The sequence below is a fragment of the Paenarthrobacter sp. NPDC089714 genome, from assembly GCF_044748905.1.
GTDB lineage: Bacteria > Actinomycetota > Actinomycetes > Actinomycetales > Micrococcaceae > Arthrobacter.
The window spans coordinates 54,908-105,144 of the sequence record NZ_JBIVGX010000014.1 but is presented as its reverse complement, the minus strand read 5'-3'; the positions used below and the strand labels follow the sequence as shown (position 1 = coordinate 105,144).

Sequence of the window (50,237 nt, the reverse complement as noted above, 5' to 3'; positions counted from 1 at the left end):
AAATCAACAAACTCCCGCCGGGCGTCCAACGAAAAATTCCTGACCACAACACGCTCCATCAATCAGAGCGTTGCAACGACCCTATGACTCCGCCCCCTCAAAACGCGCACAAATGCGACCTACTTGGGTGTCCAGCCGTGTTCTTCAAGCGCGCGCCGCACTTTTCGCACAGCGGTTGTTGCGTCGGTGGACATATGGCGCTTGGAAATCCTCACCAGGGTCCATCCAGCACGGCTGAAGTCCTCCTCCTTCGCGATGTCCCGGGCGATCTGTTCGCGGTCCGAGTGCCCCTCACCCTCGTAGTCGACTGCAACGCGCCACTCGCGGTAACTCAGGTCTGGTTGACGTACGACGCCGGGACCCAGTTCCGTGCGCACGTTGACTTCCGCTGTGGGCAGCCCACCCCGACCCAGTGCCAGCCTCAGTCGCGTTTCCGGCGCGGAGTCGGCGCCGACGCGGGCCTGCTCCAAAGCAAGGCGGGCTTTGCGGATTCCCGGTGTCCCCCAGTGGCGGTCCAGCATGTCCTCAAGATCGGCGAGAGTGCAGTACGGTTCTGTGCGCCCCTCGAACTCCGGCCGCGGAATGCGGATCAGATGATCCGCCACGACGGTGATCTCGTCGATATCCATCTTCCGGGCGCAGTCGAGCCACGTACGGGCACGCGTAGTGATGTACAAGCCATTCAGAGTGGTGATCTCGTCCTCGAAAAACTGGCCCCGGTGGCCCACCACGCCTCGTCGGCGCGGAATGGCAAACCCCTCTGGACGGGAAATGTGAATCCCAGACTTGTTGCTTCCCGGCAGGAACCCTGGAAACTCCCACAGCAGGAACGCCGTGGCGTGCGATGCCGCCGAGAATGGCGTTACCAGGGTGACCGGACGAACCTTGTCGGACAGGGTGTGCTCGTTCCCGTAGCCGGGCACTCGAATCGCCCTGCTGGGTGAGTCCAAACTGTGGTGACTGAGCCGCCGTCGTGATACCCCCGCCTCAGCGGCTTCCTGCCACGTAAAGGGCAGTGAGGAAAGTGGCTCGGGCAAGGGACGTGGCGTCTTCATGCCCCATGCTGACAAAAATCAGGGTGCGTGTGCCTCGTTATCCACAGGCACAAGCTGCGACACCGAATGTAGGTCGCAGCAGTGCGCGTTTTGAGGGCTCAAAACGCGCACAAATGCGACTCAGTTGGGTGAGGGGGAAGCGGCGGCGAGGTTGGCCAGGGTCTGGACCAGGAGCCGGCGCTCAACTACCTTGATGCGCTCGTGCAGGGTTTCCTCGGTGTCAGCCGGCTCAATGACCACGGCTTCCTGGGCGATGATCGGCCCCGTGTCCACTCCGGCGTCGGCCCAGTGGACCGTGCAGCCGGTGACCTTCACGCCGTACGCCATGGCGTCGCGGACACCATGGGCACCGGGGAAGGAAGGCAACAGCGCGGGGTGGGTGTTGACGTACTTGCCGCCAAAAGCATCGATGAAGTCCGCGCTGACAATGCGCATGAACCCCGAGGAAACCACCACGTCCGGGCTGTAGGAGAGCACTTTGTCCCGCAACGCCGCATCCCATTCGGCACGGGTTTCGAACGAATTGAAGTTGACCACGAAGGTCTCGATGCCGACCTCGTCCGAGCGCTCCACACCATAGGTATCCGGGCGGTCGGCGCCCACGGCGGCGATCTCCACATCCAGTTCACCCGACTTCACGGCGTCAATGACAGCCTGCAGATTTGAACCAGTACCGGACACGAGGACAACAATGCGCATTGCACTAGCTTATGGGCGGCTCGCGTAGGCTGGAAAACATGAATCCCGACGTCGATCCCCGGCAGAGTCCCAAGTCCCGCGCCGAGGCGGAAAAGTCCGCATTTGGGGGGACGCAGGTGCTGTTCCGAGCGTTCCTCTTGTCGGCCTTGGGATCGTTCTTCGTCTTCTCCCTGAATGTGAACTACGTGTGGCTCAGCGCCATCCTCACCGTCGCCAGCGTTGCCTTGGGGATCGTGGTCCTGGTGCGGGCCGTGAAGTACAAGCACTCCAAGATCGTGCTCTTCGGAACCATCTCCGGCTTGGTGGTCTCGGCGATCATGTGCCTGCTGATCCTCACCACCTCGCTCTTCTTCAAGCAGGTCAGCACGTACCAGGATTGTGCGCGGTCGGCGCTGACCGAGACGGCAAAGTCGCAGTGCCTCGCGGACCTGGAGAACTCGATGCCCGGGCCGTTGCGCTAGGCACCCCCACCCAAGCGGCCGCCTCCAGGCTTAGGCGTGTTCGTCGTCGTACGCTTTTTCGTCCAGGTTCGCCTCGCGGAGCTTCTGGCTGCGTTCCAGCCACGGCCCCACTGCGTAACCGATAACGACGCCGATACCCACCTCGGCGGCCACCCACACTGCCGTCCACAGCGGGTGGGGGCCAATGTCCGTCAGGCGGCCGATACCGGCGGAACCGCGGGCGATCCACGCAAGACCCGCGCTCAGCAGGCCCGCGACGGCGCCGATGAAGGCTCCGAGGAACAGCGTGGACACCGCCGCCGTGAACCAGCGCGCCTTGATCTTGATGGAGAGCCACTCGTCAAAATGGTTCTCGCCTTCCCGCAGGAACCACCAACCGGCCACGATCCCCGCCACGACCGGCAGCGCGAGGGCCATGCCGCCGAGGTCGAGCTGTCCGGCGGGCAGCCCACCGAAGATGGGGACGGCAGGCAAAGGCCCGACGGCGGTTCCCAGCGGTCCCGCGGTGGAGCCGACGCCGAGTGAGAAGCCCGCGCCGGAGGACCACGCGAGTGTGAAAATGACCAGGTTCGGCAGGAAACCGAGCTGCGCGATCGTCAGGACTGCGCCGCCCAAGGCACCCGCCTTCAGGCCTTCATAGACGGCGATGATGTCCGTCCAATGCCACACGATATCCACGGCCAGGAGCACAGCGGCGAGCGCGACTGCGGCCATGGTGGCCACGAAGCCTGCCTTCAACGCGGAGCCCACGTAGGAGCCTGCCCAGCGCGAATGTTGGCTGGTCTTGGCAAGCCATTTGACGGCGTCCACGCCGATCAGGCGGCTCCAGGAACCGGCCTCGCGTCGCGCGCCCACCACGAGGCCCAGGCCGAAGGAGATGAGCGGGATGGACATGGCGAGCCACAGGTTGATGACCACGTCCGAGGTCCGGCACACGAACCCGGTTGCAGCACCGAAGGCTGCATAAACGAGCCATGCGCCGAGGAATGCCTGCCACAACTGGTCCGTATAAGAGGCCCGGGCCAGGCGACGTCCGGCACGCCACGCCAGCAGGAACGGAATGAGGGTCAGGCCGAGGGGAATCAGGGACAAGGACCCCGAACCCGGCTGGCCCGCGGTGCCCAGATTGACCTGCGCAAGGTGCAGCGGAACCCCGTGGATCAGCAGCCATGCCTGGCCGGCCAAACGGGCCAGCGCATCCACGTTGCGGTTCTGGAATCCGTCCGTGGCCCAGACCCCCACCAGGGGCAACACCACAACGATGGCTGAAATGAACGCCGCCTGAGCCGCTTCCAGACCACCCTGCAGCCAAAGGGGCATGGGGAGGCCACGGTTTCCGGTCTGATCAGCGCGCAGTTTCATCGTGATCTATCGTGCCACGGTGGGCTCCAGTCCCCCGGCAGACTCCCGGTAATGCCGCCAACTCCGGAGCTTTTTCCGTGGTCCGGCCGTAAAATTGGAGGTGTTTTCACAGACTTCGCAAGCCCGGAAAATCATCGAAGCCGGGAACTAGGAGCGGCCAATGGATAGGTGTCACAACTAACTACTGAAAGTCGTACTAGCAGCTGGTGCAACCACCTACGGATACTCTCCAGGTTGCACCAGCCTTCTTATGCCCTCTCGGCTGTTCCGAGCGCTACAACCGATGCACAAAATTGCTGGACTACCTGTTCCCCCGGAACCAGACTGTGTACACGAGCAACCACTTGTGGCTTCCGGCTAAGTGTTTCTTTGGAAAGGGACAGGGTCCATGAACGACCTCTCAGCATTCTTCCCGCTCATTGCCTTGATCGTTGGCGTGGTTGTAGCCATCGGATTCGTGTGGCTCGCCACGAAGGCCATGTGGAAAGTGGCGGAACCGAACGAGGCACTCATCATCTCCGGCCTCACGCGAGGAACACTGGAGAACACTGACGGGATGGACTTCAAGATCGTCACCGGCAAGGGAGCGCTGGTGATTCCTGGACTCCAGACCGTGCGTCCCTTGGCCCTGACGCTCAACGAAACCGAACTCAAGGTCTCCTGTGTCACGTCGCAAGGCATCCAGGTGATCGTGGACGGAGTGGTGATCTACAAGATCGGCGACGCTCCCCCGTTCATCGCCAACGCTGCGCGCCGGTTCCTGGGGCAGCAACCCAAGATGGAGAGCCAGGTGTACAACGTGTTTGAAGGACACCTGCGCTCGATCATTGGCAGCATGACCGTGGAGGAGATCATCCGGGAACGCGACAAGCTCGCCTCACAGGTCCGCAGTGCCAGCGGCGTGGAGATGGAGAAGCTCGGCCTTGTGGTTGATTCGTTGCAGATCAAGGACCTGCAGGACCCCACCGGCTACATCCAGAACCTGGCCAAGCCGCACATTGCGCAGGTGAAGATGGAAGCCCGGATCGCCGAAGCCACAAGGAACCGGGAGGCCGCGGAAAAGGAAGCGGAAGCAGCCGCACTCATCGCCGATGCGCAGAGCCGCTCCTCCATCCAGCAGTCTGCGGCCCAGGCCAACGCAGAGCAGGCCCGTGCAAATGCAGCGCAGGCAGGGCCGCTGGCTGACGCGACAGCCCGCCAGGAGGTGGTGGTGCAGGAAACCCAGGTTGCCAAGCTTGAGGCCGACCGTGAGGAACAGAAACTCCAAACAACCGTCCGAAAGCCCGCCGATGCCAAGGCCTACGCCCAGCGGACGGAGGCCGAAGCCAAGAAGGCCGCGGACATCAGCGCCGCAGAAGCCTTGGCCAAGCGGACCGAACTGGAAGCACAGGCCAACGCCCGGCGCGTGGAACTCGAAGCCCAAGCCAACGCCGGTGCCGCCGCCGCCATGGCCGGTGCCACACGCGTGACCGGTGAAGCTGAAGCCGCCGCGACGACGGCACGCGGCAACGCTGCGGCCTCGGCTGTGAAGGCCAAGGCTTTGGCGGAAGCCGAGGGTATCAAGGCCCGTGGCGAGGCCTTGGAATCGAACCAGGATGCGGTCATTTCGCAGCAGATCGCCGAAAACATGCCAGCCATTGTGTCCGCGGCGGCCGAGCCCTTCTCACGCATTGGGCAGCTCACGGTGCTCAACGGCGGCGACGGCCTGAACAGCATGGTGGGCGGGATCTTGTCCCAGGTGGGCAGCTTCCTGCCGTCGTTGGCTGCGGCGTTGCGCGGCAAGGAAGCACCCACGCGGCCAGCGCCTGGGAAGTCCCCTGCCCGCCCGGCCGCGGCTCCCGCCAAGGAGCCCGGTGCATAAAGAGGTCAACCGCAGCCTCACAGGCAAGATCGGCCGGGTCACGGGAGCCATCGGGCCGGACGCCCTGGGCGAGGTCATGCTTCCCTATTTGGGAGGTACCTCCGCCTTCTTTGCCCGCCCCTTCGACAAGACCAGCGTGTACCCCGTGGGTGAGAAGGTGCTGGTGATCTACTTCGAGCCACCGCAGACGGTGTATGTGGAGGAACTGCCGGAGGAGTTGCGGGACGCGTGGCCGGGTGCAGACTGATGCCCAGCCCGAAACGTTCGATTCGCACCCATTCTGCTTTCGCCGGCATCCGGCAGCAGCGACGGATTAGCCTCGACTTGGCTCCGACTTAGTTCCGACGTCACGATATGGCTGTTTGACCACTTGTATGGAGGTGGGCGCAGGCGTTCGCCATCCGCAGGCGAACCGAAAGCTCCCCACATGCTCGACTCGAACCACTCCTTCAACACCCGTGTGGTGGAAGCAGCCAACACCATCCAGCGTGCCGATTTCACTGACTTTCCATGAGACGAAGGCTGTTGACTACGGCAAGCGGCCGGCACGCCTTGCCGCGGACACGCAGGCTGCCGCTGGGGTTGATCTGCTTTGGAGCGTGGTCGGCTTCGGTACCCGACCTTGGCAATCCGGCGACGTGCGTCAAACTTGTGAGCGTTCTGGTGCTCATGCTGAACGGCCTGGGCGTCAGTCCGGCCATGCAAAGGTTGCTGTCCCTTCCTGCCCAGACACGATTTGGAGGACTGGGCCGGCGGCTGCGGGTGCGGATCATGATTGCTGCAGCTGTGTCCCAAAGCTGCTGGTGGACTGCCGTCCTGGTTGGCCTCGGCAATAGCACGGTGCGTCGTTGGGCAGGACAGTAAGCAATGGTCTGCGCCTCTTGAGGCATCTCCGGAAGAACCAAAGCTTCGTCCCTAGACGATCCGTCTACCGTCAGGGGCGAGCCTCTTGCCCACATGCTTGGGAGTGCGAAGAACAATGGATCGGTCGACAATCTCGACGTCGGGAAACCGTTGACCCAGCTGCTTTTCCAACCGTGTCATGTCTTCCACCTTCCTCAACCACACCGACATCACCAACGAGTAGAGGCCACCGGTCGTAACAACCAAGCGGACTTCGTCCAGGCCAGCAAGGCTGACCGCGACAGACTCAACCTTGGTGGTTGGGACTCGCATGAAATACCAAACGCTAATGGGCCAAGGTGTGAAGGTCCTTGCAACCTCCAGCCGTACAACAACCCTCTGGTTGCCCAACACGTTCGACAAGGCATTCTTTGCCCGGGCAGGCGAAATGTTCAACCACTGAGCGATGTCTGCAACCGAAGCCCGGCCATCGACCAAGAGCATGCGGATCAGTTTTTCTTCCACATCTGTGGGTAAGGCAGACGGCGCAGGACTCAACAGTGGAGCGGCCCGTTCCAAGGTTTTCACCTCCTCCTCACCCAACGCACGCAGTCGCCAGCGTTGCGCGTCTGCAACCAACGTAATGACTCGATGCGTGCGCGTGCCCCGGATGCCCGGCACCCCAGGGATCCGGTCCACAAGGAACGCTGAAAGTTCTGGATCACTGCGGCAGAGCACGGTGATAACAAGGTCGCGTCCACCGGCTGTCTGGTCGATGCTGATCACTTCATGGATCCTGGCAAGGTCCTCGACGATGGCTGGGAGAGCAGCAGGTTTGCAGTCCACTTCGACGATGGCGCCAACGAACCTCGTGCCGGCCCCAATATAGGAAGTCATCCACGCCAGGCCGTCCTGCTGCAAAGCAGTCCACCGCCGAGCCAGGGTCACCGCGTCCGCACCCACGATGGGCGCCAGCGACGTCCACGAAGCCCTTGGTCTCACTTGGAGGGCATGCAACAAGCGCAGATCGCGCTCGTCCAGATCGAAATCCTGCATCACTGGTGCACTTTCCGGTTTTTCCTGCGTTTGCCGTGCATTCAATCACGCGAGCCCTAGTTTTGGGGCCACTGCCTTCCCCGTCCTGAAAGAAATGCCATGCTCGCACAGGTCCTGCCTGCACTCTCCCGCTACGCGGCGCTCGATGACAAGGAACTCATGGAGCTTGTTCGTAACGGAGACCCAGCGGCTTTCGATGAACTGTACGGTCGACATCGAAAAGCGGTCGCATTCGTGGCCCTCAAGGAAACCGACAATAGAAGTGATGCCGAAGACGTCGTCGCCGAGGCTTTCCTGGAGGTCTTCCGGGCCCTCGCGGCCGGGACGGGACCACGGGAGCATTTCAAGTCCTACGTCCTCACTATTACCCGGCGCATGGCCCATCGCCGAAACCAACTGGCCCGTCGCGCCAAGGCTCTGGAGCACGACCGGGCGCTGGAACCCATTCATCCGCATGCGGAACAATCCACGCTGAAAGAAGACTCCACCATGCTGATGCAAGCGCTGCGGTCTCTTCCGGCACGTTGGCAAACAGTCCTGAAATGCATCGATCTGCAGGACATGCGTCACGCTGAGGTTGCTGTAAGGCTAGGAGTGAGTCCAAATGCCGTTGCCTCGTTGCTCATCCGGGCACGGGAGGGACTACGGGTCGCCTATCTGCAGCAGCATGTGCGGGCTGCCGGGTCAGACAAATGTGCCAAGGCCCGCCGGCTACTCGCAAGGCTCGCCAGGGAGACCATCGGGTCCGCCGAACGGAACCGTGCTGAGAGCCATCTGGCTGTGTGCCCGAGTTGCAGGACAGTGCTCTCCGAGCTGCGGGACATTCACAGCTTGATGAAAGCCCGAAATCCTTGTCGGAGCGCGTCACGAATCTCGTCCCCACCGGACTTATCTGCTGGGGCAACTCCGCCCCTTTACGAGCAATGGCAGAGAAAAGAGACACCCCATGGGACTTTTTGAAGATTTGCAGGGCAAGGCCCAGGACCTTATCGCGGGCAACGAAGAAGCCATCCAGGACGGCATCGAAAAAGTCGGCGATTTCGTGGACGAAAAGACAGACGGCAAGTTCGCCAGCCAGGTTGACCTCGTTCAGGGTGCGGCCTCGGACTTCGTGTCACGTATCGACGACGAAGAGGAAGAAGCTGGTCCTGCGGAAGACACCCCCCAGCAGTAGCGCAGCCACTACCTCCGGCAACTCCGCCACCACCTTCGTGGTTGCCCTCGAAGCGATACATAGCCCTTCAGTTTGAAAGGACCAATATGGTCAGCCAAAAAACCACAACACTTCCACATCGGCACGACCTGGAACCCGCGCCAACCTTGGCTGCCAAACTGGGCGCCGAGGCCATCGGAACATTCATCCTGGTGTTTGGTGGCGTGGGCACGGCTTTGTTCGCGGCAAATTTCCCGGACAAGTCAAACACCCTGGGCGTTGGATTCCTCGGAGTATCGCTGGCCTTCGGACTTACCGTCGTGGCGGGGGCGTACGCCTTCGGACATATTTCAGGTGGGCACTTCAATCCGGCAGTTACCATCGGCATGGCTGTTGCAGGGCGTTTCCCCGCAAAGAACATCCCGGCCTATGTGGTTGCCCAGATAGCCGGCGCCGCTGCCGCATCAAGCGTGCTGGCCGCGATTGCAACCGGTGGCCCCGAGGGCTTCTTTGCGGCCGCACGTGCCAGCGGATTCGCATCGAACGGTTTCGGTGATCACTCCCCTGGTGGATTTGGGGTTGGTTCGGCACTGGTCATCGAATTCGTTTTGACCGCGGTTTTCGTTCTGATCATTCTTGGTGTCACGGAGAAGCGGGCAACGCCAGGGTTCGCAGCCCTGGCCATCGGCTTCAGCCTGACTCTTATTCACCTCATCAGCATCCCTGTAACGAATACGTCGGTGAACCCGGCACGTTCCATTGCAACGGCTCTCTGGGCGGACGGCTGGGCAGTCAGTCAGCTTTGGGTTTTCGTCGTTGCGCCAATTGCCGGCGGCATTGCCGCAGCATCCCTCTATCGCCTGGTGCGCCGGTCATAGCGCACTTCGCCTTAATGGCCTTCGATCCGCCAAGACGGGCTTCGTCCTACGGCCTAGGGTCAGCTCAGCGCTCGACGGCGGCGCCCCTCACGGCTGCGGCCCGTAGATGAAATCCTTGGCATGATTGACGGCCTTCTTGAAGGCATCGTTGCGCAAGGAGACCTGGTCGCGCGATGAACCGCTGCCGGGCTCCATGAACGTGGTTGGCCCCGGCCGGAGGATCCAGATGTCCCCCGCTGGCGGGAGGTAGAACACCCCGAAAGAACGATGTTCCGGATCGTCCGTCCAGATGGGAACAACCGCAACCGCGGCACCCGTATCCACGTTGATCCACTGGGCGCGGGGCATGGGTTGTTCGTGCACTTCGGGGTCCAGGAACGGCGCGGTCCCCTTGCCCCAGCGTTCCTCGAAGCGCTCGTAGAACGCAGGCATCAGGTGGCTGTCGTACGAACGCCAGGCGCTCATGTGGGTCTCCTTGGATGTGTACGGCGAAGTGGTGTCCAGCGGGTCGGTCCGAAGCTGAGCGGTTGCTGCTGCCGCCCAGGTGCGGGCACCGCCGTCGTTCGATGGATTCGAACGCTGACGGGCGTGCCGGAACCGCGCGTGCGACCCCTGTCGTAAGCCGCCCGCTTTCCTGGGTCCGACAAAACGACGTACGCCTGCATGACGGCGTGCAACTGCTGGAGGTCGAGCGCCTCGGAGGCACCGCCGTCGTGCGTCTTTTTGCGCGTGTCCGGGTGGTGCTGCCGTATCAAGGCGCGATGGGCGCGGGCGATTTCGCGCGCCGACGCAGTTGGCGGCACGCCCAAGATCGCGTAGTGGTCAGGTTGAGTTCCCAAGGCTGGTTCCCGGCGGAGGTGCGATTGGCTGGAAGATGGCCCCCGGCGTGAACCCGGGGGCCATCCGTTCGGGAGGCAACGTCGGGGGCCGCGCTTCCTCTGCGCAACAAGCGCGATGGCGTAGCGCGAAGCCTGCGCCCATTTCTCCGATGCGGCCGGTCGGATGCTCTCCCGCTTGCACGCTTCGCGTTGGCTGCGTGGCCTCCGCGAAGCGAACTATCAGGCGTTGATCTCCTGTCGTTGTCCGGTGGAGTTGATCTCGATGCGTCGCGGCTTGGCCTTCTCGGCGACGGGGATGCGGAGGGTCAGGACGCCTGCGTCATAGCTGGCGTTGACGCCGTCCGTGTCCAAGGTGTCGCCGAGGATGAGCTGCCTGCTGAAGACACCTTGGGGCCGTTCTGCGGCGATCATTTCCGTGTTTTCTCCGGCGGGCGACTTCCGCTCCGCCTTGACCGTGAGGACGTTGCGTTCCACGTCCAGCTCAATCGACTCGGGGCTTACTCCGGGCAGGTCGAGAGCAACAATGAATTCCTCGCCGTCCTGCCAGGCATCCATCGGCATGCCGGCAGGCCGTGCTGTTGTGCCAAAAACCTGTTGGGCGAGCCGGTCGAATTCGCGGAACGGGTCAGTGCGCATCAGCATGTGGTTCTCACTCCTTTGGATCTTGATGCTGATTCTTTTGTGATTCCAGCCTTCCTGATCTGTAGTGGCTGGTATAGATTTTTTATAGCACTCGTTTGAGAGTGTCGCAAGAGGGATTATTGGAGATTTTTGGGAGTGGTTTCGTGGCAGGTTTCTCGGCAGAAGCGCACGACGGCGGCTTGGCTGGTCCGGCGCCGGGCGGCGGCTCCGGCGCGGCTGCTTTGAGGGACGACCTGGGGGTCTACGCCATCTCCGTCGCGGCCGAACTCGTGGGCATGGGTCAGCAGAACATCCGCCTCTATGAGCGCAAAGGGCTGCTCACCCCCGAAAGGACCGACGGCGGCACGCGGCGCTACAGCGAACGGAACCTGGTGACACTGCGACGGATCGGGGTGCTCCTGGACGAAGGCCTCAACCTGGCCGGAGTGAAGCTGGTGCTGGAGTTGGAAGCTACGAATCGCGGGCTGCTGGAGGACAACCGTGGACTCACCGAGGACAACCTCGAGTTGCGCGCGGACAACCGCGGGCTAAGGAAGGATTTGAAGCGGGCGCGGGGTGGGGAATGAGTTACCCGCAGGGCGTGGTTTTTCGATTCCGTCGGGAGTAATCTCTGTCCCGACGCCGCATTCCGGCGTCCGTTACGGAGCGGCTTCCCCTGTTAATGGCCGCCGTCAGGGACTCGTCCCGTGAGCACCGGCACTTGGTCTCCTTCCCTGCATCAGGGATGGTGCCGACATTCATCACCGCATCGCTCAAAAATCGAGAACATCATGAAAAACAGGATCATCCTCAGGCTTGCGCCTGTGGCTATATTGCTCGCTGCTTTGCTCGCGCCGGCTGCGCCCGCGGCAGCGGACGAACCACTCATCCTTGGCAAAGGCATCGGCTGCCCTGACTTCAACCTTGGTTTGGAGTCCAAGGGAGGAATCCTCCACACCAAGGAATTTGTGGACAAGAATGGCGATATTGTTCGCATTCTCACGGCCGGCAAAGGCGTAGTGCTTACGTACACGAATTACGGAACGGACCCAGCGGCGCCGGTCGCAGGAAAGTCGGTAACAATCCGCACGGACGGATCCGTGTCCAACGCAACACTCAATCCCGATGGAACCTATACAGTCAGGACGAGCGGCCACTACGGAATAATCTGGTTCCCCAGCGACGTACCTCCCACACCTCCTGGACCCGCGACGATTCAGTTCATAGGCACAGTTGTTTTTAACGTGGACCCAACAACGGGCGTCTTCACGTTTGTGAGCAGCTCAGGCAAGCAAAGGGATATCTGCGCTGAACTGTCCTGATACAGCAGTGGCCGCCCATTTACTGGGCGGCCACGTTCCTGACGTTCGTCCAGGCTACTTATCGCAGCCCCAGCCGTCGCCGTCTTTATCCAGGTGTCTTCCATAGCCTGGTTGGCTGCTGTGAATGGGTGCTGCACCTGCCGCCCTTACGGCATCGCAGTTCTTGTAGTACGGGGCCGCCGGAGCAGGAGCCGGTTTAACAGGCGCCGGTTGAACTTGCGCAGGTGCTGGCTCGGCGGCCGGCGGGGCAGGGGCTGCGGGTGCAACCGCTGCGGGAGTCTCCACGGCGGGCGGCGCCACAAGCGGTGCCGGAGCCGTCGTCGCCGTGGGTGAAGGCGACGCCGTTGCGTCTGTCAGGTGCCGCACGCCAAGCTGCACCGTTGAGCCCTTCGCTACTGAAGTCGCCTTTCCGGGATCCTGACTGACTACTTCCCAGTTCTTCTTGGCGATGATCGCTTTGTCGTCGTTGACGTCCTTGGCCTTGACTTTCAGCCCAAGGTCTTCCAGTTGGTCGTTTGCTTTATCCAACGTCAGTCCCACAACGTCCGGAAACAGGATGGTTTGCTCTGCCGCTGCCGAAGCTGAGGCAACTGGTTCAGAATTTGAAGCGCTTTTACTACAGCCCGTCAACGCCAATCCAGCCAACACCGCTATTGCAAATAGTTTTTTCAATGCTTATTGCCCCCTTTTGTTGCGAACCGGTGGTTCGGAAGGGCCTAGGTTGCTTCACTCCCGAATTGCTCGCAGATCAAAAGTTATCAGCAGCCCCATGAAAAGCAACGTAGCTATCGAAGTGCATGTAACAAAAGAGAATAACTGATGGACTCCGACTAGAAGACTGCTGTTATGCCTTCAAGACGTAGCCACCCTGATCGGGTGCTGGGTGGGGAATGAGGGGGCCGAGGCTGTCACGTCTGAAGCCCGCGAGGGGTGAGATCTCGGCCCTCAGTCGCTTCGTTAGGGCTGGGATCTCGCCCCTCGCGAAGGGACTCTAAAGAATCGCCGTCATCCCCTGCCAGCCCGTGCCCACGCGCGAGGCGGACGGCCACACGGAGCCCCCGGCTCCGGAGTACAGCCACAACTCTCCCGCCGCATTCCGCGCCAGGATGTCCGCGCGGCCGTCGCCGTCGAAATCGCCGGGTCCAACAAGCGAGTTCATGCTGTTCCAGCCCTGCCCGATGCTCTGACGGGACAGCCATCCGCCAATGCCGTTCGGCGGGTAGAGCCAGAGGGCGCCCGAGGAATCGCGGGCCGCTATGTCGGAGACGCCGTCGCCGTTGAAGTCTGCCACTCCGGTGATTTCGGACATCCCGTTCCAGCCCGAGCCAACCCACTGCCGCGGCAACCAACCGAACTGGCCGTTCCCGCGGTACCGCCACAGAGTGCCGCTGGAGTCCCGGGCCATGACGTCCACATGGCCGTCAGCGAAGAACGGTCCGCTTCCCACGATCGCGGTCATGGAATTCCATCCCTGGCCAACCGCCACCCGCGGCCACCATCCACCAGAACCATTACCGGGGTACAACCACAGAACACCGAAGGTGTCACGAGCCAGGACATCGGGAAAGGAGTCGCTGTTGAAGTCACCGGGCGAGACCAGCGCAGTCATCACATTCCAACCGACCCCCACCTGGACCCTCGGCAGCCAGCCACCCGAGCCGTTGCCCGGGTATAGCCAAAGAACACCGGACGTATCGCGTGCCAGGACATCTGAGAAGGAGTCGCCATTGAAGTCGTTCTTGAGGGGAGCGGCGGCAGAGCCAGCGATAACGGACACCGAAGCACTCCCGTTGTTTGCCACATAGACCATCCCCGTGGAGGAGTTCACAGCAGCGTCAACGGGATCCTGCCCGGTGAACACTCCAGAGACCTTGCCGGAAGGACCGTCCAGGACGGTCACTCCCCTGCCACCCATGAGGGCGTAGGCCTTATCAGCGCCGGGGTTCACGGCGAGGTCTGTAATCCGTGTGGGTGTCACATAGGATGCGATCTCCGTCAGCGTCTGCCCGTCGAACACCTTGACGTATCCCTCGAGCGACGTGCTGTCCGCGGCAACGTAGATCTTGTTGGTAGCCGGATCAACGGCGACTTTCCCCACGAATTGGTCAAAGGGAATAGTGCCGGTAACTTCGTCCGTGATCCCATCAACCACACGTACGCTGGCGCCGTAGCGGCCGAGCGTCGTGAAGTAGGCCTTGTTGCTCGCCTCGTTCACTGCCACAGCAAGGATGCCGCCGGCGCCGATGTTGATGGTGGTCTTCACGGTGCCGCTCGCATCAAGGACCCTCAGCGTCCCGCCCGAGAGCACGTAAGCCTTGCTCGCAGCAGAGTTCACCACTATGTCCTGTGCGCCGTTGGCCAGGGCAACGGTCTTCACGGCATTCGTGGCCCCGTCAATGATGGCAAGGCCGGATTGAACGCCAACGTAGATCTTGTTGTTCGATTCGTTCACCGCAACGACACTCGGTGAAGCGCCAACCGGCACAGACGTGACAGCTCGCGTTGCGCCATCGACCACGGCCACGGAGCCGCCAATTTCGCTGACATACACCTTGTTCGTCACCGAGTTCACGGCTACGTCCACTGGCCGGTCACCGGTGTAGAGCAGGCCTGAGGACGTGGACCCGTCCAGGACGGACACGCCATCACCGGTAGCAATGTACGCCCGGTTGGTCACCGCATTCACCGCAACGGCAGAGGGTTGTGCTCCCACAGGAACAACGTTGGTTACGTCGTCCGCCACCGCCGGCGAAGCCATGGTTCCCAACAACATGGCCAGCCCCAGGCCGCCCGCAGCAACCCGCACCGCCCCCAAGCGCCGCCGTCGTACGCGATCCGAACCTGCAACAAGCGCGCGCGAATGATCCCCAGCAGCAGTCATGGCAAGACCCCCAGAACTTTCGACGCCCAGCACGTCGGATGCTGGCAGTCTACGCGGGGGCTCCGACAAAGAACACGAACCTCCTGTTAACCAACTCTTCCTCCACAGGCCACCCGATCGAACCCGCAACGCCAACCGCCCCGACCACCGTGGAATGCGTGAGGATCGCAATCGTCGCCGAATCATTCCTGCCGCTGATGAACGGGGTAACGCACTCGATACTGCGGGTGCTGGATCATCTGCAGGAACGCGGGGATGAGGTGATGGTCATTGCGCCGTCGACGTCGGACACTGATGTTTCGAGCGTCGTGAAGGGTGCGTATGTGCACCGGCTTCCGTCTGTGCCGCTGGCCGGTTACACGAACGTGCGGGTTGCGTTGGGTGGTGTGAATCGGGTCAAGCGAATCCTTGCCGATTTCTCCCCCGACGTCGTTCATCTCGCCTCCCCCTTCGTGCTCGGCTGGCGCGCCGTGCAAGCCGCCGACCAGCTCGGAATCCCGACGGTCGCGATCTACCAAACCGAGGTTCCCAGCTACGCCGCCCGATACGGCGTGCCGTTCCTGGAGAACTGGGCCTGGAACCGCGTGGACAACATCCACCTCCTGGCCACCCGCACCCTTGTGCCTTCGACGTTCGCGCTCAACCAGTTGCGCGGGCGCGGAATTCTCCGCGTGGATATGTGGCGCCGCGGTGTGGATACCGCCCGCTTCAACCCGGCAAAACGTTCGACGGCGTGGCGCAGCTCAGTTGCACCCGACGGCCAGCGGATCATCGGCTACGTCGGCCGGCTCGCGGTAGAGAAGCAGGTTGAGGACCTCGCCGTCCTGAACGGTCTGCCGAACACGAAGCTCGTGATCGTGGGTGACGGACCGCAGCGAGCCGCCCTAGAAGCGCAGCTGCCGGACGCTGTGTTCACAGGATTTCTAGGCGGCGATTCCCTGGCTGAAGCCGTTGCCTCCTTTGATCTTTTCGTCCATCCCGGCGAGTTCGAGACCTTCTGCCAGACCATCCAGGAAGCCATGGCATCGGGCGTTCCTGTGGTCGCGACCGGCCGCGGCGGGCCCTTGGACCTCGTGGAAAACTCCCGCACCGGCTGGCTGTACGAGCCGGGCAACCTTGCCCAGCTGCGCGGATACGTGCAGGACCTGATGGGCGACGACGCCAAGCGCCGCGCGTTCGCAACGGCAGCTACCGCTTCGGTCCAGGGCCGGACGTGGCCGGTGCTCTGCGCCGACCTGGTGCGGCACTACAACGAAGTGATCGCCGGTGTACCGTCCGGCCCTGATTCTGAACTGACACCAAGCAAAGGACCTTTCTCATGAAGATCTCCGTGATCGGCTGCGGTTACCTCGGCGCAGTGCACGCCGCCACCCTCGCTTCGATGGGCCACAACGTGGTGGGCATCGATGTTGATTCGCACAAGGTTGAGCAGCTGAACAAGGCGCTTGCTCCCTTCCATGAACCCGGTTTGGACGAACTCCTCGGCGACGGACGCACCACCGGCAGACTGGTGTTCACCACGGACTTCTCTGCCGCGGCGGATGCCCAGGTCCATTTCCTCTGCGTGGGTACCCCGCAGTCCAAGACCTCGGACACCGCGGACCTCTCCTACCTGATGAGCGCCACCCGAAGCCTCCTGCCGCACCTGGCCAAGGGTGCCGCCGTCGTCGGTAAATCGACCGTGCCCGTGGGCACCGTCGAAACCGTCCGTGCCGTGTTGGCGAGGCGGTCCGACGTGCTCCTCGGCTGGAACCCCGAGTTCCTGCGGCAGGGCACGGCTGTGAAGGATTCACTGGTGCCCGACCGCTTGGTTTACGGCGTTCCCGGCGGCAAGGGAGCCGCTGCTGGCGCACCTGTGACCGCCGTGTTGGATGCCGTCTACGAGCCGCTGATCACCGCCGGCATCCCGCGGTTGGTTTGCAACTTCGCGACGGCGGAGCTGATCAAGTCAGCGTCGAACGCGTTCCTGGCCACGAAGGTCAGCTTCATCAACGCGATGGCCGAGCTGTGCGACGCGTCGGGCGCCGACGTCAGCGAACTCAGCGAAGCCATGGGCCTGGACCCGCGCATCGGCAACCGATACCTGCACGCCGGCCTCGGTTTCGGCGGCGGCTGCCTGCCCAAGGACATCCGGTCGTTCCGTGCGCAGTCCCGCGAGCTCGACGTGCCGTCCGTGGATGAGTGGATGGCCCTGGTGGACAGCGTGAACCTGAACCAGCGCTCCCGGGCAGTGGATGTCGCCCGCGAAATGTGCCGCGGATTCCTCTCCGGCCGCACTGTCACCATCCTCGGCGCAGCCTTCAAGCCCGACACCGACGACATCCGTGACTCCCCCGCCCTGGACGTCGCTGCAAAGCTCGCCTCCGCCGGCGCGCACGTGACCGTCACGGACCCGAAGGCCATCAACAACGCCTGGATCCGCTACCCGCAGATCCGCTTCGAAGCCTCCACCAAGCGCGCCCTGGAAGGCGCCGAGCTGGTGCTGCTGCTCACGGAGTGGAACGAATACATGCAGCTTTCGCCGGTTGAGGTTGGGGCACTCGTACGACGCCGGATGGTGCTGGACGCACGCAACGTGCTTGACGCCGAGGCCTGGCGGGCGGCCGGGTGGACGGTCCGCGGCTTGGGCACCGGCGCTGCGGTTGCGGCGGAAGAGCGGGCGGGGTCGCAGGCTTCAAGTGAGTCCGCGCCGCGACGAAAGCACGCGCGGGCGTAAGTCATCTAGGCCGATTCCTGGCTTCCCGCGGGGATAGCAGCCTTGGCCGATGTGGATCAGCATTGTCGATAACCCTCGTGGCCCGTGACCATGGTTCTGCTTCCTGGAAATACCGTCTCTGGCCTCCCACGTAGCGCCTCATGCTTGGGTGTTCGGGGTCGGGGTTGCTGCCGTCCCTCAGGTGCATCCTCCGTGCGGTTTCAGCAAAAGGCACGTCCAGGAAAACCGAGTAATCCCACCTCCCGGCCAATTCATCGCGATGGAGAAACATCCCTTCGACAATCACAAGTGAATCGGCGGGTGCTTGCACGGCCACGGGTTCAAGCCTCAGATTGTTGACATGATCGGTCGCCGCCGCACGGTATTCTCCAGTACCACCCGGCGCCAACGGTTCCAAGACGAATTCCCGCAAGGTGTCGTAGTCGTAAGTGTCGAGCCAGAAGCCTTCCGGAGAGGTCCTCCCCAAGCGGTAACGCACTTCGCGGAGATTCAGGAAGTTGTCAGCGCTAATGGCAATCACGGGTCGGCTCGTCAGTGCTTCCGCCAATTCTGACGCGAAGGTGGATTTGCCACTACCATCGACGCCATCGATCGCAACAAATCGACGGCCAGGTGCCAGGGCCAACAGCTCTGAGGCAATAAGTTCAAGGACTTCCGAGCGTTGTCTCCCATTTGAAGTCATGACCACAGGATGCCATGACGCCAACGACAGGAAGTTGACGCCCGGATCGGCATCTCAAGTCGGTCCAAGAAAAACGTCAACCTGGAGGCGCGCTAAGTCATAGGAAACTTCCCCTCCGTTTCCTGATTCGTCGGGTGTTATGGTCGCATCACGCGCCATCGCATCGGCGCATTCTAAAGGGGGCACTATTTTGAAAACGCGATCTATTCGCACGTCCAAAAACCAGCATCTCATTCGCAGGTCTTCGTGGGTTCGAGGCTCGAAAGCATTCGGGTTGGTGGCCATTGGGTCGTTGTTGGCGTTCGCCACAGCATGCGGCGGCACGTCGACCGCCAGCTCCGTGAGCAGCACAAAGGCTTCGCCTTCGTCGACGCCATCGTCTACGCCCACGCCGTCCAAAATTGCAGGAACGGCTTGTACTACGGAGAAGGCCACTCAGGTTGGTGCCAGCGACACCTACATTTGCGCCGTGGATAGTTCCGGAAAATTGACGTGGTTGGACTCAGCAACCGCCAAGAAACTGTCAGACGAGCGTGCCGCTGAAGCCGCAGCAAAGGCTGCCGCAGAGAAGGCGGCGGCTGATAAGGCAGCCGCGGATAAAGCAGCTGCCGACAAGGCCGCAGCGGACAAAGCCGCGGCAGACCAGGCCGCGGCCCAAGCAGCGGCTGCCGCGAAGGCGGAAGCCGACCGGAAGGCCGCTCAGGCTGCGGCTCCCAAGGCAGCCCCGCCAGCACAGAGTAACTGCGATCTGGACAGCGACGGCGACGGGATTGCCTGCGAGAAGGGCTAACCCACGTGGGCTGGGGCGTCAGCGGAGGCTGGCGTCCCAGCAGCGGAAAACTGTCCGCCAGGGCACCCCTAGACGATCCCGCGCGCCACCTAATTTTCCCGGATCACCACCTAATTTCTGCCGAGTGGATCTAGGGAGGCCAATTCCGAGCACCTAGTCGCAAATTCCGGGTCCAGAATCTGACCATGGTGACGCGCATCTTTCCCTGGGCCCTGCGAATTCTGGGCCTCATCACGGCGGCTGGCTCGGCAGCCTCGGCCACGCTGCTGTGGCTCGCTCCTCCACCCACAGCATTCAGCTCGCTCGATCCCCACCTCGTGAAGACAACCGCCGTCGTCCTTCTGGCGATCTTGGGCGCCGCGGCGCCGCTGGCGATGATCTTTTCCAAGGCGAGGAATTTCCCGCTACTGAAAGCTGCCATCTTCGCGCTGGCCGCCTTCACCAACGCCATGACGCTCGGCCCCGACGTGGCAGTCAGGTTTCAGGACACGACGTCGACCATCGCCGAGGTATGCGGTCTGATACTGACGGTCGCCAGCCTGCTGGTTTACATGGATCGCGTTCACCACCAAGTGGCGGCCCGGAGACGCAGGTAGGGACAACCCCACCACCTAGAGACGCGCGCGGAGCACCTATCTTTTGCCACACACGCCACAAAGACAACCAGAACAGGTTGAAATCGACCCGTTTTCACCACCTAGAAAAATCAAAACGACACCTAGACGCAAAAATCGCCCGTAGGCTCACTGTGTGCTTCCGGGGCGGGAGACCCGGTGTCCGGCGGGAACCCCCACCCGCTCCAGGCGTAGGAAGCATAGGGCACGGTTCCGTTGGTTACCCCAAAGCGGAGCCGTGCCCGCCACGGACACGCAAGCGCACCACTCGGTACACGATGCCCACGGCAAGCATGAGCACACCAAGTCCAATGGACAGCGGCGGCAGCGTTGCCACCAAAGCCACACAGGCCACTGCACCCAACACCTGAAGCACCTTCGGATAACGCCGGTCCTCAGCAGGCTGGGTGAAGGCCGCGACGTTGGCCACCAAGTAATACAGCAGCACACCGAACGACGAGAACCCGATTGCCCCACGCAAGTCGGCCACCGCAATGACCACGCAGATCACGACGGCGATGGTCACTTCGGCCCGGTTCGGAACCTTATACCGGGGATGGACGGCTGCGAGCGCATGCGGCAGGTCATGCTCTCGTGCCATTGCCAGGCTCGTCCGTCCGAGCCCGGCTACGAGGGCAAGCAACGCCCCGAGCGAAGCAACAGCGGCGCCTACGCGCACCACCACTGAGACCCAGCCACCCCCGACGGCGGCAGCCAGCGGAGTCGGATTACCCGCCACTCCGTCGGGGCCGAGCGATGCCAGCAACGTCACGGTGATCACCGCGTACACGAGGATGGTGATACCCAAGGCAATGGTGATGGCTCGCGGAATGGTCCGGCGAGGCTTCATTACCTCCTCACCCATGGTGGCGATCCGCGCGTACCCGGCGAACGCAAAGAACAGCAGCCCAGCCGACTGCAGGATCCCGTACCAACCGTGCGAGAACAGCCCTTTCCCAACAACGTTGCCCAAGTCCGGCGAACCACCCCAACAAGCCGCAACTGCGATCCCGAGGGCGAACAGCACCGCGATGACCAGCACGCGCGTCAGCCCCGCTGTCCGCGTCACCCCGTGATAGTTCACGGCTGTCAAAAGTACGACGGCGGCAATCGCCACCGGCCGCTCCCACCCGGGCGGTGCGGCATAGGCAGCGAAGGTCATCGCCATGGCCGCAGCACTGGCCGTCTTGCCGATGACAAATCCCCAGCCGGCGAGGAACCCTGGCCAAGGGCCCAGTCGCTCGCGCCCGTAGACGTAGGTGCCTCCCGACGTCGGGTAGGCCGCGGCAAGCTGCGCTGACGAGGTCGCGTTGCAGAATGCCACGAACGCAGCCACCACCAGTCCCACGAGCAGCCCCGAGCCGGCAGCAGCCGCCGCCGGAGTGAAGGCCGCAAACACGCCCGCCCCGATCATGGAGCCGAGGCCGATCAAGGACGCATCAAGGGTACCGAGCCGGCGGGCCAATGCGGGTGGCGTGTTCACCCAGCCAGCCTATCCAGAGTCACTGTGGCGGAAATGTATTCCCAACCAAGATGAAGAGACTTGTACGTGACGTGGCGCCGGTCTTTCTCAGGGCGTTGGAAATGTGGTTTTCCACCGTTCTGGCGCTGATCCGTAGACGCTCCCCTATTTGGACGTTGGAGAGGTACCCGGCCAGCGCAGCGATCTCGATTTCCCGCTCGGTCAGGGCACTGGCCTCGAAGGTGTTGAAGGACAGCTGCTCGTTCTCTGAGGGGAACCTGGCAGCGAAGGCCGATGATGCCGTAGCCAACGCTTCAGCCGATGTCGTATCCCCTTCAAGAACGTGGCCACGGAGGGCGCTCCGGAGCAGCATGCCCACCTGGTACACATCCTGGTCCGGCTCGTAGTGCTTCAGCAGCAACCCGAGGAGCTGGTGGTCAGTCTCCACAACGGCGGAAGCAATGGACACGAACTGGTCGTGGACCAGTATTCCACTATCCCTCAGCACTTTCTGCAGCAGGTCCAGGACCCTGCGTCCCGGAGCCAAACAGGTGCACAGCAAGGCCGTCATCTTCGCCTCGAGCACGTAGCCGCTCTTGAGTTGCCGTTTGATGAGTTTGCTGGCGTCCTTGTCGAAAGTCGCGGGCTGCATGTCCGAGGTGGTGACCAAGACGTAAGTCCCTTTGCCAATCCCCGGCAACGGTCCGACGTCGGGCATTTCAGAGCGGGCCTGCGACGCGATGGAGAGCGTCGGCGTGGTGGAGGTGGTGGCTTGGCGAAGGCCGGCGAGCCGGAGCATGGCGTCGTAAAGGATGTCCACCACAAACCCCGGGCGGCCCATGGCGAAGACGCTGCTCATGAGGTACTCCGCTTCGTCGAAGTAGCCGCTGTAGAGCAGTCCGTGAACGGCAACGTAGCTGCTGGTGACCACGCCGAACTGGTCCAGGTTCTTTCGTGCTTCGGCGCGCCAGTCCAGCGCGAACACCAGCGACTCATCCACACGCCCGGCGGCGAACAGGGCATAGCCGTGGATGAAAGGGCGGAGATGCGGGAAGAGCTCGTCGTTTTCGACGTCGTTGATGAGTTTGAGCGCGGCTGTGGGCCGGCACCGGTACAGCTCAAGCAGAGCCTGTGTCAGGACCTCGAACGTCCGTGCGCCCACTTCTGGCGTGCCAGCCGACTGCTCCGGCACCCGTCCGTGCGAAGCACCCAGGAAGAGCATGGCTGCTTCCGCGTCGGCTATTAGCTCCGGGTTGGCGTCCCCGAACGCCTGCAAAACCTCGACGGCGGCACTCGCGCCGCCCGCGGGTATCGCAAGGAGGGCCTTCGTGATGGTGAGGAACAGCAGCTCGCTGGGGTCGGCGTCGTCCGTTGGCGTTTCCGTCAGGACGCGCGCGGTCCGAACGGGATCCACCGGCGCGCCCCAGTAAACGCGCAGCAGCGCGGCAGCGTTGGTGGCCGTCTTGTTGGCTTCCCAGCGTTCGAAGCGGGCACGTTCGCGAACAGCGCTGTGGTCCTGGAAGTGCCGTGCGGTGACGGCGTCGTCGTTACCGCGTTCCAGGCGCAGGGCCGAGAGGACCTGCGAAAGGCAGTCGGCCGTGGAGGTTTCGTCACCCGCAACCTGAGGCGTGGATTCGAGGATCCCGGCGATCCTGCTCCGCAGCAGGTGCCGGTCCCGGAGCGTTCGGCGGCCACGGAAGTAGTCCACGATCACGGGTGGGCTAATAGCGGCGATGGTGCCGTTGTGGTGGTCGTCCATGACGGAGAGGAAACCGCGGCGTTCCAGGCTGTCCAAGGCGTCCGGCGAGACGATTTTTTGCAGGACGTCGATGCGCGCGGTGCCCAGGATAGCCATGCTGTGCAGTGCATTGACGTCTTCTTCGGGCAGCTCAGCGAGGAGTGCCTCGACGCTGCCGCTGAGGTGGTCGTTCCACAGGGTGCCGGCGGACATGTGCCACATGCCATCGCGCCGCACCAGGAGGTTGCTCAGCAAAGCAGTCTCCGTGATCCGAACGATCAGGCGCGGATTGCCTGCGGATTTGGTGAGGATTCGTGCGGTGGTGTCCACGTCCGCGGGGCCGCCGAGCACCCTTGCGATCAGCGCGTGCACCTGCTCGTAGTGCAGCGGATCCAGTTGCACCAGAGCCTCACGCCCCTGGTTGAGGACAGCCAGCTGTCCGCGCGTGAAGTTGTGGGTCTCCGGCGCTGTGGCGATCATCGGCGCGAACGACTGCTGGCGGACGGCTTCCAGCACCGCAAGCGACTCGTTGTCCAGGAGCTGGATGTCGTCCACCATCATCAGGTGCTTGCCCGGCTTGGCGAGCTGGCTGACCATCACATCGGCAAGGTCCAGGACACCGCTCCGGCCCGGGCGCATCTCCATGCCGAGGCCCTTGACGGCGGCGTAGGGGATGTTGCGGTGTGTCCGGAGTCCGGTCACCGAGTGGATAGTGAAACCGGTCTTCTCTGCGCTGGAGACCGCGCTGGAAATCACTGTGGTCTTGCCGCTCCCGGGCGCGCCGATGACGCGTACGCCAATGCCGCGTCCCACGTAGTCGAGGATGCGCTGCACCTCAATATCGAACACCCTGCCCAACCTTCTGTTTCCGTTGACCACTGTCATGCGGTTCACCCCGGAGACTAAGGCCGAAAATCGGCACTAGGGGTCCAAAAGTGCCTTGCACAGGCGTTTTTGGACGAAATTAGGTGGTGATTTCGCAAAATTAGGTGGTGGCGCGGATCGTCTAGGTGGTGGTTTTTAGGCTCGGGTTGGCTCTGGTGGAAGCTCGGGCAGATCATCGGTACCCCTTGCGTGATGGTGTCTTGATGTCCACGCTAGGGGCTTCGGGAAGCGAATTACATGGGTGTAATTCGCTATGTGGATATGTGTTCGACTGACAAGATCTGCACTAGTAGATATATACGATGGGCACGACAAAAAGCAGGGCCGGTCATTGACCGGCCCTGCTCTTGAGTTATCCGAAGACTAGATAGCCTGGATGTTTACTGCCTGGGGACCCTTGGGGCCCTGCTCGACGTCGAAGGAGACCTTCTGGTTCTCTTCGAGGGAGCGGTAGCCCGAGGAGTTGATTGCGGAGTAGTGAGCGAAAACGTCCTGGCTGCCATCTTCCGGGGAGATGAAGCCGAAGCCCTTTTCAGCGTTAAACCACTTGACGGTACCTGTAGCCATAATTTCAGTCCTAACTGAAGGTGGAGATTGTTCCCGACTTTCGGGTCTCCGGTGTGGGGTGTTCTCCACCGTTACTTCAGAAGGTCGCAGACCAAAGAGGACTGCGGGGACTGCCTGAACTACCAAATGCCAAACACAACAACACCGTCAAGTTTACAGACATCTGGCGGTATGGCTAGTACTGGGACGGATTAATCCAGCAGGTGTGGTTTTCTCGTTCATACCAAGTCATCCTCGGTTTTGCGCTGCAGATGCCCGTCCATTCCACGGTGCCATCCCCGGCCGTCGCAATCCGTGAAACTCACCGACGGCATGTAGTCAGTGTTACCGGGGATGGGCTCCAAGACTTTGCCCGGCTCCACATGGATGGGCCACCGCTTCCGCTCACTGAAAAAGTAGCGGCCGGGCGGAAGGATCTTGGCCGATGCTTGGATCTCAGGGATTGCGGTTCCCTTCCCGGCTTTGCCTTCCGACCTGCTGAGCTCCATCCCGAACACAGGGGCATCGCTCGAGTTCACCAGTTCGATCCCCCATTGGAATCCGCCATCGACTTCTCCCCTCACCGGCCAGAAGGCCACCTGCGTGGCTTGCCGCCGCTCCTGCAAGGCGATCGTTCGTTCGTCCCGTTCCCCCTCCAGCTCAAGCATGCGCTGCGCATCCCGCACGGCCTGGCCCGAAAGCCTGGTGGCTCTCATGACATAGACGAGCGTCACCATCCCCACGATCGCACCAACGAACTCCCCCAAGTCAGCCAGGAATTCCATAATCACCCTTCCGTCGCTTCAACGGGGCAGGTGCCTGCCCTTTAGTTGGGTGTCAGGTACGACGGCGGCGTGACGGTTTGGTGCGCATCGGCGCTGTCACCGCCTGGCCTTGCTTGTCGTGCCGCAGAGCGCCGTATGCTGACAGGACGTGAGCATTTGGGGGGGGACATGTCATTGCTCGGATTGAGCCTGTTGGAACTCTTTGTCCAGGCTGATGTTGCAATCCGCACGACCATCAGCGCGGGCGCTCCTCCCCTGACGGTTTTCGCTCTTCTTGCCCTGGTCTTGGCCGTGACTGTCCTCCTGGCTCACACGTTCCGGGCGTTGCTTTGCACCATGGTTGGGCTGGCGGTCCACGCCAGTGCGCCAGCAGTCGATGACAGCCCCCGACCGATTTCCTTGTCATTGGCCAGGTCCGTCCCCAAAGGTGGGACAGGTCCACGCGCTCCGGGTCAGCCTCGCTGTCGCCCCAGGAGCCTCCAAGCAGCCCCCTGAAATCCGTCTCGGACACCTTCGCGTCACCGCTGGATCAGACCTGCGCGCTGCTTGCGCTGCTGCTCTTTGAGCGACCTCATGACAGTTCTCTCACTGCCATCACAAGGAGCTCATCGCAATGTCCCTCAGCACCCTTCTGTCTTCATTTCGTTCCAGGCCCGGCCGATTCCGCTCACGTCCGATCCGTCACTTGCGGCTGCGATGGAGGCTCACCCGACGCCTCGCACTCCGAATTGCCACCAAAGCCACACTGTTCGGTGGCTGGGTCTGGTTTGCGGCCATCTCCCTCATCGGATTGGAAGCATTCGAAATCCTCGCGGGCGCGTTAGCGTTGGCCCCCGAGTTACTCCCGGTTGTGATCCTTGGCCTCGCCCTGACGTGGTATTTCCGTAAACGATTCCGGCGAGTTTTCACGCGTGCGCGGGCCTATCGGCGACTTTGGCGGATGAAGCATCCGCGTGCCAAGTCCGGCATCTGAGTGGTGCGTACGACGGCGGCATGACAGTTGGGTGCGTCACGAACCTTCAGTGCGGCTCACCTAGGGTTGGGGAGAATGTCAGGAATCAGGGGGAACACATGCACAGGGAATACCGGGCTGGTGAATCAACGTTCGGTCCGCTGCCATTGACAAGCATCTGGGAACCGCACGTCCTTAGGGATTTCGAGCTGAGGGTCATCATGCAGGTGGCTGGGTGCGAAGGCATCGTTGCCCGCCTTCTGCTTGGCGACGTCGCAGGTCCCCCGGACATGCCACCCTTGGATGTCGCAAACTACGTAGCCAAGCAAAAGGGCTATCTTCCGCTCTTTGTGGGTTCGGGCAGCGAAGTCCACGTCTCAGAGGGTGGGGAGGAGGTTCTTCGGGAGTTCTTTGCCTCGGATGAATGGAAAGGTCGGAACCCTGAGCAAACGCGGCGCTTGTGAGTTCATTCCCACGCGTGGAACCATCGCGGTTTAGCACCTCAGGCAACTGAAGTAGGACCCGGGTCACCGGCTGCATTTCTCCGTGGCAGCCCTGGCTTCGCGCGACGAATAGCCGGTGTACCAACTCAGTCCCATCAAGCTGAAGGAACCAGCAACCAGGCAGCCGACGGTGAGCAGATCGGATGAGAAGAATGTCAGGCCTGAGAGAAGGCTGGCCGTGAGCCCAAGAAAGACCGTCACGGAAAGCCACTGTCGGGCTGACCACCCACGGACCCGAACGCCGGCGCCGTCGTGCCACCAAAGACGTGCTCGGAGGGTCAGTGGCAGCCTTTGTGTAAACGGAAATTGATCCATCGGGGCAGCATGGCATCCACCACTGACATTTTTAACATCGGCGCCGGAATCGGCGGCCTAAGCCGCGTCCCTCATCTTCTCGGCGCCCAGGCGTCTCTCCAGAATCACGCCGGCAATTGTCGCCGGAACACCGATGAGCACGAGCAGAGTCATACTCCAAAACCCGCTGATCACGTGGGTAAATTGCAAGATCAGAATGGCCGGAACTAAAGCCGTGGATGCCCAGCTCAGTATGCGGAACTTGCGTGCAGTAGTCATCTGGAAATCGTCCCCCTACGAAGTCGTCCAAGAAGCGTATCGTCTCCTGTCCCGTACGGCACGCAGTCGTGCAAGGATGGCACCACTGACAAATGGGGGTGTCCAGTGATTAGTTCGCGTGGATTCGTATGCATTGCGGCCGGATTCGCAATAGCCGGCATGTTGTCCAGCTGCACGTCTGAGCGGGCGACAGAGCCCGACGCCGGCATCCCACCCGTGCCAGGCCCGACCTTCGCGTCACTTGCCGAAGCTCGAGAGGCCGTTGCCGCCGTCGTCGGCTGCGAGAGCGAGCCAACCGCGAGACCGATCGTGAACCCGGACCTGGCCGGGTTCACGGCCGAATATGCGGTTTGTGGCAGCAGGGTCCAGATCGAGTGGTTCAGCAGCTCGGATGCTCGGGCCGACGCCGCGCAGGTCTATATGGATACCTCGCAGCCGTTGGCGATCGTTGAAGGCGAGAACTGGATCGTCGCAGACTTGTCCCTCGCGTTGGAGGAAAACTGGAGCGGCAAGGACCTGGACAAGGTGGCGCAAGAAATCGGCGGAACGTACACGGTCTTGAACGGCTTCAAACAGGCATAGGACACTCGGTCCTGAGCCGCACCCGTCGCTGCGAGTACTCAATCAGAAATCCGGACGGATACTGGCGATGGCTGCGGCACCCAAGGGGTGCGCAGCCATCACCAGTTACTTACACGGGCAAGTGATCGTGCTCAGTTGCGCTGAAGGACAGGGTCGCATCCTCATGCTTGCAAGCATTCAGATACCTTCGGCTGAGCCCCGCGCAGGCTGAGCAGATGGGAGGCTGCCCAGGAACGCTGGGATCACGATCCATTTCGGCAGCAATGTAGCTGTGGTCGCACGCATGGCAGCGGATGCGTGCTTCCCAAATGTCATCCACTTCGTCTCGGGGATCGTTGCGACGGCGGAGGATGGCGCTACGGGTTTGGGCTTTGAACGCCGCTGCGTACAGGACTGACGCAAGAGTCAACGTAAGCGGCGTCGACCAGGTTGCTCCGAATGGACCGCCGAACTGGTAGAGCAACGCACCGAGTAGTGAACTGCCAATCCAAATCCAGCTTCCCAAAGTGAAGCGGGCCAATCGCCCTGGGCGGACTTCCGGCAGTCCATTCTTGTCGCCTCGCGAGCTGAAAAGAATGTGGACGAGCATGATGCCAACCCACGATGCAATGAACGCACCCTGCCAGGCAAGGGCAACAAGCACGTAGTTGAGAACGTCGGTGAGCATGATCAGGTAGGTGATGGCACCACAAATCAGCACTGCCCATGCTCGTGGAAGCCGAGCGCGGAAGAGCCTGGTCCAGAGGGCTTCCATGTTGGTTGAGGCTACGTAGAAGTTGGCAGTGTTAATGCGGGCTTGCGTGACCCAGACCAGGAAGAGACCCCATCCACCCATCAGCGTGACAATGAACTCGACGATTGCCGTGGAGGATACGCCACCCGCAAGGCCGGCGGAGTAGGCGATGAAAATACCGATGAGACCGTTAGCCAGGTAGACGAAGACGTAGAAGACGGGTCCGAAGGTGACGACGCCGTTGACCTTGGTGTCGCGTGGTTTGCCGAAGCGGGCGAAGTCCATGGTGAACATCATGAGGACGAGGACACCCAGGTAGATAAAGAAGGCGTATAGCCAGCCAGGCGCAGCAAGGCTTGTGGCTTCTTCGGGGGTATGTGCGAGCCAGGCCGACGTGTCTGCGTGGGTGGCAGCCAAGACGATCACCAGGATGAGTCCGCCCCAGTAGACCGGAAGCAAGGCAGCGTTGTACTTGTCCATCCAACGCCTGATTCCGCCCATGACCAGTGGAAGGTTCATGGCCACTGCGATCGCGTACCAGATCCGGATATCAATGCCGCCGATATATGCATGGAAGGCATGGGCGATCATTGAGCTTTCAAACACGGCGTAATAGATGGAGGTGGCCGCGAGGATGAGCGGGGCCACGATGGAACCTGAGGCACCGAACAGCCGCTGGGAAACGAGTGCGACTGTCAGGCCTGTCTTGGCCGCGTAACTGGAGAAGATAAAGCCCAAGCCTCCGAAAGCCAGGCAGGCCAGGACTATTCCGATAAGGGTGTCGACGGTTCCAACGACTGCGGCCAGCGTTGCCGCGGTGACGAGGTAGAACATTCCGCTGACCAGCGAGTACCACGACATCGACAGGGACTTCTTGTTACTGCGCCACGAGAGAGGGACTACGTGGGTGGTGTAGTCCTCGGTCGCGGCTTCTTTCACGACGCGAGGGTCATCCACGTAACTGACCTGTAAGGGCTGAAGGGGGTGGTCCGGAGTGGACATGGGAATTCCTTTGCAAGTGACGTACCAGCTCAAGTCAGAGCTGGTGTTGGGGGGAGAATCACTTGGTTGTACGGGAGGCGGCGATGACTCCCATATCTGGAGTTTGTCCGACCTTTGGACCTAAGTCAACAGTTTTTATGAATCTCGTTCATTTTTTGTCGCCTTGTTGACCTGGCCCCCTCGTGTGACTACGCTCATAGGTACTTGGTTGGACCATTGGACTATCTGCCACTGGCGAGGCAGGATATTTAGGAGCAGTACCTTGACCACTAGTTATGAAGACCGCGTCCGGGAACTCGGTCTGGAGATACCGGACTTCAAAGTTGACGGCTACTACGGAGCCGACACCTACGGGAGCATGAAGCCGCACCATATCGTGGGGAACGTTCTGTACCTCAGCGGTCATACCCCGGACAAAAGCGACGGCACGGTCCGATACCCAGGGCGCCTCGGGGCCAACCTCAGCGTCGAGGAAGGTTATGAGGCCGCCCGTCTGACGGCGCTGAACTGCCTCGGCGGAATCCGCTTAGCACTCGGCTCCTTGGACCGCGTGAAAGGTATCGTTCGTTCGCTGTGCTTCGTGACCTCCACGATGGAATTCACTGAAGTCCACAAGGTCTCCTCGGGCGCCACAGACCTCTTCGTGGAGGTGTTCGGCCCCGAAGTCGGGCTGGGTGGGCGGGCAACTATCGGCGTTATGAGCCTTGCTGGCGGCAGTTGTTTCGAAAACTGGGTCACCGTGGAGATCCTCGACTAGCCGGACGGGCGTGGGTTCTGCGGCTGGTAGGTTTGTCTAACCAATTCAGCGGAGGTAAGTATGTCGTCCATGAGCAGTCTTTCCGTGGCCAGCGGCCCCCTTTCCGAACGGTTAAGTGAAAAGCTGATCCGGATGATCACCAACGGTGAACTCAAGGCAGGCGACAAACTTCCCAACGAACGCGAATTGGCCCAGACCGCCGGCATATCCCGCACTTCTGTCCGGGAAGCCCTGCGCGAGCTGGAGCTGCGAGGCCTCATAAGCCGCAAACCAGGACGCGGGACGATTGTCGAGGAACAAACCAGGCCCGAGCTCCACGCAGGAATGCTCGGAGCCATGGATTCCTCACAGAGGATGCTGGCCGAGGTAATGGACCTGCGCGCAGTGGTAGAACCTCCGATGGCTGAGCGTGCCGCTCTCCGCGCGAGAGCCAGTGAACTGGGAGTTCTGCTCCAACCACTGGAGCTTGCTGAGAGTGAACTCCGCCGCCGGGAACCATCCCTCCAACTGCTCGTTCGGCTCGACGTCGAGTTCCACGCTGCAGTTGCGAAGCTAACCCGCAATCCCATGCTGGTTCAGCTCCTGGGTGTCGCCAACGAATGGATGGCACCTTCCCGGGAGAGAACCCACCAAACCATGGCTCGAATAGAGCAATCCGTGGCCGCGCATCGGAGGATCTACGAGGCCATCCGCGCCCACGACGCCGACGAAGCACGCGCATCCATGTCCGGGCACATCCACCAGGTCGCCGAGGCCATCGGCGTCGGCGCCTGGGACCCTGACACACCAAACGAGAAAGCACCCTAAGCAATGAATCAGAACTCCCTCACCGGGGCGGCGGCCACTCCGCATTCCGGAGCGACGGCCGCAGCCCATCGGGCATTCGCCGAAGGTGGCAACGCCGTGGACGCTGCCTTGGCTGCGGCAGCCATGCTCACCGTTGTCTATCCCAATCAGTGCACCATCGGCGGCGATGCCATAGCCATGGTTGGTACCCCCGACGGAAACGTCACAGTGGTCAATGGCAGCGGGCGCTCCGCCCGCATCACTGACCGCAACAAATACATAGGACCGGACGGCTTCGTGCCTGTGGCCGGAGCTCTGAGCGTCACCGTGCCCGGCGTTCTCAGCGCTTGGGAGGTGCTTGCCGATAAGTGGGGACGTCAGCCTCTGGCGGCAGCCCTGCTCCCGGCTGCAGCCGTGGCAAAGGCCGGGGTCACCGTAGCACCTGGTGTAGCCCGCGACCTGATGCGCGAACAGCATCTCCTGTCCCAGGATGCGGGATGCCGTGAAGTATTTTTTCAGGATGGGGTTGTCCTCAAGCAAGATGAAACCCTCAAACTAGTCCGCCTTGCAGAGACGTTGACCCGCCTGGCTGAAGATGGCGTGAATGCCTTCTACCGGGGACCCATTGGCGAAAGCGTTCTTGAAACACTCCGTAGCTTGGGCAGCGAGCTCACCCGTAAGGACCTTGAGGATCACCAAGCCACCCTTGAACGCCCCGCTTCCGTAAAGTTTGCCGGGACCGAATACCTCAGCGCCGCAGGCAACAGCCAGGGAACCTTTTTCCTCCAAGGCCTGGCCGCGCTGGATGTCGTGGCTGACGAGCTGGGGCGCATCCCCGACCCGGATGGCGAAGACGCCGGCGTCATCGCCAGCATCCTCGCCTCAGCTGCTCGAGACAGGGATCAGTACTTGGGCGATCCCTCACATCGCGAGGTTCCAGTCGGCGTCCTGCTGTCACGCGAAACCGCCGCCGCGACGGCACAGCGCGCCCTCGCTCGCAGTCTGTCGGGCAGCACCACCGGACGCACCTACGCCCGACGAACCGGCGATACGGTGGCCGTCGTCACCGCTGACTCAGAAGGAAATTGGGTCTCGCTCATACAGAGCGCCTTCCACGCTTTTGGATCTTGCGTCCTGGATCCAGGCACTGGAATTCTCCTCCACAACAGGGCCGCCTCCTTCAGCCTCACGCCGGGGGCGGCCAACGAATTGCGGCCATCCACGCGCCCTCCGCACACGCTCATGCCAGTGCTGGTTCGAAAAGGCGGAAAGCTGGTCGGGGCGCACGGCACGATGGGCGGCCGGGCGCAACCCCAGGTCCATACCCACCTCGCACTGAACTTGGCCTTGGGCATGGCTCCCGACGCGGCGTCCGCCCGTGCTCGATGGATCATCGGGCAGATGGAAGCCGGAGCGGCCGCGGCTGATGATGCCGCCACTATCGCCATCGAATCAGGGGTCTCCGGCCGTGCGGTCCAAGCCCTGCACGCCGCAGGATTCCGTTCCAAGGAACTGGAAGCCTTCGACGACGCAGCCGGCCATCTGCAGGTGGTTCGGCTATCCGAGGATGCGGCCTCCTTCGCGGTAGGGTCCGATCCCCGTTCCGACGGGTTGTTGGCGGACGGGACGTAGCCGGGTGGCGTCACAACGAATCACGTTCTGGTTGATGATCGCCGTGAGTTTCGGTACCGGAGCGCTGGATGCTGCCACTTATCTGGGCATGGAGCATATTTTCGGCGCGAACATGACCGGCAATGTCATCCTGGTAGGCCTGGCCCTCGCTGGATCAGAACACATAACGCTCTGGGGACCCCTCACCGCGCTCGGTGGCTTCGCCTTCGGTTCGTGGATCCTCGGGCTGATCCTGCGAAGGTTTCCTCCCAAGAACGCTAAGGATACGGCCGTCATCCCCGTGTTCTGGTTCATCGCTGTCGGCATGGTTGCCGTCACAGTCCTCATGTCCCTGCTGCCCCTCAGTGAATCCCTGATGCATGCCGCCACGGTGGCCATCGGCATCTTCATGGGCTTTCAGGCAATCGCAGCGCGCCGGGTGGGGGTACCGGACGTTTCCACGGTAGTCATCACCTCTACGTTGTCCCTGCTCTTCAGCGAAGCAGGACGTTTTTGGGGTGGCGCTAAGACGGCAGCGACCCTTCGCCGGCTCGCGGCCGTCATATCGATGTTCTTGGGTGCAATTGCCGGAGCTCTCCTCGAACATCATGCCCTCTGGTGGGCTATGGCCGTCCCGGCGATCATCCTGACCGGTGTTGCCCTCACACTCACGCTGCTCAGGCCTGTAGGCGTCAAAGACTCCCCCGCCAAAGCGCTCGTCTCTGCATAAGCTTCGCTTAGGGGTGGGTTGGAGGATCAGTGATCCTCCAACCCACCGGGCGTCCCTGCATGTCTTCCGAAGGATCAGGCGGCCTGCCGAATATGGTGGTCTAACACTTGACCCCAGGAGCCGTGAATGACCGACGACGCTACGTCCGAGCCCGCCCCGGAACTCGAAGGCCAGACCTCCATCCACGACTACATCGCCCCAACGCCGGCCACCACCCCTGTAGAACTCAGGGAGCCGACGGACGCGGAGATCGCAGCATTCTTCGAGGCCCAAAACAGCTGAACGGCCCCGCCAAAACCCATCCCCAAACAGGAGCCCCAAGCGTACAATCCACGCCATGGGATCTGCCCCAGATACCGTGATCATCGGCGCCGGCCAAGCCGGTCTCGCCACCAGTTACTGGCTCACGCAGGCTGGCGTCGAGCATCAGCTTCTCGAGCGACGCGACTCCCTCGGCGGCGCGTTCCAGGACCGCTGGGACGGGTTCTACATGAACACCCCCAACTACACGCTCGACCTCCCTGGGATGCCCTACACCGGCGATGACCCCGAAGGCTTCCTGCCCCGAACCGCCATCGTAAATCTGCTCAGGCGATACGCCGAAAAGATCAGCGCTCCGATCCATAGCGGCGTCGACGTCACCAAGCTGTCGGCCGGAACGGACGGCACTTTCAGCCTCGAAACCTCGCAGGGCAGGCTGGGAGCCAAGAAGGTGGTGCTCGCGACCGGCGCCTACCAGGTTCCCAAGGTGCCAGCCGCGGCCGGCAAGCTTCCCAAGGAAGTCACTCAGCTCCACACGCACGACTACCGCAATCCGCAGCAACTGCCCGATGGTGCTGTGCTGATCGTTGGGACGGGGCAGTCGGGCGGGCAGATCGCCGAGGAACTGCACGACGCCGGTCGCGAAGTCCACCTGGCCGTCTCCACCTGCCCCGAGGCGCCCCGCCGATACCGCGGCCAGGACATCCTCTACTGGCTCCTCGAAACCGGCAAACATGGCCCCGACTTCGGCGTCAACGCCCTCACCCGCGAGGCGCTCCCGTCCCCCGCCGCCCGCATGGCGTGCAACCCGCTGCTCTCCGGCACCGACGGCGGCCACGACATCCACCTCCGCGAACTCGGCCGCCGCGGCATGCACCTGCACGGCCGCCTGGAAACAATCGACGACGGCGACATCACCTTCAGCGACGACCTCCCCGAACGCCTCACAACAGTCGAGCAAGGCTTCAACCAACGCATGCGCAAAGCGATCGACGCGTACATCGCAGCGGCTGGGCTGGATGTGCCTTCACAGGCACCGGCGCCCGACGACGGCTGGCTACCTTCCGAGCCTGCTACTTTGAACTTGGCTGACGCTGGCATCACATCCGTGCTGTGGGCGACCGGGTACGGGCTGGACCTGTCGTTCATCGACATCCCGGTGCTCGACGAGTGCGGGTATCCGCGGCATACCGGCGGCGTCACCGAGCAGGCCGGGTTGTACGCCGTGGGACTTCCTTGGCTGACACGGCACTACTCATCGATCCTGGGCGGGGTGGGTCTGGACGCGAAGTTGGTCGCCAGTCAACTGTCTCGCCACGCATAAGCCGCCCTCGGAGGCTATTGCTTCGTCCAGGCTCCGCAGCGCGTCGTCTTGAAGTCCTGCCCCGCGGACAACGTAACCGTAGGACGTCCACCGCTAACTATGTCGTTGTCGATAATGTCCGATCCGTTAGAGCCGGTCCGGTAGATGCCCCAATAGCAGCTAGAGGAAACTTCGGCGTCGGTTCGGTATGTGCCGGGCTCGATGTCGACTCCCACCGTCCATGTGCCCTCTCGTACTGTGTTTGCAGCCTTCTGCCTTTCAGCCACAGTTACCGCATCTTCGCGCTTCTTCACAGCAGCCTCGGCAGACTTGACCGCTTCTTCTCGCTTTTGGAGTTCTTGGCCGTAAGAAGCCACCCTGACCTCGCGCGCTTTCATTCCGTCTTCAAGGGTTTTCAGGTCGGTCTTGACCTTGTTCAAATCGCCGTTTACGCGTGCGTTGTCCGCATACAGGCTCTGGTACTCATCGCTCGCCTTGGGGTCAGGAAGTCGCGAACCCAAGAAGACAGCCCCGCCCAAGAGAACAACCATCGCGGCCGCAACCCAGATCCACCGCCGCCTACGCGGGGACTTGGGGGTCGCTTCAATGTCGCCCGAGTGGGCGACTCCACCGTCTGTGATTGTGCCATCTTCCAGGAGAGTTTTTCCATCATCCTGAACTGCTGTCGACCTTTTGAACAGCTTCTTGAATCTTGATCGAGACTTTGACGACACGTCCTGCTGCGTTGGCCCACCGTCTTCCGCATCCTGTGCAGTTGCGTTGTGGTGGTCAGCCGGAGGCTGGGACGGGAGAGCCGACGTGTTACGCACGTCTTCGTTGTGGGACATGGGGAACCTGTTCTTCTTATCGCGTTAGTGAGGTCGCTCAGTGGCGGAGTCGTGGGCTGTGGAGCTGCCGATTGTCTGGTGTCCCTACTCACCCGTCACGCGAAGAACCACGCTCGCGCCGGTATTGGGGTGGTAACTCCATGAAACAGCGAAGTTATCCCAGGATTCACGCTGGGTCCCGTCCAAAGCGCGAGTAGATCCCATCTGGTCCCGAACATAGTCAGGGACGTTGACCGCCTTCAAGACACATTGAATGTCCGTCCATGCCAGACCATCAACGTCCTCCTCGCCCTCTCCGTCGAGCGACAGCGTGCGTCCTTCGTCGCCAAGCTTGGCGTAGGTGGATTTCCCCGAAAGTTTGCAGGTGTTAACTGCTGCTGGAAGAGGTCGGGGCTTCTTGGCTTCCGCATCTGCTGCCGCCGCTGCCTCAGCGGCCTGCGCGAGTCCGGTGACTGCTACAGTTCCAAGGATTCCCAGAAGGAGCCCAACCAGCAGTCCGACCGCCCCGAAGAGGAATGGCTTGAAATTGCTCGGCCGCTGTGGCACCGCCACGCTCGGAGTACCAAAAGGGCCGTGCTGCCTCAAGTGCGATGGCTGGTGGATTCCCTCACCGGCAGGCGGAAAATCACCAGGCTGATGTTGGGGTACTTCGGGGATGTTCATTCTTCTCCTGGGGTGCGAGTTCAGAGTTGGGACGCGGGTTCCTGCGGCGCCCATTTGTGAGTAACAGAGATTCGATAGCTCGCTGGATATGACCAACGGGGAATGAGCTACGCGGACGGAGATGAGTGTATATGTACGCAAGCCAGATGCGAGTTTTACGATCTGACGGAACCCAGGTGCTACGCCCGAGCGACTTGATAGTTTTATCCGACTTACACCGGTGTACAACTAGCTTTTGACTGGCTCTGCGCGGATAAGCGGCTATTGCTGTCCACAACGGATTCCGCTTGGAAAGGCGGTTTCTCAAGGAGAATCCGCCAGGGCCCGATACCTTGCACATGCAGCCCAATAGGCTGGTCCTAAAGCACCCGACCCAATGCAACCCCTAGGCATGCAGCATCCGGAAGATGCATCCCTCTCTTTCAACTGAAGAAGTGCGGGAGAAACCTTGATCCAATCTTGAGATATTACTGAACAGCCCGTTTAAATGCCTCGATGATTTGCATTTTGTTTGCAACTGCCAGCAGTCAATTTCTGGCAGTTCTCCCACGAGAAGCCGGCTGCTGCTAGCGTCACCTCATGACAGATCATTCCCTGTTTGAGTCAGCTTTGCGACGTATTTGCTCGACACGCCAGGCACTGCGCTGGCTCGTCGTCCTAGCCGCGGTGTGGCTCTTTAGCTCCGTTGCCTTGTCGCTTCAGTCTCGGGAGAGTTTATCCGGGATAAGAGGAACGTCGGTCGGCGACGTTCTCGGAAGCGTGTTCGGTAGGCTGCTGCCCGTCGTCGCCCCCGCCGCTGGACTCATCACTGTGTTGGTCCTGACCGCAGCTGCCATCCGCGCGTCGGACATTCGTCGTCGAGACCCGCAACGTCGGTTCAGCACGCACCAGAGACGCGAGGGAATGAAGCGGGCCATTGGGCAATGCGAGCTTGAGGCGAATCGTGGCCGAAGGTGCTCCAAGTCTGCCGATACGGCGACCACTTCTATCCCTGGTCCAAAGGGGGTTCAACGTCTTTGAGAAACTTCGTTGCAGCGTGCGGTCATTGCAACCGATCAAAAGGGCGCCCGCACCCCAAGCCCCGGACAACTGACTCGGCTGGAGCGCCGCCGTATGCAATACGTGTCACACGTCGACGCCGTCTCAGTGGGCGAGCGTAGAAGCGCATGAGGCCATTTGGCCAGGCTGCGTCGGCGCGCCCCCTGCTGGATCACGCACCGTTCTGCCGACGGGCGACGTGCCACCAGACAAAAGAATGGCCCCTTGACGTTCTTACCCTTAGCAGCAAATGCTCGACGCTCAGGCCGACTCGTTGCATGGGGGCGCCAATACCCTTGAGAGTCCCGAAGCGGGCGCAGCCCGACGTCGCAGCGCAACGAACTATGAGGTGCCCGGACTTGGCTCCTATATTGTCACCGCCTTCTGAGAAGATTAATTGGTGACTACTGAACTATGGCGCCCGCTCGGCTTCGAAAACAACGTCCCGAGATACGATGCACTCCATGACGGCATACCTGCGTGGATGGAGGAATCTTTCTGGAGTTGGATGCGGCTACGTCTGACCATCACCCGCAAGGGAAGCTACAACTCAACGCTTCGATCCATGAATCTGAGCCTACTCCGTCAGGTGGAGCGTATCTGCAGGATCAAGGTTGAGTATACGAACTCCTCAAACGTCACCGAGGGAATGGCTTTTATTCGAAACCGAACTAAACAAATGAACGCAGAATTGGTCGTTGCAGATTACTTGCTGGCAGACCATGCTTCCGAAAGCGCTGCCACAGACCTCGAGTTGATCCTTGAGGAATCGGGTTCAAAATGGCGTGTAGGCGACCGTCATGGACGGCTCGGCTTGGTTCAGCGCGTCACTAGGGGGGTCCAAGACACGTTCGACCGGACCATGGAGTCGTCGGGTCATGCGGGAAACCGACTTGCCGAGGCTTGGGAAGCTGCCTACGGGGTCTCCCCGAACCCGTCACTTGCCTATTCGCTTGCGGTGAAGGCTGTCGAAGATGCCGCTGTACCAGTCGTTTGCCCGAATGATTTCAATGCCACGTTGGGAAAAATAAATGCACAACTCCGTCATGCCGGAGATTGGTCATTACCCTTGGCACGCGAAGACGCTTACGCCACTACGAGCTTCACGCTCGTGGGGATGATGAAGATGCTTTGGGCAGGTCAGGCGGACCGCCACGGTGGAAATCACGACCCCGACCTCGTAATTACGCAGGAGGCAGCGGAGGTAGCCGTCACTACGGCAGCAACGCTGGTTCAGTGGTTCGCATCAGGAGCGGTTGCGCGCCGCAACTCTAATTAGCGGTCGCAATACGTATTTGTCGATAGTTTAGGGCCTGCAACCGTTGTGCGTGCCGACTGTCGGGCTGCCGGGAGGCACCGAAAATGAACCCAATTCGCCAAAGAGCCTCTCCGAAAGCCGAGCACCGATGTCTCTGGACGCGACGGAGTAACCTAAAGAGCTACGACAGAGCGGTAAGCCCGACGGACCCCGAATCGTGCGGCGGGGGCACTTGCTCAGCGGCGTGCTCTGGCACGGAGGGGCGTAGACCCTTGGGGATGTTCTTCACAGCGTCTACTAGTTGGTCATAGTCCCTTATCCGGCCCTGGTTTAGCAGTCGATCGAAAGTATCACCAGGGCTCCATTTGTTTGAACGCCGTTGCGCCCGGACCTTTTTCATAGCTCTCTTAAGAGCGGGCAGGTCGAGGTGGTACACATAGTCAACCGAGCCCGAGCCATCAGCAAGAATCTTCAGCATCGCCGGGCGAGGCTCCATCGTGATGACGGCGTAATGGGGCATCGGCCCCCGGCGTTGAGAAGCCAGCTTTGAGCCCTGCGAGACACAGTCTTGCGCCCGGTCCGTCCTAAGTGACCACTTCGACGATAGCCCGAGATGGAGAATCGGTTCCATCGCCTCCTGCTCGGAAGCGCATGTTATGTCCAGATTCAGCAGGGACTCCTCCGGCATGTAGAGCTTCAGCCGCTCACTCATACGGTCTTGCCCACGGAATACCTCCTCCGCGTCCGCTATCGCAGTCCGCAACTGGTCCACCGGCCCAGACGAAGGCAGCGCAGACGCCAGCCGCATCAGATGCTCCACGTGCGGCATTACATCTTGATGGCCACGCCGAAATTCCGGAAATACCCGTAAATGTGCGTATTGCTCGAATGCTAATGCTGACGGGCCGCGTCGTATAAGCAGGTCGCTCCGGTGGGGCTGAAGGTCATTGACTATGGCAATTTCCATGTTGGCGCCAGGATCGTCCCCTACGACCTGCCCTTCTGGAACTCCCATCTCCTCGAAGAGCGCCAGACCAAGTTCAATCGAACCCTTGTCGTTGTTATCGGAGGTGTTCGGGTTCCCGTTCTTGGGTCTGAAACCACATAGCGAGGCAGCGAAGGGTGCAGGCATAGTGCCGACTCTTTCATTAACCCGATGAAGAGTGCGATGTGACACACCAGGCCACAATAAAGTCGGACCCTCCTGGAACGATAGGATGACTACCGGGAAGGCATCATGGACACACGAACAATTGACCTATTTGCAGGCGCCGGAGGACTGTCTCTCGGCTTTGAACAGGCGGAGTTAGGCTACCAACCAGTCTTTGCCGTCGAGATAGACCCAGCTGCAGCACGGACCTACGAACGGCACTTCGGTGGTCATGTAGAGACCGGCTCGGTGACGGACATCGAGTCTTTCCCTGAAGCTGACGTCATTATCGGCGGGCCACCATGCCAGGGATTCTCGCCGCTGGGGCGGGACCGTGACGATGCTTCACGTGCCGAACTCAACGAGCTGTGGCAGCAGTATCTGCGCGCCGTTCGCCAGGTTCAACCCGCGGCGTTCGTCATAGAAAACGTGCCCGAATTTCAAAAATCGGCTCAGTTCATGGCGCTTCTAGAAGCAATGGAATCAGATCCGGTGCTGAAGGAATACGCATTCGCGTATGGACCGCTCAACGCTGCAGACTACGGCGCGCCGCAGCGACGAATCCGCGGCATCTTCATGGCCGTTCGCAACGCCAAAGAAGTCGAATGGCCTCCACCCGCATCTCACGGACCCAACTCTGTCGACGGTACTCCTTACGTGACCGTTCGGGATGCAATCGGCGATCTACCGGAGTACCCAACGGCGACAGAGCCCGAGGTTGTTGCAGGTCTTTATGGCGATCATCAGGAGCTTCATCTAAAACGTAATCCACGCCCGACGAGCCTGGAGCGATACAAGGCCATTCCCGAGGGGGGAAACCGGTTCGACCTCGCCCGCAACCGACCGGATCTCCTCCCCAGATGCTGGGCCGAGAAGCCAACGGGAACGACCGATGTGATGGGGCGACTTTGGTGGGAACGTCCCTCGCCAACTATTCGCACGGAGTTCTTCAAACCAGAGAAGGGCCGGTATCTCCATCCGGAGGCTCATCGCCCCATCACCCATCGAGAAGCGGCCCGTCTTCAGGGCTTCCCTGATAGCTTCATTTTTGAAGGCTCCAAGATTGAGATAGCCCGCCAAATCGGCAACGCCGTACCGACAGCACTAGCGCAGGCCATAGCTCGACACCTGCATCACGCGCTTGTGGCGCAGCGCGTGGCAGGCGTCGCATAGCAACGGATGAGCCGCTCTGAACGCCCAGAGCGGCTCATCCGCCTCCAAAGGTCCAGTAAGGACTTGGGTCTCTGGCAGGAGCCCTGACTCAACGCAACAGGACACCGTCCAGCGGCTGCGTTCCTGCGAGCCGCCACCTGGGCCGCGCTCACTCTGAAACTGGGGTGATCTCCTCGTTATCAGGCTCCAAATGTCGCCTCGGTGAGTCGTCGGTGCCAAACAAATACGGTCGGAGCACCGCACTTTGGGATGGATGCCGGAGCCAGTCCATCGCTTTTTTCTCAATCTGGCGAATTCGCTCACGCGTTACACCGTAGACCTTACCGATCTCGTCCAGTGTCTTGGGCTCTCCGTCTGAGAGTCCGAAGCGCATAGCCACCACATCAGCTTCGCGTTCACTCAGACTATCGAGTAGGGCGTGAATTTGTTCTCGCAGGAGGACGGTTTCGACTTCGCGTTCCAGGTCAGCATTGGGATCCGCTCCGTCGCAGAGGTCGCCCAACGTGGTTTCTCCCTCAGGACCAACCGGGGTGTCCAGTGAGAGGATGTCCTGTGGGCCGAGCAAGAGGCATTCTGCCACCTGCGAATCGATTAGGTCACAGGCCAGGGCCAATTGGTGAACCGATGGTTCCACGCCATCCACTGTCAGACGGGTCCGGGTATGCCAGACCCTCTGCACGCGCTCATACATGTGAACGGGCAATCGAATCATACGTGCCTCGTTAGCGATGGCCCGGGTAACCGCTTGGCGCACCCAATTCATTGCGTAGGTCGAGAACTTATTGCCCATCGATGGATCGAATAGCTCTACGGCACGGATCAAGCCGATTACGCCGTGTTGAAAGAGATCTTCGTAAGTCATGCCGGGCGGAGCGTAGTGCTGCGCCACCGAGTGCACAAGTCCCTGGTTGTGCAGCAGCAGGCACTCCGCCGCTGCCCGTGGTTCGCCGGCCAATCGAGCGAAGTCTCCCTGGGCTAGCGGCTCGCCGCTAGCCCCACGGACCAGGATGGCCAATCCAACCTCCTCTTCGGGCTTGAGCAGAATTCTGGCGAGGTTAGCGATGTGACGATCGCGGTCTATTCGTCGACGAGCGGAAGCTACAGGATCAGGGGTTAGCAGGGGATGGGTTGTTGGCGAGTCCACCGAGACCTGAGGTTTCTCGACCACCGCACCTCGCGGTTCCACGACCAGTACAGGCTCATCGACAACGCGCGCGACGTCTTCCTCGATCACGATGCCCGCCTTGGCGAGCAGCCGTTCTATCTCGCTGTGAAGTCCTTCCGAAGGAGACTGCAGGGTGCCCAGCACTCGTTCGACTCGGGTGCGGCGAATGACTCGTTCGTGAACGAAAGGCTGAAGTCGAGCGAGTATGCGGCCGAGGTACTCAATGTTCAACTCGGGGCCCCCGCAACGTGCTTTCACATCCACGCGGATGAATGTATCTGCAGGTAGGATCACATCCCAAAGACACCCGTTGGGGGGCAACCTTGAAAATGATTCCTGCCGAGCTGGGCGCCGACCTGACCACGTCGTCGGAGCGACGTGTATTCGATGCGTTGGCGCTCAGCGACAGCCGGGGAACAGCCCTGCACTCTCTTAACCTGCCGACGCACGGATACAAGCTCACCTCGGAGCTTGATTTTGTGCTTCTGCTCGAGGAGCTCGTGCTAGTTGTCGAGGTCAAGGGGGCTCAAGTCTCCTGTAACAACGGTTTGTGGACGTACAGCGATCGTAGCGGACACTTCCGGCAGGACAGGGAGGGACCATTCAAGCAGGTCACAAGCGGAATGTATGCCCTTCGCAATCGGCTGCGAGAACGCTTAGGTGTATTGGTCGATGACATCGCCTTCGGCTTCCTGGTAGTCACCCCAGATATCGATCTGGCGCTAAGCAGTTTTGAGTGGGACGCCGAGACATATTGCGGGCGCGGCCAGTTCAACCGCGACTTCACAACGGCGGTAAACCGAGCGGCCACCTACTGGCGGGGACGCCAGGCCGACAAGCATCCCATCGACAAGAGCATCCACGTCCAGCTGGTCCAAGAGCTACGCCCAAGCTTCGACCGCTCGCCTCTGCTCGACGCCCGGGCCAGCGCCCTCGATGCCGCGCTTGTACGACTGACCGACGAGCAGTTCTCGCGTCTCGATCTCATCAGCGAGGCACCACGGGTCATCTGCAATGGCGGGGCTGGCACTGGTAAAACCTTTCTTGCCGCCGAAGTAGCCCGCCGAAAGGCGCTCACCGGGCAGTCCGTGTTGTTCACCTGCCGTAGCGAAGTGCTGGCCGGGTTCGTTCGCGATCTATTGGCTGGAACTAGTGTCGCTGTCCATGCAACATCGGAGCTTCCCGTCCACAAAGAGTTCGACGTGGTCGTCATTGATGAGGCCCAGGATCTCATGAATTACGCCAGCCTTGACCGGCTCGAGGAAGTAATTGCGGGCGGTTGGAACAACGGCCAGTGGGTGATGTTCATGGACCAGAACCGCCAAGCCCACCTATACGGCGACTACGATCTCGACGCTTTGCAGTTCGTGCTGTCATTCCATCCCGTGCCTGCAACGCTGCGAATCAATTGCCGCAACACCCGTGAAATCGCCTTCCAGACGCGAGCCTTGACCGGAGCTGACACTGGAGTCGCCGCTGCCGGCGCGGGGCCAGAAGTCAAGTTCGCGCACGTCACCGACCGCGAATCTGAAACCGCGGCATTGGAGGCCTACTTGCGGTCCCTACGCGAGCAAGAAGTTTCGGTGGGGCATGTCACAATCGTGTCCTTACGGGGTGACTGGGAGACAAGTGCTGCCCGGAACTTACGCCAGGCGCGTAAGGGCAGGCTGCGGCTTCTCGACCGGGACACAGCATCCGGTTGGCCGGGTGAAGACCTTACCTGGGCATCTGCCATTAACATCAAGGGTTTGGAGAACAGATTCGTGTGTGTCATCGACATTGACTCCTTAGATTCAGAGACTGACATCGACCTTTTGTACGTCGCACTCAGCCGTCCACGAGCTGGACTCTGGCTGGCAATCAATCCGGCTATCGCCTCACGGTTGGCGGAGCTATATCAAACTCACGCAGCCACGGCCCTCGGCGCCCTGAACAAAGCCGGTGCATGATGGCGCTTGACCAAGCGCGCGCGGACTTCGTGACGTACGTACGACGCCAGCTCGTCGGTCCCTTCTCTGGCCCGAATGAGCTCATCTTCGATCCGCCAAGTCGTCGGTACCTCATGGGCATCCTGTTCCCGCGCAAGGCGTCTTTCGCCGACGTTGAGCAGGAGGGTGAGGAGCAAGACGAGTCGGCCGCGACTGGTGGAGGCGACGAGAACCAGTTCAGTGACGACCCCGTATCGGCAGCCAACGACTTTCTTCCTGCCTCCCAAGGGCTCTCCTTCTTCACCGCTGCTACATCGTTGACAGTCCGGGCACGGGCGGCTGAATACGAAACCTTGAGCGGCGAGACCGCTATGCAAGCACTCTCCGCCGAGGAGCTTCAGGACGGCGGTCCCACCGAAGAGCAGGACGAGGACCCTCGTCAGAAGAAACACGGCTCCACGCGCATCTGGCGGCGAAATCAGCTGGAAGAAGCGACCCTCACGCTCACGGCACAGGACGACGCTCCCAAGACTATCTGGGGCGGCAGCGCCGAGGTGCATGCCCGATGGCGCAAGTACCCCCATGGCAACCTGGTGACGGTGACATTGGTCAACGCACGCACGACCGACACCGAGCATCCCGAACAAGCTTGGGATGACATGCTTCTCCAAGTCGAGTTTGACGTAACCGTCGACAACGCCGAGGTGCTTGAGTACCCGTCGGTGGCACTGGCCTCGCACGATCCAGAGGAGCAGGAACTTCGTCTTCTCTACCGTCGGGCCCGTGTTTTCGCCATTGGGCATGGCTGCTCACCCGAGTGGAATGAATCGAATGGGATGGTCCATGGGGTTCGATCCGAGGTTATGCCATCTTACGTCGTACCGCGCGTCAGCCCCGAGGGCAATGCAGCACAGGTTCTCGATATCGCTTGGCTTGCTGACGAGTCAGTGCCAGCTGACGAGCTGGTCCGGGAGCTTGACACCTTCATCGAACCCTATGCGGACTGGATTGAGCAAATGGCCGCCGAGGCAGAGACACTTGAAAATAAATATGTGGCAGCCGCTAAACCAGTATTGAAACGGCTGGAGCGTGCCCGCGATCGGATGCGCAGTGGAGTGCAAGTTTTTGTCAGTCATCCTGAACGTGACAAGCTCCTCGAAGCCTTTCGGCTGGCCAACCGCGCGATGCTGATTCAGATGAGGCACAGCCAGAAGGACCTTGCCGGAACGCGGCATCCACGCAGCGCTTCTCCGGATCTGCCGACCAGTTACGCGGGCGGCGCCGAGTGGCGTCCGTTCCAGTTGGGCTTCTTTCTAACGACCCTTCACGGCTTAGTTGAACCCGAGCATGAGGACCGCGACGTCGTGGACCTCATCTGGTTCCCCACTGGTGGTGGTAAGACCGAGGCTTACTTGCTTGTCGCCGCCTTCGAGATCTTCCGCAGACGGCTTCTAGACGGTACGAAGGGGGCAGGCACGGCTGTCCTTAGCCGGTACACGCTCTCGCTGCTCACCGCCCAACAGTTCCAGCGTACGGCTTCGACCATCGTCGCCTGCGAGCACCTACGGCGCAAAGACGAGGCGAAGCTGGGTGACGAGCCGATCTCGGTCGGCCTGTGGGTTGGTGACGCCACGACGCCGAACCACTACCTGCAAGCACGAGAACTCTTCGACGAGCTGCGCGACGCGGGGGAAACCGACGATCGCTTTCTCCTCGAGCGATGCCCATGGTGTGGGACCGAGATCGTACCGCGCGAGCATAGCGACGAGGACGCAGACTACGGCATCATCTCGACGGATCGCTCATTCAGGTTCCACTGCACCTCAAGCAAGTGCGAGTTCAACGATGTGCTGCCAGTACTGGTGGTTGATGACGCGCTCTACGAGAATCCCCCGACGTTCTTGCTTGGGACTGTGGACAAGTTCGCTCAGCTCGCCTGGGTGCCGGAGTCGGGGAGGCTGTTTGGCTTCGCCGGGAAGCTGCCACCGTCGCTCATCATCCAGGACGAGCTGCATCTGCTGACGGGTCCACTCGGCACAACGGTCGGCTTGTACGAATCGGCGATAAATCTGCTCTGTGAGTCAAACGGACGCTCGCCGAAAGTTATCGCATCAACGGCAACGATCCGACGTGCCACCGCCCAAATCAGCGGCTTGTTCGGACGATCTGTTGACCTCTTCCCGCCATCAGGCATCGACGCCGACAACTCATACTTCGCCAGCGTGGACAAGGACGCGCCTGGCCGACTCTACGTCGGCATGATGGCTCAAGGCCACACGTCAGACACCGCAGTGGTGCACACCGGTGCTGCCCTGCTGCAGGCGCCGGTTGACCTGGGCCTGACCGGCGATGAGCGAGACGCATACTGGACAGTCGTGGCGTATCACAGCTCGTTACGCGAGCTTGGCCGAACCGTCACCATCGCTCGTGATGACATTCCCTCCCGAATAGACGGTCTGATGGTCGGGCGACCGAAGCGGGACTACGAGGTCGATGAACTGTCTTCGTCAGTGCCGCGGGCCCAGCAGCCGCGTCTTCTTGAGCGATTGAACCTGGAGTGCTCCGATGAATACTCGGTGGACTTTCTGGCCACGACCAACATGCTGTCGGTCGGCGTCGACGTTCCCCGCCTGGGCTTGATGCTCGTAAACGGACAGCCCAAAGCAACCGCCGAGTACATTCAGGCCACCAGTCGCGTTGGCCGCTCTTCGGCACCGGGACTGGTTTTCGGACTATTCCGGTCGACCAAGCCACGAGACCGATCACACTACGAGAACTTCCGTACATACCACTCGGCCCTGTACCGAAACGTCGAGCCGACCAGCGTGACGCCTTACTCGCCCCCGTCCCGCGACCGTGCTCTGCACGCCGCACTCGTGATCCTGGTCCGCCACCGACTCGGCTTGACAGCGGACGGACATGCAGGCGAAGTCAGAAACCGCGCCGCAGAGGTGCGCGACCTGGCGGCTGCCCTGGTCGAAGTCGTGGAGCGAGTAGAGCCCCGGGAACGCGTCGGCGCACAAAACTACCTCGACCGATTCATTGACGACTGGCTCGACCGCGCCAAACGTGCCAACGATGCTGGCAAGCCCCTGTACTATCGGTCCAACGGCAAGGGACATGTCAACCTGCTTAGGCTGTTCAACGCCAGGGGTGACGCGTGGCCAACCCTCGGCTCTATGCGCAATGTGGACATGGAGTCGTTGATCGAGGTCGCCCACGGTGCTTCGGGAGGTAGGAGTAACTAATGCAGCGTAAGATTCGACAGTCTCAGACAATTGTCCCGTTCGGTGTCGGCGCAATCTTCGACTTTAAAGGCGAGTCACTGGTCGGGTGCGATACCTTTCGCTGGGGATCGCGCGGCGAGTCCATCCGGAGCGAGCGGCTCGCAGCCGCGCTCGGCGTCGCCCAGTTCCGCGCGGCCCCGGCGGTGGCCAGCAACGCCTCAGCACCCTCTGCCGCCGGCGTGCCATACGCGCGGTTCCCAACCTGGCTGTTCTGTCAGAAATGCCGCCGCATGACCCGTTGGCGCCGCTCACTGGAGCAGGAGGGCAAAGCCCCGACCTGCGGGAGTTGTCCGGGTAAGAAGCCGCTCGTGCCGATGCGTTGGATTCAGATCTGCGCCAAGGGTCACATGGACGACGCCGACTGGCGGCGCTGGGCCCATTCGAAGAGCACAAGCCTGGAGGCGCGCCAGTGCCAAAAGGACAACCTATTCTTCGAGACACTGCCTGGAAAGGGCGCCGGCGGTCTGGATACGCTCCAAGTGCACTGTCGGAGTTGCAAGAGCCGCCGAAACCTAATGGGCATCACGACGAAGGGATCGCTCAAGGGCATCGGGAGCACGTGCGGCGGTCGACAGCCGTGGCAGCGCTTCGAAGAGAAAGTGGATTGCGATGAGATTCCAATTGCTGTCCAGCGTGGTGCCAGCAATGTGTACTTCCCACTCGTACACTCGTCCATAGAGATCCCCAATCCATCCCGCTCGGACGCCTACAGCGAGAAGGCGTTGGCGATCAAGGCCGACGATTTCTTCCGCCCTCTCCTGACCGTCAACGAAGCTGCTCCGATGTTCGACATGATGGTGCAGACGCTGGCCAACGGGCACGAAGTCGATCCTGGCTTCGTGAAGGCACTAGCACGAGACGAGAAGCAACGCGAGGCTGGCATGGCAACGGCGGTGGTAGCGACGCCTGGCGATCTGCTCGGTGAAGAGTGGGCGGCATTTCTAACACCCACCGAAAACTCCGACGACCCACACTTCCGCACTCGCCACGTCAGTTTGACCGTCGGCACCGGCGATCCCGACAAGACTACATCGTTGCTCACCGACCGCATCGATAAGGTTGTGCTTGCCGACCGGTTGCGCGAGGTTCGCGCGCTGGAGGGATTCCACCGGGTGAAGCCTGGCGGTAAGGACGTGCTTGTCAAGGCAGCCCTGAAACACCCCGTTAACTGGTTGCCGGCCATCGACGTTCGCGGCGAGGGTATTTTCCTATCGCTTGACGAGACCAGGCTCTCTGTGTGGGAAGAGCGGGACGACGTTCGGGCCCGCCTGGACGCGCTCGACCGGCGCCTCGATGCCTCGTTCATGGCTCCGCGACTACGGGAGCGAAGCGGCCCAGTTCTCGCTCCTCGCTATGTCCTGTTGCACACTTTCGCCCACTTGCTGATTCGCCGCCTAGCGTTCGAATCAGGGTACGCCGCCACCAGCCTGCGTGAGCGCATTTACGCCCGGAGCAGCCCTGAAGTGGACGGAACGCCCAAGCAGGCGGGCATCCTCATATATACTGCGGCCGGTGATTCCGAAGGCACCTTAGGTGGCCTCGTTCGCCAAGGCGAGCCCCCCGTGTTGCAAACGACCATGCTGGAAGCATTACAAGACGCCATGTGGTGCTCGTCCGATCCGTTGTGCAGCGAGAACTTAGCTTCGACGTTCGACAGTTTGAACCTTGCTGCCTGCCACGCGTGCACGCTTGTTGCCGAAACGAGCTGCGAGAGTGGTAACTACCTGCTCGACCGGGCGATGGTCACCGGCAACGACCAAGTACAGGGGTACTTCGAACCTGTACTCGACGCCGCCGTCATGGCGGCTGGCGAGGCAGTCAAGGGAATCGGTTGAAGCTTCCCGCGTTCGAGGACCTGTCAAAGGAACAGGATCTCATCTACAGTCTTGAGCTCGACGGCAACTACCTCGTCAGCGGTCCACCGGGGACGGGAAAGTCCGTGATGGCGCTATACCGCGCCCAAATGTTGACTTTCGATGAACGCGAACCTTCGGTCCTCATGTACTCGAGGGTCCTCAAGCAGTACACCGAGCAGGCCGCGACCGAGGCGGACGTGGCGGGCTATGTCAAGACTTTCCACGGTTGGTTCTGGGAATTCTGGCATAAGAACTACGGCGCGAGCCCACCGTCGTTGGCAGGCAACTCCTACCATCACGACTGGGCACAAATCGCACAGGAGTTCATGACTAACCCTCCCGATCTTGCCAGCCTTTCTGACCTCATCGTAGACGAGGGGCAAGATCTGGCATTAGGCTTCTTCCGCATCGCCAGCTTCGTGGCCAAGAACATCACAGTGTTTGCTGACGAGAACCAGCAGTTGTTCGACAACAACACCACGCTACGAGAAATCGAGACTTCCATCGGCGCGCAGGCCCATTTGGTCTTGCGGGGCAACCATCGTAACACCGCAGAGATCGCCGCCGTCGCGGCCAAGTACTACGTAGGTTCGCCCACGGGCGTACCCGACCCACCGCAGCGCCACGGCGACAAACCGAGCCTGCGACGGTACGCCAACTCCGACGAGTTCATCGACTTTGTCGCTCGTTACGTCAAGGCGCGCACCAACCTAAGCATCGGCATTGCCTGCCCAAACCAAAATACTCAGCACAGACTCTTTCGAGAGCTGACGAAACGAAGGCTGCCGATCCCGGTGCAGCAGTACATTTCGAGCAACCTAAAGCACCG

General features: G+C 61.3%; 48 protein-coding genes (1 of these 48 cut by a window edge). 27 read left to right on the top strand and 21 right to left on the bottom strand.

The window, feature by feature from the left end:
* Nucleotides 1-119 precede the first annotated feature (119 nt).
* Together ACIPY3_RS19570 and purN are read right to left on the bottom strand one after the other, a co-directional pair.
* Entirely contained in the window at nucleotides 120-923 is an 804-nt protein-coding gene (locus ACIPY3_RS19570; protein ID WP_400336699.1) for an endonuclease domain-containing protein, read from the bottom strand.
* A 252-nt stretch (nucleotides 924-1,175) separates the two neighbouring features.
* Nucleotides 1,176-1,754: a phosphoribosylglycinamide formyltransferase gene (purN, locus tag ACIPY3_RS19565; RefSeq protein ID WP_400336698.1), complete on the bottom strand. Its 579-nt coding sequence runs from the start codon at nucleotides 1,752-1,754 to the stop codon at nucleotides 1,176-1,178.
* An 11-nt stretch (nucleotides 1,755-1,765) separates the two neighbouring features.
* On the opposite strand from purN, the gene ACIPY3_RS19560 reads away from it, so the two are divergent.
* Nucleotides 1,766-2,215 carry a hypothetical protein gene (locus tag ACIPY3_RS19560; protein WP_400336697.1) on the top strand — a complete coding sequence of 150 codons (450 nt, stop codon included), beginning with the start codon at nucleotides 1,766-1,768 and terminating at the stop codon, nucleotides 2,213-2,215.
* A gap of 30 nt (nucleotides 2,216-2,245) precedes the next feature.
* Here ACIPY3_RS19560 and ACIPY3_RS19555 read toward each other — a convergent pair whose 3' ends face one another.
* Nucleotides 2,246-3,577, bottom strand: coding sequence for a DUF6350 family protein (locus ACIPY3_RS19555; protein ID WP_400336696.1), 1,332 nt, complete (start codon nucleotides 3,575-3,577; stop codon nucleotides 2,246-2,248).
* A gap of 388 nt (nucleotides 3,578-3,965) precedes the next feature.
* On the opposite strand from ACIPY3_RS19555, the gene ACIPY3_RS19550 reads away from it, so the two are divergent.
* The gene (locus tag ACIPY3_RS19550; protein ID WP_400336695.1) at nucleotides 3,966-5,438 is read left to right on the top strand and encodes a flotillin family protein; all 1,473 of its coding nucleotides are present in this window, start codon (nucleotides 3,966-3,968) and stop codon (nucleotides 5,436-5,438) included.
* A complete protein-coding gene (locus tag ACIPY3_RS19545; protein ID WP_400336694.1) occupies nucleotides 5,431-5,685 on the top strand; it encodes a hypothetical protein in 255 nt (84 codons plus the stop codon). Before ACIPY3_RS19550 ends, ACIPY3_RS19545 begins: the two co-directional genes overlap by 8 nt.
* A 668-nt stretch (nucleotides 5,686-6,353) precedes the next feature.
* Here ACIPY3_RS19545 and ACIPY3_RS19540 read toward each other — a convergent pair.
* Nucleotides 6,354-7,337: an Lrp/AsnC family transcriptional regulator gene (locus ACIPY3_RS19540; protein ID WP_400336704.1), complete on the bottom strand. Its 984-nt coding sequence runs from the start codon at nucleotides 7,335-7,337 to the stop codon at nucleotides 6,354-6,356.
* 99 nt (nucleotides 7,338-7,436) lie between these two features.
* On the opposite strand from ACIPY3_RS19540, the gene ACIPY3_RS19535 reads away from it, so the two are divergent.
* From ACIPY3_RS19535 to aqpZ, 3 genes are all read left to right on the top strand, one after another.
* Nucleotides 7,437-8,297 carry an RNA polymerase sigma factor gene (locus tag ACIPY3_RS19535; RefSeq protein WP_400336693.1) on the top strand — a complete coding sequence of 287 codons (861 nt, stop codon included), beginning with the start codon at nucleotides 7,437-7,439 and terminating at the stop codon, nucleotides 8,295-8,297.
* Nucleotides 8,284-8,511, top strand: coding sequence for an antitoxin (locus tag ACIPY3_RS19530; RefSeq protein ID WP_400336692.1), 228 nt, complete (start codon nucleotides 8,284-8,286; stop codon nucleotides 8,509-8,511). The genes ACIPY3_RS19535 and ACIPY3_RS19530 overlap by 14 nt, the downstream gene beginning before the upstream one ends.
* Nucleotides 8,512-8,597: 86 nt before the next feature.
* Nucleotides 8,598-9,368 carry an aquaporin Z gene (gene aqpZ, locus ACIPY3_RS19525; RefSeq protein WP_400336691.1) on the top strand — a complete coding sequence of 257 codons (771 nt, stop codon included), beginning with the start codon at nucleotides 8,598-8,600 and terminating at the stop codon, nucleotides 9,366-9,368.
* 87 nt (nucleotides 9,369-9,455) lie between these two features.
* On the opposite strand, the gene ACIPY3_RS19520 is transcribed toward aqpZ, so the two are convergent.
* The 3 genes from ACIPY3_RS19520 to ACIPY3_RS19510 all read right to left on the bottom strand — a co-directional run bounded on the left by ACIPY3_RS19520 (nucleotide 9,456) and on the right by ACIPY3_RS19510 (nucleotide 10,849).
* Complete coding sequence (locus ACIPY3_RS19520) at nucleotides 9,456-9,833, bottom strand: hypothetical protein (RefSeq protein ID WP_400336690.1); 378 nt, start codon at nucleotides 9,831-9,833, stop codon at nucleotides 9,456-9,458.
* Nucleotides 9,830-10,207, bottom strand: coding sequence for a J domain-containing protein (locus tag ACIPY3_RS19515; protein WP_400336689.1), 378 nt, complete (start codon nucleotides 10,205-10,207; stop codon nucleotides 9,830-9,832). The genes ACIPY3_RS19520 and ACIPY3_RS19515 overlap by 4 nt, the downstream gene beginning before the upstream one ends.
* Nucleotides 10,208-10,426: 219 nt before the next feature.
* Complete coding sequence (locus ACIPY3_RS19510) at nucleotides 10,427-10,849, bottom strand: Hsp20/alpha crystallin family protein (protein WP_400336688.1); 423 nt, start codon at nucleotides 10,847-10,849, stop codon at nucleotides 10,427-10,429.
* A 143-nt stretch (nucleotides 10,850-10,992) separates the two neighbouring features.
* On the opposite strand from ACIPY3_RS19510, the gene ACIPY3_RS19505 reads away from it, so the two are divergent.
* Complete coding sequence (locus tag ACIPY3_RS19505) at nucleotides 10,993-11,415, top strand: MerR family transcriptional regulator (RefSeq protein WP_400336687.1); 423 nt, start codon at nucleotides 10,993-10,995, stop codon at nucleotides 11,413-11,415.
* Between the two features lie 204 nt (nucleotides 11,416-11,619).
* Complete coding sequence (locus ACIPY3_RS19500; protein WP_400336686.1) at nucleotides 11,620-12,150, top strand: hypothetical protein; 531 nt, start codon at nucleotides 11,620-11,622, stop codon at nucleotides 12,148-12,150.
* Between the two features lie 54 nt (nucleotides 12,151-12,204).
* Here ACIPY3_RS19500 and ACIPY3_RS19495 read toward each other — a convergent pair whose 3' ends face one another.
* Together ACIPY3_RS19495 and ACIPY3_RS19490 are read right to left on the bottom strand one after the other, a co-directional pair.
* Nucleotides 12,205-12,690: an excalibur calcium-binding domain-containing protein gene (locus ACIPY3_RS19495; RefSeq protein ID WP_400336685.1), complete on the bottom strand. Its 486-nt coding sequence runs from the start codon at nucleotides 12,688-12,690 to the stop codon at nucleotides 12,205-12,207.
* A gap of 451 nt (nucleotides 12,691-13,141) precedes the next feature.
* On the bottom strand, nucleotides 13,142-15,031 hold the full coding sequence (locus tag ACIPY3_RS19490) for an FG-GAP-like repeat-containing protein (protein WP_400336684.1): 1,890 nt from the start codon (nucleotides 15,029-15,031) through the stop codon (nucleotides 13,142-13,144).
* Between the two features lie 158 nt (nucleotides 15,032-15,189).
* Here ACIPY3_RS19490 and ACIPY3_RS19485 point away from each other — a divergent pair, with 158 nt between their 5' ends.
* A complete protein-coding gene (locus ACIPY3_RS19485) occupies nucleotides 15,190-16,353 on the top strand; it encodes a glycosyltransferase family 4 protein (RefSeq protein WP_400336683.1) in 1,164 nt (387 codons plus the stop codon).
* Nucleotides 16,350-17,747, top strand: a complete 1,398-nt coding sequence (locus tag ACIPY3_RS19480) for a UDP-glucose dehydrogenase family protein (RefSeq protein ID WP_400336682.1) — start codon at nucleotides 16,350-16,352, stop codon at nucleotides 17,745-17,747. Before ACIPY3_RS19485 ends, ACIPY3_RS19480 begins: the two co-directional genes overlap by 4 nt.
* Nucleotide 17,748: 1 nt before the next feature.
* Here the strand turns inward: ACIPY3_RS19480 and ACIPY3_RS19475 are convergent, their stop codons facing one another.
* Nucleotides 17,749-18,429 (bottom strand): uridine kinase, encoded by a 681-nt coding sequence (locus tag ACIPY3_RS19475; RefSeq protein ID WP_400336681.1) that lies wholly within the window; start codon nucleotides 18,427-18,429, stop codon nucleotides 17,749-17,751.
* A gap of 54 nt (nucleotides 18,430-18,483) precedes the next feature.
* The gene (locus ACIPY3_RS19470; protein WP_400336680.1) at nucleotides 18,484-18,819 is read right to left on the bottom strand and encodes a hypothetical protein; all 336 of its coding nucleotides are present in this window, start codon (nucleotides 18,817-18,819) and stop codon (nucleotides 18,484-18,486) included.
* Nucleotides 18,820-18,925: 106 nt separating this feature from the next.
* Here ACIPY3_RS19470 and ACIPY3_RS19465 point away from each other — a divergent pair, with 106 nt between their 5' ends.
* The gene (locus ACIPY3_RS19465; protein ID WP_400336679.1) at nucleotides 18,926-19,219 is read left to right on the top strand and encodes a hypothetical protein; all 294 of its coding nucleotides are present in this window, start codon (nucleotides 18,926-18,928) and stop codon (nucleotides 19,217-19,219) included.
* Between the two features lie 185 nt (nucleotides 19,220-19,404).
* The gene (locus ACIPY3_RS19460) at nucleotides 19,405-19,815 is read left to right on the top strand and encodes a hypothetical protein (RefSeq protein ID WP_400336678.1); all 411 of its coding nucleotides are present in this window, start codon (nucleotides 19,405-19,407) and stop codon (nucleotides 19,813-19,815) included.
* Between the two features lie 238 nt (nucleotides 19,816-20,053).
* Here the strand turns inward: ACIPY3_RS19460 and ACIPY3_RS19455 are convergent, their stop codons facing one another.
* From ACIPY3_RS19455 to ACIPY3_RS19440, 4 genes are all read right to left on the bottom strand, one after another.
* Complete coding sequence (locus ACIPY3_RS19455) at nucleotides 20,054-21,316, bottom strand: APC family permease (protein WP_400336677.1); 1,263 nt, start codon at nucleotides 21,314-21,316, stop codon at nucleotides 20,054-20,056.
* 19 nt (nucleotides 21,317-21,335) lie between these two features.
* A complete protein-coding gene (locus tag ACIPY3_RS19450; protein ID WP_400336703.1) occupies nucleotides 21,336-23,918 on the bottom strand; it encodes a LuxR C-terminal-related transcriptional regulator in 2,583 nt (860 codons plus the stop codon).
* 363 nt (nucleotides 23,919-24,281) lie between these two features.
* Nucleotides 24,282-24,485 (bottom strand): cold-shock protein, encoded by a 204-nt coding sequence (locus ACIPY3_RS19445; RefSeq protein ID WP_021472668.1) that lies wholly within the window; start codon nucleotides 24,483-24,485, stop codon nucleotides 24,282-24,284.
* A 218-nt stretch (nucleotides 24,486-24,703) separates the two neighbouring features.
* Nucleotides 24,704-25,249: a hypothetical protein gene (locus ACIPY3_RS19440; RefSeq protein WP_400336676.1), complete on the bottom strand. Its 546-nt coding sequence runs from the start codon at nucleotides 25,247-25,249 to the stop codon at nucleotides 24,704-24,706.
* A 1,071-nt stretch (nucleotides 25,250-26,320) separates the two neighbouring features.
* On the opposite strand from ACIPY3_RS19440, the gene ACIPY3_RS19435 reads away from it, so the two are divergent.
* Complete coding sequence (locus ACIPY3_RS19435) at nucleotides 26,321-26,665, top strand: hypothetical protein (RefSeq protein ID WP_400336675.1); 345 nt, start codon at nucleotides 26,321-26,323, stop codon at nucleotides 26,663-26,665.
* A 411-nt stretch (nucleotides 26,666-27,076) separates the two neighbouring features.
* Here ACIPY3_RS19435 and ACIPY3_RS19430 read toward each other — a convergent pair whose 3' ends face one another.
* Nucleotides 27,077-27,277 carry a hypothetical protein gene (locus tag ACIPY3_RS19430; protein ID WP_400336674.1) on the bottom strand — a complete coding sequence of 67 codons (201 nt, stop codon included), beginning with the start codon at nucleotides 27,275-27,277 and terminating at the stop codon, nucleotides 27,077-27,079.
* 216 nt (nucleotides 27,278-27,493) lie between these two features.
* On the opposite strand from ACIPY3_RS19430, the gene ACIPY3_RS19425 reads away from it, so the two are divergent.
* Nucleotides 27,494-27,859: a hypothetical protein gene (locus ACIPY3_RS19425; RefSeq protein WP_400336673.1), complete on the top strand. Its 366-nt coding sequence runs from the start codon at nucleotides 27,494-27,496 to the stop codon at nucleotides 27,857-27,859.
* A gap of 109 nt (nucleotides 27,860-27,968) precedes the next feature.
* On the opposite strand, the gene ACIPY3_RS19420 is transcribed toward ACIPY3_RS19425, so the two are convergent.
* Complete coding sequence (locus ACIPY3_RS19420; RefSeq protein WP_400336672.1) at nucleotides 27,969-29,594, bottom strand: purine-cytosine permease family protein; 1,626 nt, start codon at nucleotides 29,592-29,594, stop codon at nucleotides 27,969-27,971.
* Between the two features lie 262 nt (nucleotides 29,595-29,856).
* Here ACIPY3_RS19420 and ACIPY3_RS19415 point away from each other — a divergent pair, with 262 nt between their 5' ends.
* The 6 genes from ACIPY3_RS19415 to ACIPY3_RS19390 all read left to right on the top strand — a co-directional run bounded on the left by ACIPY3_RS19415 (nucleotide 29,857) and on the right by ACIPY3_RS19390 (nucleotide 35,063).
* On the top strand, nucleotides 29,857-30,351 hold the full coding sequence (locus ACIPY3_RS19415; protein ID WP_400336671.1) for a RidA family protein: 495 nt from the start codon (nucleotides 29,857-29,859) through the stop codon (nucleotides 30,349-30,351).
* 69 nt (nucleotides 30,352-30,420) lie between these two features.
* Nucleotides 30,421-31,158, top strand: a complete 738-nt coding sequence (locus ACIPY3_RS19410) for a FadR/GntR family transcriptional regulator (protein ID WP_400336670.1) — start codon at nucleotides 30,421-30,423, stop codon at nucleotides 31,156-31,158.
* 3 nt (nucleotides 31,159-31,161) lie between these two features.
* Nucleotides 31,162-32,769, top strand: coding sequence for a gamma-glutamyltransferase (locus ACIPY3_RS19405; RefSeq protein WP_400336669.1), 1,608 nt, complete (start codon nucleotides 31,162-31,164; stop codon nucleotides 32,767-32,769).
* 4 nt (nucleotides 32,770-32,773) lie between these two features.
* Nucleotides 32,774-33,478 (top strand): YoaK family protein, encoded by a 705-nt coding sequence (locus tag ACIPY3_RS19400; RefSeq protein WP_400336668.1) that lies wholly within the window; start codon nucleotides 32,774-32,776, stop codon nucleotides 33,476-33,478.
* Between the two features lie 126 nt (nucleotides 33,479-33,604).
* A complete protein-coding gene (locus ACIPY3_RS19395; RefSeq protein ID WP_400336667.1) occupies nucleotides 33,605-33,760 on the top strand; it encodes a hypothetical protein in 156 nt (51 codons plus the stop codon).
* A 55-nt stretch (nucleotides 33,761-33,815) separates the two neighbouring features.
* The gene (locus ACIPY3_RS19390; RefSeq protein WP_400336666.1) at nucleotides 33,816-35,063 is read left to right on the top strand and encodes a flavin-containing monooxygenase; all 1,248 of its coding nucleotides are present in this window, start codon (nucleotides 33,816-33,818) and stop codon (nucleotides 35,061-35,063) included.
* A 14-nt stretch (nucleotides 35,064-35,077) separates the two neighbouring features.
* On the opposite strand, the gene ACIPY3_RS19385 is transcribed toward ACIPY3_RS19390, so the two are convergent.
* Nucleotides 35,078-35,890: a hypothetical protein gene (locus ACIPY3_RS19385; protein WP_400336665.1), complete on the bottom strand. Its 813-nt coding sequence runs from the start codon at nucleotides 35,888-35,890 to the stop codon at nucleotides 35,078-35,080.
* 84 nt (nucleotides 35,891-35,974) lie between these two features.
* Nucleotides 35,975-36,553, bottom strand: coding sequence for a hypothetical protein (locus ACIPY3_RS19380; RefSeq protein WP_400336664.1), 579 nt, complete (start codon nucleotides 36,551-36,553; stop codon nucleotides 35,975-35,977).
* Between the two features lie 953 nt (nucleotides 36,554-37,506).
* On the opposite strand from ACIPY3_RS19380, the gene ACIPY3_RS19375 reads away from it, so the two are divergent.
* Together ACIPY3_RS19375 and ACIPY3_RS19370 are read left to right on the top strand one after the other, a co-directional pair.
* Complete coding sequence (locus ACIPY3_RS19375) at nucleotides 37,507-37,713, top strand: HNH endonuclease (RefSeq protein ID WP_400336663.1); 207 nt, start codon at nucleotides 37,507-37,509, stop codon at nucleotides 37,711-37,713.
* Nucleotides 37,714-37,991: 278 nt separating this feature from the next.
* Complete coding sequence (locus ACIPY3_RS19370; protein ID WP_400336662.1) at nucleotides 37,992-38,870, top strand: hypothetical protein; 879 nt, start codon at nucleotides 37,992-37,994, stop codon at nucleotides 38,868-38,870.
* Nucleotides 38,871-39,030: 160 nt separating this feature from the next.
* Here ACIPY3_RS19370 and ACIPY3_RS19365 read toward each other — a convergent pair whose 3' ends face one another.
* The gene (locus ACIPY3_RS19365; protein ID WP_400336661.1) at nucleotides 39,031-39,981 is read right to left on the bottom strand and encodes an NgoMIV family type II restriction endonuclease; all 951 of its coding nucleotides are present in this window, start codon (nucleotides 39,979-39,981) and stop codon (nucleotides 39,031-39,033) included.
* A 105-nt stretch (nucleotides 39,982-40,086) separates the two neighbouring features.
* Between ACIPY3_RS19365 and ACIPY3_RS19360 the strand changes: the two genes are divergently transcribed.
* The gene (locus ACIPY3_RS19360; RefSeq protein ID WP_400336660.1) at nucleotides 40,087-41,172 is read left to right on the top strand and encodes a DNA cytosine methyltransferase; all 1,086 of its coding nucleotides are present in this window, start codon (nucleotides 40,087-40,089) and stop codon (nucleotides 41,170-41,172) included.
* Nucleotides 41,173-41,320: 148 nt separating this feature from the next.
* On the opposite strand, the gene ACIPY3_RS19355 is transcribed toward ACIPY3_RS19360, so the two are convergent.
* Nucleotides 41,321-42,601 carry an RNA polymerase sigma factor RpoD/SigA gene (locus ACIPY3_RS19355; protein WP_400336659.1) on the bottom strand — a complete coding sequence of 427 codons (1,281 nt, stop codon included), beginning with the start codon at nucleotides 42,599-42,601 and terminating at the stop codon, nucleotides 41,321-41,323.
* 65 nt (nucleotides 42,602-42,666) lie between these two features.
* Here ACIPY3_RS19355 and ACIPY3_RS19350 point away from each other — a divergent pair, with 65 nt between their 5' ends.
* The 4 genes in view from ACIPY3_RS19350 to ACIPY3_RS19335 are tightly spaced (each overlapping or abutting the next) and all read left to right on the top strand, a layout consistent with a single transcriptional unit that may run on beyond the window.
* Nucleotides 42,667-44,286: an NERD domain-containing protein gene (locus tag ACIPY3_RS19350; protein ID WP_400336658.1), complete on the top strand. Its 1,620-nt coding sequence runs from the start codon at nucleotides 42,667-42,669 to the stop codon at nucleotides 44,284-44,286.
* Nucleotides 44,283-47,513, top strand: coding sequence for a helicase-related protein (locus tag ACIPY3_RS19345; protein ID WP_400336657.1), 3,231 nt, complete (start codon nucleotides 44,283-44,285; stop codon nucleotides 47,511-47,513). Before ACIPY3_RS19350 ends, ACIPY3_RS19345 begins: the two co-directional genes overlap by 4 nt.
* Complete coding sequence (drmB, locus tag ACIPY3_RS19340) at nucleotides 47,513-49,387, top strand: DrmB family protein (protein ID WP_400336656.1); 1,875 nt, start codon at nucleotides 47,513-47,515, stop codon at nucleotides 49,385-49,387. The genes ACIPY3_RS19345 and drmB overlap by 1 nt, the downstream gene beginning before the upstream one ends.
* On the top strand, nucleotides 49,384-50,237 hold the 5' portion of the coding sequence (locus tag ACIPY3_RS19335) for a 3'-5' exonuclease (RefSeq protein WP_400336655.1). It continues 247 nt past the right edge of the window; 854 of the gene's 1,101 nt are visible here — the first part of the coding sequence; the start codon lies at nucleotides 49,384-49,386; its stop codon lies beyond the right edge, outside the window. The genes drmB and ACIPY3_RS19335 overlap by 4 nt, the downstream gene beginning before the upstream one ends.

Bases quoted from the DNA above. Each gene is read 5' to 3' on its own strand.
- purN (WP_400336698.1), bottom strand. From the start codon at position 1,754: ATGCGCATTGTTGTCCTCGTGTCCGGTACTGGTTCAAATCTGCAGGCT.
- ACIPY3_RS19560 (WP_400336697.1), top strand. From the start codon at position 1,766: ATGGGCGGCTCGCGTAGGCTGGAAAACATGAATCCCGACGTCGATCCC.
- ACIPY3_RS19555 (WP_400336696.1), bottom strand. From the start codon at position 3,577: ATGAAACTGCGCGCTGATCAGACCGGAAACCGTGGCCTCCCCATGCCC.
- ACIPY3_RS19550 (WP_400336695.1), top strand. From the start codon at position 3,966: ATGAACGACCTCTCAGCATTCTTCCCGCTCATTGCCTTGATCGTTGGC.
- ACIPY3_RS19540 (WP_400336704.1), bottom strand. From the start codon at position 7,337: ATGCAGGATTTCGATCTGGACGAGCGCGATCTGCGCTTGTTGCATGCC.
- ACIPY3_RS19535 (WP_400336693.1), top strand. From the start codon at position 7,437: ATGCTCGCACAGGTCCTGCCTGCACTCTCCCGCTACGCGGCGCTCGAT.
- ACIPY3_RS19530 (WP_400336692.1), top strand. From the start codon at position 8,284: ATGGGACTTTTTGAAGATTTGCAGGGCAAGGCCCAGGACCTTATCGCG.
- aqpZ (WP_400336691.1), top strand. From the start codon at position 8,598: ATGGTCAGCCAAAAAACCACAACACTTCCACATCGGCACGACCTGGAA.
- ACIPY3_RS19520 (WP_400336690.1), bottom strand. From the start codon at position 9,833: ATGAGCGCCTGGCGTTCGTACGACAGCCACCTGATGCCTGCGTTCTAC.
- ACIPY3_RS19510 (WP_400336688.1), bottom strand. From the start codon at position 10,849: ATGCTGATGCGCACTGACCCGTTCCGCGAATTCGACCGGCTCGCCCAA.
- ACIPY3_RS19500 (WP_400336686.1), top strand. From the start codon at position 11,620: ATGAAAAACAGGATCATCCTCAGGCTTGCGCCTGTGGCTATATTGCTC.
- ACIPY3_RS19490 (WP_400336684.1), bottom strand. From the start codon at position 15,031: ATGACTGCTGCTGGGGATCATTCGCGCGCGCTTGTTGCAGGTTCGGAT.
- ACIPY3_RS19480 (WP_400336682.1), top strand. From the start codon at position 16,350: ATGAAGATCTCCGTGATCGGCTGCGGTTACCTCGGCGCAGTGCACGCC.
- ACIPY3_RS19475 (WP_400336681.1), bottom strand. From the start codon at position 18,429: ATGACTTCAAATGGGAGACAACGCTCGGAAGTCCTTGAACTTATTGCC.
- ACIPY3_RS19460 (WP_400336678.1), top strand. From the start codon at position 19,405: ATGGTGACGCGCATCTTTCCCTGGGCCCTGCGAATTCTGGGCCTCATC.
- ACIPY3_RS19450 (WP_400336703.1), bottom strand. From the start codon at position 23,918: ATGACAGTGGTCAACGGAAACAGAAGGTTGGGCAGGGTGTTCGATATT.
- ACIPY3_RS19445 (WP_021472668.1), bottom strand. From the start codon at position 24,485: ATGGCTACAGGTACCGTCAAGTGGTTTAACGCTGAAAAGGGCTTCGGC.
- ACIPY3_RS19440 (WP_400336676.1), bottom strand. From the start codon at position 25,249: ATGGAATTCCTGGCTGACTTGGGGGAGTTCGTTGGTGCGATCGTGGGG.
- ACIPY3_RS19435 (WP_400336675.1), top strand. From the start codon at position 26,321: ATGCACAGGGAATACCGGGCTGGTGAATCAACGTTCGGTCCGCTGCCA.
- ACIPY3_RS19430 (WP_400336674.1), bottom strand. From the start codon at position 27,277: ATGACTACTGCACGCAAGTTCCGCATACTGAGCTGGGCATCCACGGCT.
- ACIPY3_RS19420 (WP_400336672.1), bottom strand. From the start codon at position 29,594: ATGTCCACTCCGGACCACCCCCTTCAGCCCTTACAGGTCAGTTACGTG.
- ACIPY3_RS19410 (WP_400336670.1), top strand. From the start codon at position 30,421: ATGAGCAGTCTTTCCGTGGCCAGCGGCCCCCTTTCCGAACGGTTAAGT.
- ACIPY3_RS19405 (WP_400336669.1), top strand. From the start codon at position 31,162: ATGAATCAGAACTCCCTCACCGGGGCGGCGGCCACTCCGCATTCCGGA.
- ACIPY3_RS19395 (WP_400336667.1), top strand. From the start codon at position 33,605: ATGACCGACGACGCTACGTCCGAGCCCGCCCCGGAACTCGAAGGCCAG.
- ACIPY3_RS19390 (WP_400336666.1), top strand. From the start codon at position 33,816: ATGGGATCTGCCCCAGATACCGTGATCATCGGCGCCGGCCAAGCCGGT.
- ACIPY3_RS19385 (WP_400336665.1), bottom strand. From the start codon at position 35,890: ATGTCCCACAACGAAGACGTGCGTAACACGTCGGCTCTCCCGTCCCAG.
- ACIPY3_RS19380 (WP_400336664.1), bottom strand. From the start codon at position 36,553: ATGAACATCCCCGAAGTACCCCAACATCAGCCTGGTGATTTTCCGCCT.
- ACIPY3_RS19365 (WP_400336661.1), bottom strand. From the start codon at position 39,981: ATGCCTGCACCCTTCGCTGCCTCGCTATGTGGTTTCAGACCCAAGAAC.
- ACIPY3_RS19360 (WP_400336660.1), top strand. From the start codon at position 40,087: ATGGACACACGAACAATTGACCTATTTGCAGGCGCCGGAGGACTGTCT.
- ACIPY3_RS19350 (WP_400336658.1), top strand. From the start codon at position 42,667: ATGATTCCTGCCGAGCTGGGCGCCGACCTGACCACGTCGTCGGAGCGA.
- ACIPY3_RS19345 (WP_400336657.1), top strand. From the start codon at position 44,283: ATGATGGCGCTTGACCAAGCGCGCGCGGACTTCGTGACGTACGTACGA.
- drmB (WP_400336656.1), top strand. From the start codon at position 47,513: ATGCAGCGTAAGATTCGACAGTCTCAGACAATTGTCCCGTTCGGTGTC.